Here is a 57,671-nt window from a genome sequence, read left to right as displayed (position 1 = left end):
CTCGTCGTCCAACAGTTGGCTGAAGTTGAGCAACACGTAGCCGCCATCTTCCGGGCTGAGGGCACTCATCTGGATCTGGATGCGGTTCAGTGCAGTCAGGTCTTCGGTCTTGGCCAGTTGCTTGGGCTTGAGGTTGAACGCTACGCCTGGGCCGAACGAAGCGACGATCTGTGCGAACAGGTCGCCGTAGGTGTCGGCCTGGAACAACACGGTGTCCGGCAGGCTGCCGACGACGATCCATTCACCCAAAGGAATCGGGAAGGTATCGTCGTAGTTGATATCCGGGTTGGCCGCCAAAAACGCCGCCGGGTCCGCGTAGGCCTGGGCCGCTTCATCGGCGATACGCGCCACTTCGTCCTCGCCCATGACGCCGGCGCTGATTTTGCTGATGAGTTCGACGAGGGCGGTTTTCATGGGCATGGTCCTGTAGCGGGCTGGTTTTTGAGGGCGCGTAGCCTACACCAGTTTCCGCAACTGCGCCGCCGTATCCACGGCGCCCATGGTCTGCGCCGCCGCCAACGCCGTCGCGCCCTGGGCATCAGTCGCCTTGGGGTTGGCGCCCTGGCCGAGCAGGTAGTCGACCATCTCCACGCGGTTGAACATTGCCGCCATCATCAAGGCGGTACGGCCGTCCGAGGAGGAGGCATCCACTGGCGCGCCCCCTTCGATCAGCGCCTGTACTACCGGCAAGGTGCCCTTGAACGCAGCCCCGGCGATCGGCAACTGGTTTTTGTCATTGGCGATCAGCGGGTCAGCCTTGAACTCCAGCAGGACTTTTACCGCCTCGGCATGGCCGTGGTAGGCCGCGAGCATCAACAGGGTGTCGCCGTTATGGTTACGAAAATTGGCTGGCAAGCCTTTGGCCAGCAGCGCGGCGAGCATAGCGGCGTCGCCTTTGCGGGCGACGTCAAAGACCTGCTCGGCAAATTCGGCGGCTTCATCATCGGTCATTTGTTTGGGTTGATCTGACATGTGGGGCTCCTTGTCCTGATACTGAATAGGCGCCAGTGTCGCGAGGGAGTTCCCACCTGTCATGGCTTTTTTGTCAAAAGGCGCCATAGGCAGAATCAATAACGCTACGGTTAATAACGGAAGTGGCCGGCCTGGATCTGCGCCAACAATGGCCCCGTCACCGGTACATAGCAGTCCGAACCCGGCAGCCAGGCGTAGACCGGATCATTGCCTGCCTTGTCCGGGTCGAACGCCTCCTGCTTGAGCCGTACTTTCTGGTATTTGAAGGTACCGGTGGTTTCCATCTTCACCTTGATCCGCAGGAACAACGGCACCGCATAATGCGGCAACTGGCCATGGGCGAACTGCAGCAACTCGCGCATGTCCAGGGCGGCCAGGGACTCGCTCGGGGTGATGGCAACCATGCCGGCACGGCCGTTGGTGTTTTCGATTTCCACACCATAGGCCACGACCTCGGCGATCTGCGGATGTTGCAACAGGACATTCTCAACTTCAGTAGTGGAGACGTTTTCGCCCTTCCAGCGATAGGTATCCCCCATACGGTCGACGAATTGCGCATGGCCAAAGCCAATGCTGCGCACCAGATCGCCGGTATTGAAGTAGCGGTCGCCCTTCACGAATACATCGGTGAGGACCACCTGGCGGTTCTTTTCCGGGTCGGTGTAGCCATCATAAGGCGACTTTTCATCGATCCTGGCCAGCAACAATCCCTGCCCACCTGTCTTCACTTTGTGCATGAAACCATCGCTGCCGCGTAGGGGCTCACCCGTATCGAGGGTGTAGTCCACCAGCGCCCAGTGCTGCAGGCAAAAACCGACGGTATTGTCGAAATTCAAGACGTTGGTGAAGCCGATATTGCCGTCGCTGGCGGCATACAACTCGCACACATGATGAACGCCGTAACGCGCCTTGAACTGCGCCCACACGCCAGGACGCAGGCCATTGCCGACCATCTTGGTCACGCGGTGATCACCATCGTTTTCGCTGGCTGGCTGGTCGAGCAGGTAACGGCACAATTCACCGACATAACCGAGTGTGGTCGCCTTGAATCTACGCGCGTCGTCCCAGAACTGGCTGGCACTGAATTTACGCCGGATGGCAAACCCCGACGCTCCGACAATCGCCGAGCCCCAGCACACGCACAGGCCGGTGGCGTGATAGAGCGGCAGCGTGCAATAAAGGACGTCGTCCGGGCCCATGTCCAAGGCAATGCTGCCGAAGCTGACGGCGGTCTTGGTCCAGCGGCCGTGCTTCATGATGCCGGCCTTGGGCAAGCCCGTGGTGCCGGAGGTGTAGATATAAAAGCAGGGATCGTTGAAGAAAACCTGCGCGGTGCTGGCCGGGTTAGTCGCCGGGCGCTCGGCGCTGGCAGCGATCAGGTCGATGTAACCTTGCGGCACCGTGGCGCCGTGTTGCTCGGCGACGAACCACGTGCGTTTTGCCTCGATCGCCACCTCATTACGCACGACTTCGTAGGCGTCCACCAATTCTGCCCCCACCACGATCGCCACGGGGTTCACCAGGTTAAGGCTGTGCACCAGCGCCGCTTGGGTTTGCGCCGTATTGAGCATGGCGCAGATGCCGCCCAGCTTGGTCACGGCCAACACGTTAAGCAGCAGTTCGGGACGGTTTTCGATAAACATCGCGACTACATCACCCTTGCCGATGCCATGGGCCTGCAGATGATGGGCAATGCGGTTGGCGTGTTGGTTGGCTTCGGTGTAGCTGAGGACGCGGTCGGCGTACAACAAGGCGGCGCCATCCGGGTTACGCAAGGCGGCTTGTTCAAAGTGCCAGCCCAGGCCGCAGGGTTGCTGGGGGTCTGTGACATTGGCGGCACGCATGCCGCGTACCACGCGGGGGAGCGCACAAACAATGGCAGGCATCTTACGCAGCATCATGCCCCAAGTGATCATGTCGTTTGGCGGATGGCTCATGGGAACGTCCTTTTTCTTATTCTTCGTAAACCTTGCAGGAAAGTACGTCAGCCACTCTTCGGCTGTACACGCAGGATTTGAAAAGTTTTGTATCCTGATGAGCGACCGCGGAAAAATGGAATTTAGCGACGCAGAGGCAGTCTTAAAAACTGATGGGGCGCCTGTTCAGGCCTGAGGAACAACGCAAAATGCAGGATACATGATGGCCATTCATGCAAATTGCACGAAACTGAAATTCTTGAATTTTCACAAGACACTGATTTATAAGGATATTTTTATAAATCGGTAGCTGGCACAATCACTGCACCTATCACTCCATGCTTGCCAACTTGAGCCAACGGAGCTGATAGACATGAGCCTGATCCAAGATAAATTCGCTTCAGTATTCTCCAACTACGACGTCACCACTCAGCCACGTCCTGACGGCGGCATCCTGTTGACCCTGCGTAACAGCGAAGGCAAACAGGTGAAGCGCTCGATCTCCTACCAGCAGTTGCACACTGCCGACCAATTGACCTGGGTGATCAGCGCCATTCGCCGCGACCTCGCCGAACAAGCCAGCGACCTGCCGCAGATTTCGATGCTGCAGAGCCAAAACCGCTTTGCCCTGCCGACGTACCACTCGGCTTAAGGCTCAGACAAAGCAGAGGGCCGCGACACTGTTGAGTGTCGCGGCCCTTTTTTACGCCTTCAGCAAAGCCCCTGACGCGCAGCCTCATTCATTGCCTGCACGCGGTTGGTCACTTCCAACTTGCCGTAGATATTGCGCAAGTGGAATTTTACCGTGGCTTCTGACGTGGCGCGTATCTTACTGATCTCCCACACAGTCTTGCCTTCCGAGGCCCAGCGCAATATTTCCAATTCTGTCGGGGTCAGCGACTTGCCCGCCAGGTTAATGCGTCGCCTGGCAGCATTGGGTACCGAATACGGCGGTAGAAACGATTCCCTCGGGCCTCTCATTGCGTTCTCTCCATTTTATTGGTCGACGTCCTATCACCCTTCGGATTCCTCCTATTGACAGGTGATATAAACGCTAATACCAGAGAGAGTTACATAAGGAATGGTATTAAGGCGCAGGCCCGAAAATAAACAGCAAGTCCCTACAGAAGGTTAAGTTTCTTCCCACAGAAACTTCCACCATACGGGGATTGAAGTTTCTGATAGGCCGTAATTAATCGTCCAAACCGGGAAAGCGCCGGGCAATATCGTCACCTGTGAATTCAGGTACCCACCCTTTCGCCGTATTGAACAACCGCAACGCTACGAAGTGCGGGTTCTCACCCATGTCAAACCAGTGCGCAATACCGGCGGGAATCACCAGCAGGTCGTTTTTCTCGCAACGCACGGCGTACACGTAGTCGCCAATGTGCAGGGCGAACAGGCCCTGGCCAGCAATGAAAAAACGCCCATCGTCTTCACTGTAACGGCGCTCGTCCAAAAACTGTGCACGCCGTTCAGATTTTTGCGCGTGATCGCCGGTAACGCGCAGCACTTCTACAGAGCCGTAGCCGAGAGCATCGATCTGCGTCTGATACGCCGCGATCAGTTCGGCATCGCTGGCGCCCTGCTCAATCGGGCTCGGCTGCCAGCGCTCAAAGCGCACGCCATGCTCGGCCAGAGTCGCGGCGATGTCATCGAAATGGGTCAAGACCTTGTTCGGAGTGTCCGGTGTAGCGGCGGAGTAGACAGCGACGTAGCTCATTGAAGGGTTCCTTGGTTCTGCTCTTGCAATCGAAGACCGATGATAACGGCGGCGGCCAGGGCGGCGACGCTGGCGATGCTGAAGGTCAGGGTCGGCCCCAACAGGTTCCAACTGTAGCCCGAATACAGCGCGCCCAGCGCACCGCCGGTACCGGCCAGGGCGGCATACAGTGCCTGGCCCTGGCCTTGTTGTTTGTCGCCAAAACTGCGCTGCACAAAGGCAATCGCTGCCGCGTGAAAGCTGCCGAAGGTGGCGGCGTGCATCACCTGCGCCAGCAACAGCACCCAGAAAAACTCGGCAAACGAACCCAGCAGCAGCCAGCGCAGTGCCGCCAGCAGCAAACTGGCGAGCAATACCCGGCGTACCGAAAAGCGCGAGAGGATACGGCTCATGGCGAGGAACATCAGCACTTCCGCCACGACACCCAAAGCCCACAACAGGCCGATCACACCACGGCTGTAACCCAGGTGTTCGAGGTGCAGGGTGAGAAAGGTGTAGTACGGGCCGTGGCTCATTTGCATCAACGCCACGCAGGCGTAAAACGCCAAGACGCCCGGGCTGCACAATTGTTTCAGGAATCCCTCGCCTGCCAGGCGACTACCCTGGGTCGCCGGCTGCGCGTTCGGCACCCACAGGCTGGCGCCGATGATGCCGGCCATGATCACCACAACCACCACCGGGTAGATGTCCAGGCTCAGCCAGTCGAACAGGCGACCCATGATCACCACGGTGAGGATAAAACCAATGGAGCCCCAGAGGCGGATCTGGCTATAGCGCGAGGTTTGTTTGCGCAGGTGCGCGAGGGTGATCACTTCAAACTGCGGCAGCACTGCGTGCCAGAAGAACGCATGCAGCGCCATCACCAGGGCCAGCCAGGCGTAGGTATGACTGACGAAGATCAGCGAAAAACTCGCCAGGGTGCACACCGCGCCAACGCGCACGATGGCCAGGCGTTGGCCGGTGTAGTCACCCAGCCAGCCCCACAGGTTGGGCGCCACGCAGCGCATCAGCATGGGGATCGCTACCAGCTCGCCGATGCGCGCGCTGGAGAACCCGAGGTGATTGAAGTACAGCGCCAGGAACGGCGCTGTCGCCCCAAGCAGGGCGAAGTAGAACAGGTAGAAGCTGGAGAGGCGCCAGTATGGGAGAGGGTTAGTCATGGCTTGGCAGGGGGCTGCTTCGCAGCCCAGCGCGAGCAAGCTCGCTCACTACAACAAGCAGTCACAGCTGGCCCAGTACCGGGGTGGTTACATGGACGTCAGCATTTTGACCACGGTTGCGCAGCAGGTGGTCCATCAACACGATGGCCATCATCGCTTCGGCAATCGGCGTAGCGCGGATGCCGACGCAGGGGTCGTGGCGGCCCTTGGTGATCACGTCAACCGGGTTACCGTGCACATCAATCGAACGGCCCGTTGTGGTGATGCTTGAGGTCGCCTTGAGCGCCAGGTGCGCAACGATCGGCTGGCCGGAGGATATACCGCCGAGGATGCCGCCCGCGTTGTTGCTGAGAAAACCTTGCGGGGTCAGCTCGTCGCGATGCTCGGTGCCGCGCTGGGACACGCACGCGAAGCCGGCGCCGATTTCCACGCCTTTGACGGCGTTGATGCTCATCAGCGCGTGGGCCAGTTCGGCATCGAGGCGGTCGAAGATCGGTTCGCCCAGGCCCGGTTTAACGCCTTCGGCAACCACGGTGATCTTGGCGCCGACCGAATCCTGGTCGCGGCGCAACTGGTCCATGTAGGCTTCCAGTTCCGGCACCTTGTCCGGGTCGGGGCTGAAGAAAGCGTTTTCTTCCACGCTGTCCCAGGTCTTGAACGGAATTTCAATCGGGCCCAACTGGCTCATGTAGCCGCGGATCACGATGCCCTGGGTCGCCAGGTATTTCTTGGCAATGGCGCCGGCAGCCACACGCATGGCGGTTTCGCGGGCCGAGCTGCGGCCACCGCCACGGTAGTCGCGTTCGCCGTATTTGTGGTGGTAGGTGTAATCGGCGTGGGCCGGACGGAACAGGTCCTTGATCGCCGAGTAGTCCTTGGACTTCTGGTCGGTGTTGCGGATCAGCAAGCCGATGGAGCAGCCGGTGGTACGCCCTTCGAACACGCCGGAAAGAATCTCGACTTCGTCGGGCTCCTGGCGCTGGGTGGTGTGGCGGCTGGTGCCGGGTTTGCGACGATCGAGGTCACGCTGCAGGTCTGCCACGGACAGCTCGAGGCCAGGCGGGCAGCCGTCGACAATGGCGACCAACGCCGGGCCATGGCTTTCGCCCGCGGTGGTGACAGTGAACAACTTGCCGAAGGTATTGCCGGACATGCAGGGCGCTCCGTGAAATCAGTTGAATCAAGTCAACTGTAATAACTTAAGGCCGCCAGTATACGCAGGCCAACCGACTAGTTCATCCTCGAAACCTTACCGGTAGACCTTGGTCCAACCGGCACCTCTCTGATGATGGCGCGATGATGCTGCGAGTTCTACTGTTGACCCTCACCCTGTTTTCCAGCCTTGGCTTTGCCGCCTCCCCCATTGTGTTGCAACGCCCCATAAGCCTGGACACCGGTAGCGGCGAGCTGTTTGGCTCACTCCTACTGCCCAAATCCGACGAGCCAGTACCGGTGGTGCTGATCATTGCCGGCTCCGGCCCCACCGACCGCAACGGCAACAGTGCCGACGGGGCGCGCAACGACAGCCTCAAGCGCCTGGCCTGGGTGCTGGCGCGGCATAACATCGCCAGCGTGCGCTACGACAAGCGTGGCGTGGCCGCCAGCCTGGCCGCCACGCCGGATGAGCGCAACCTGACCCTGGACGCTTACGTCGCGGACGCCGTGGCGTGGGGCAAACTGCTCAAAGCCGACAAACGCATGGGCCCGCTGATTGTGCTCGGCCATAGTGAAGGCGCCCTGGTAGCAGCCCTCGCCGCGCCGCAACTGGACCCCGCCGGGGTGATTTCCCTGTCCGGCAGCGCACGCCCGGTTGATCAGGTGATCCGCCAACAGTTGGCCGATCACCTGCCGCCTGCCCTGCTGCTGCGCAGCAATCAAATCCTCGATCACCTCAAGGCCGGCCAAGTGGATATGGATGTGCCTGGCCCACTGGAAGGCATTTTCCGACCCAGTGTGCAGCCGTATCTGATCAGTTTGTTTCGCGCCGACCCGTCGGCCGCCTTCGCAAAGCTGCGCATGCCAGCGCTGATCATCCAGGGCACCAACGACATCCAGGTCGGAGTGGGCGATGCCCAGCAACTGAAAAAGGCCAAGCCAGACGCTCAGCTTGCGGTGATCGGGGGCATGAACCACGTGATGCGCATCGTGCCCAACGACGTGAAACAGCAATTGGCCTCTTACAACGACCCGCAATTGCCCCTCGCCGCCGAGCTGGGCAGTCGTCTGGTGCGCTTTATCGACGGACTTCAACCCCATTAAGCGGCAATTTGCCTCCAGTCTTGGAAAAAACGGCCGATAAGCCCAGGGTCGACAGTAAACAGACTGTCGGTTTGCTGGGCTTGGACAGGATAGCGCCGCATGACAACCACTGAAGCAACACCGGAACCTACCGCCGAAACCCCGGCTGAAAAAACCGAGGCCGTCGACGCGGCGACCCTGCCATGGGCGGATGTTCAGGCCGAGCATTTCAAGATGCTGCGCCTGGCCCCCTTGGCAACCGACCGGGCCACGGGCGTGCGGCCATTGCGGTTCGTGCAATTCGGTTATGCCGAGCGCAATGACAAGCACCACAGCCTGCTGCGCATGGTCATCCAACTGCCGGGCCAGCGCGTGCGCCGTGAGCAGAATCACCTGGATATCTGGGTCGACCACGACAAGCACCGCGTGCATTTCGGCCCGGGCAACAGCCTGGAGATCGAACCGGCCAACCGCGGTATCGGCCGCTTCCTGGTCGCCCAAGCCGCCGCGTGGGCGAAGAGGAAGTGGTCGCACTATCGTGTCGACGGCGTGGACCTGTCCAACAAGGACGCATTGAACGAAGCGACACGCCTGCGCCGCGATCACTTCTTGCGCATCCAGGGTTTTGATGTGGCCTACGCCGATGTGCAGCACCTCAAAGGCAATGTGCAACCGGGCAAGGTCAGCGACGTGCTGGACAGCTGGAACACCGAGAAGGTGCAGTTCGTGGAGATTCTTGAAGCGGCGCAGATGCTGCAACAGGCCGAGCAGAATCTGATGGAACACGAAGTGAAGCTGCGCAAGGAAGAGGAAAAAGTCACCAAGTTCAAGCGTGAGGACAGCGGGTTGCGCTTTACCATCACGTGCCTGGTGGCGTTTACGGTGTTTCAGGCGGGGTTGTTGATCTGGATTGCGACACACCGCTGAAACAGGTTCGCACTAGGAAATAAGATCAAAATGTGGGAGCGGGCGTGCTCGTTCCCACATTTGCACCGTATTCCTATGGCTAGGACAAGTTAAACTCTGGCGGCAAACACTGCTTGATGCGCCAGGCACTGTTCCGCCGTCAACATAAACACCCCATGCCCACCGCGCTGGAAATCCAGCCAGGCAAAATCCACTTCCGGGTACAACGCTTCGACGTGGACCTGGCTGTTGCCCACTTCAACCATCAGCAAACCCTTCTCGGTCAAGTGGTCCGCCGCCTCGGCCAGCATACGCCGCACGAGATTCAAGCCATCATCGCCGCACGCCAGGCCCAGCTCCGGCTCGTGCTGGTATTCGTCAGGCATGTCGGCAAAGTCTTCGGCATCCACGTACGGCGGGTTGGACACGATCAGGTCAAAGCGCTGGCCCGGCAGGCCGTCGAAACCGTCGCCCTGTACGGTATACACGCGCTCATCAACGCCATGACGCTCGATGTTCTGGTTAGCCACTTCCAGGGCTTCGAAGGACAAGTCCCCCAGCACCACCTCGGCGTCCTGGAACTCGTAGGCACAGGCGATGCCGATGCAGCCGGAGCCGGTGCACAGGTCTAGGATGCGTGCCGGTGGCTGGGCCAACCAAGGCGCGAAGCGGTTTTCAATCAGCTCGCCGATCGGCGAACGCGGGATCAGCACACGCTCATCAACGATAAATGACATGCCACAGAACCAGGCCTCGCCAATCAGATAAGGTGTCGGCACGCGTTCGTGGATCCGGCGGTGCAGCAACCGTTGCAGGTGCGCGACTTCCTCTTCTTCCAGGTTGCAATCCAGGTAACTGTCGGCAATTTCCCATGGCAGGTGCAAGGCGCCGAGCACCAGTTGCCGGGCATCGTCCCAGGCATTGTCGGTGCCATGGCCAAAAAACAGGTCTTCCCCATGAAAACGGCTGACAGCCCAACGGATATGGTCGCGCAAGGTGCGCAGGGAAGAAGAAGTGGTCACGGGGGCAAGCTCCTGGAAAAAACGACTGGCGATTCTAACAGCCTTAGCCCCTATCGACGATGTACGAACACCTGTCGCCACACGTCGGAATTCATCCAAATTGCCATCATTGTGTTAAACAAGCCCACCTATTGACATGGCTGCACGTCAACAACGGCGTACCTTACGATCGTAGCGATTCACAGAACCGCTCAGCCAGTGGACAATGTCGCAAAAGCCCCCCTCACAGGAGCCCCAGAATGTCCGTTCCAAAGACGATGTTTCAACTCAGCGGTCGTGGTTACGCAGCAGCGAACCTTGCCCATGCGACTCTCGTGATCATCGACGCCCAGAAGGAATACCTCAGCGGTCCACTCGCCCTCTCGGGCATGGACGCAGCTGTCGAAAACATCAAACAACTCGTTGCAGCGGCACGCAATGCAGGGCGACCGATCGTGCATGTACGCCATCTGGGCACCGTGGGTGGCCTGTTTGACCCCCAGGGCGAGCGCGGTGAGTTCATTCCCGGCCTCGAGCCTCTTGGCGACGAAACCATCATCGGCAAGCTGCTGCCCAGTGCCTTTCACGGCACGGGCCTGGAAAAACACCTGCAAGACCTCGGCCCTCTGGACTTGATCGTCTGCGGCTTCATGAGCCATTCCAGTGTCAGCACCACCGTGCGTGCCGCCAAGAACCTGGGCTTTCGCTGCACCCTGGTGGAAGACGCCTGCACCACCCGTGACCTGCCTTACAAAGGCGGCATCTTGAGCGCCGAGCATGTGCAGCAGACTGAAATGGCGATCATGGCCGACAACTTTGCCACTCTCGCGCAGACCAAAGACCTGATCTGATCGACCTTTTGATGAGCGGCGCGGCAGTGTTTATTGCCCCGCTCATCCGCAGAGCCCTTTCATTTGGCGCATTTACCCCTCCCCCCGGAACAACCTGTGTATTGTCCGGTCGAAGGGCCGATACCCTGGAGGAAAGGTCGGAATGAAGATATCCGATGGTTTTGATGCTCGTCGCTTGCGCCCCAAGGGCCCGAGCAACTGGCGTCTGCGCCTGGTGGCCGGCATTGCCGCGCTGCTGGCGATTATTGGTGTGCTGTTGGCTGGCGCTGGTGGCGCCGGTCTATTTGGTCACTCGCCGGCCCTTGGCGAGCTGAATGCCAGCCCTGGCGGTTCGGCGATTCTGTTGGCGATCGGGCTGTTGGTGCTGTGGCTGGGCGTGTGGTTGTGGCGGCGCAGCCGTCGGAAAATGCGCCAGCCGTTGTCGCTGAACATCGCTTCGCATCTGATGAAAAAGCACGACTGATGGCGCTTGGATAGCGTTTCCTGCGCCCTGGCCGCCGCGATTTAGGTAAACTGCCCGCCCTTCGCGGAGGCCAACATGCACGACGACGACTTTTCCCTGTTCAAAAACGAGCTGCGCGGCGTCAAGCCGATCAAGCACGATCGCGCCGATACCGGCAAACCCAAGGCCGACCGGGCGCAGATCGCCAAGCTGCGCCAGGCCGCGACCGTGCGCACCGACGCCACCACCGTGGACGGCCTGTCGGACCAATTCGTAATCGATGTCGGCCCCGAAGACGAGCTGATGTGGACCCGCGACGGCGTGCAGGAAAGCCAGATGCGCAAGCTCAAGGCCGGCCAGATCCCCTTCGAAGGCAGCCTCGACCTGCACGGCATGACCGTGGAAAAAGCCCGCGAAACCCTGTGGGCCTTCCTGGCCGAAGCCACCAAGTTCGAAATCCGCTGCGTGCGCGTTACCCATGGCAAGGCCGTGCGGCTGGACGGCAAGCGGCCCATGATCAAGAGCCACGTCAACACCTGGCTACGCCAGCACGCCCAGGTACTCGGCTTTACCTCGTGCCAGGCCCGCCACGGCGGCGCGGGAGCGGTGTATGTGATGCTCAAGCGCACCATGATGGAAGGGCGTGACGAGTAACAAGTGCCCTCGTCAGGCTTGCAGCGATGTGTCCGCCACCGTAACCTTGCGCTTTGCGAAAATCCCACAGGTAGTTTCATGTCCCTGGAACAGAATTACACCGAGATCCTCGGCCAACTCGGCGAGGACGTTTCCCGCGAGGGCCTGCTCGACACGCCAAAACGTGCCGCCAAGGCGATGCAGTACCTTTGCCGCGGCTATGAGCAGACGCTCGAAGAAGTCACCAACGGTGCCTTGTTCAGCTCCGACAACAGCGAAATGGTGCTGGTCAAGGACATCGAGTTGTACTCGCTGTGCGAACACCACCTGCTGCCGTTTATCGGTAAGGCCCACGTGGCGTATATCCCGAGCGGCAAAGTGCTGGGCCTGTCAAAGGTTGCGCGGATCGTCGACATGTACGCCCGCCGCCTGCAGATCCAGGAGAACCTCAGCCGCCAGATCGCCGATGCCGTGATGCAAGTGACAGGCGCCCTGGGCGTGGCCGTGGTGATTGAAGCCAAGCACATGTGCATGATGATGCGCGGTGTCGAGAAGCAGAATTCGTCGATGATCACCTCGGTGATGCTGGGTGAGTTCCGCGAAAACGCGGCCACCCGCAGCGAATTCCTCAGCCTGATCAAGTAACAGGCTGCATACGAAAAAGCCGGCGTTCATCGCCGGTTTTTTTTCGCCTGCCAAATTGAGGTAAGCTGCGGCCCCTTCTGTATCGGGCAAGAGGTTTTAGCCATGTTCGTCAAAGCACTTCGAGTGGGCCTCGGCCACGTCATCATCGCGGGCGACTTCCTTACCCGCCCGCGCAAAAAGCAGCGGCCTGCCGAACAGCAGGCGTTGGTGAATGCGGCAGCCAAGGAGCTGACGCTCTATCAATTCCATGCCTGCCCGTTCTGCGTGAAGACTCGCCGCACCCTGCATCGTCTGAATGTGCCAGTGGCGTTGAAGGATGCGAAGAACAACGAGCAGGACCGCCAGACCCTGCTGGAGCAAGGCGGCAAGATCAAAGTGCCGTGCCTGCGCATTGAAGAAAATGGCCAGACCACCTGGATGTATGACTCCAAGGTGATCATTGATTACCTGGACAAGCGGTTTGCTGCGGTCTGACAGGTTTAAAAAATCAAAATGTGGGCGCTGGCTTGCCTGTGCCCGCCTTAACGCCGTATTACCAGACCCAGCAGCGCGGAACCCAGGCACTTGCCATGCGCATCCAGCGCCAGCGAACGGGTGACGCCACCGCGCAGGATCCCCGGCAGCACGAAATTCAGCGCCTGCACATTGCGCAACTCATAACGCCGCACAGGTGCCGCCCCCGGTTCGCGCAAGCCAGCGAAAAACTCAGCCACGCGCTCGGCCGTGAGCTGTTCGCACAGCAGCGGATAATCCTCGGCACGGTAGGCAATGATCGAGATATTCGACGTGTCGCCCTTATCCCCGGTGCGGGAGTGGGCCAGCGTGTGCAACTTCATGCTTCGATCCTCGGGTTGACCGCATTGCGCGGCAGCAGCAACGACGCCACGGCCACCACTTGGCGCACGCTTTTGCTCGCGCCGCCGCCTTCGGACGGGCCATTGGTGTAGAGGGTTTCAACTTCATTGCCAACGCGCACCGCTTCGCCGCGATCCTCACAGCGGGCCGCCACGCGCAGGCGCACTTCCCAGGGTTCGACTGTGCTGCGTGTGCCGTGAAGCGAGTCCATGCCGATCAGCTCCGCGCGCAGGTCTTGCATCTTCACGCCCATCAACTCAAGACGCTTGAGGACTACATCCCGCGCCAGCTGCGCCCGTGCGACAGCACCGGGGCCGCCGTAGGACATCTGCCCTTCACCGATCCAGCCATCCAGATAGCCGACGCTGATCTTCAATTGTTCGGGCCGCGCGCGGCCGTCGGCACCGCTGGCGCGCACGCGATCAACGCTTTCTTCGACAAACCCCACCTGGGAAAAATCGGCCGTCACATCCGGCGTGAGGTACGCCGCCGGGTCGTGCACTTCGTAGATCAGTTGCTCAGTACAGGTGGCGCGGCTGACCCGCCCACCTGAGCCGGCAACCTTGGTGATCAAGGCGTCGCCGTCGGCATCGATCTCAGCCAAGGGGAAGCCCAGGCGCGCGAGGTCATCCACGTCCTTGAAGCCGGGATCGGCAAAATACCCACCGCTGACTTGCCCGGCGCATTCGAGCAAATGCCCCACCAACGTGCCGCGCCCCAGACGCAGCCAATCGTCCGGCGCCCAGCCAAATTCAAACATCTGCGGCGCGAGGAACAGCGATGGGTCGGCCACGCGCCCGGTGATCACCCCATCTGCTTCGGCACGCAACGCCTCCAGAATACCGTCGACGCCCAGGTAGGCATTTGCGGAAATCAGCCGTTCACCCAATGAGCCGACAGTCTGGCCATTATCCAACAGAAACTCGGGCTGCAACACGTTCAACACGTCGTCGCCGACGACCGCAACCACCTTAAGATCAAGGCCCAACTCACCGGCAATCCGCCGCACTTCAATAGCCGCGGATACCGGATTGGCGGCGCCCATGTTGGTGATCACCCGCAGGCGGCGGCGACCTTCAGGCCGGCCAACAAAAGGCAACACCCGGCGCATGCGCTCACTCAGCAAGGGGTCGTACCCACCCTGTGGATCACTGATCCGCGCCTGTTGCGCCAGGGCAATGGTGCGTTCAGCCAGGCACTCGAACACCAGGTAATCCAGGTCGCCCCGCTCGGCCAGCTCCACGGCAGGTTCGATACGGTCGCCGGAATAGCCGGCGCCGGAACCGATGCGCAAGGTTTTCATCTCAAATTACTCCCAGGAGCAACGCCGTCAGGCTCATCAACACCGACGCTGCGAACAGAAACGGAATGGTGAAGCGCTGGTGATCGGCCAATTCGATCTTGCACAGGCCCACCAACAGGAAGGTCGCGGGGTCAGCGGGCTGACCGGGAAACCGGTGGTGTGCACGCCGAGCAATGAGGCTTGGGCCACTTGCAACGGGTCGACGCCCAAGGCCTTACCCACTTCGGCGATCACCGGCATTACGCCGCAATAGTAGGAGTCGGGGTCGAACAGCATGCTCAACGGCATGGAAATAAAGCCCACCACCGCCGGGATCAACTTGCCGTGGCCGGCCGGAATCTGCGCCACCGCCACTTCGGCAATCGCCTTGAGCATGCCGGTGCCTTGCATGATCCCGGTGAACACCCCGGCGGCGAGCAGGATACTGGCCATGGTCAGCGCGGTCTTGGCGTGGGCATCGATGCGGGCGCGCTGGGCGTCCACATTGGGATAGTTGATACACAAAGCCATCACGGTGCCGAGCATAAACATCACCACCGGGTCGACCCAGCCGGCAATCATCACCACCATCACCAGCACGGTCAGGATCAAGTTGACCCAGAACAGACCTGGGCGACGCAGCTTGATGTCGTCGTCACTGAGCACCCGTTGCGGCATCGCATCGACGACCGAGCCGGCGCCGAGGCCCAGGCGTTTTTCTTCGCGATGACCCAGCCACCAGGCGCAGGCGAATACGAAGATCAGACCAACGATCTGCACCGGGATCAGCGGCTGGAACAGGTCCGCCACCGGCACATGCAACGCCGCGGAGGAGCGCAGCACCGGGCCGGTCCACGGTAAGAAGTTGACCCCTGCCGCCATCGCGCAGACACACGCGAGGATGCGCTTATCAATGCCCAGCCGCGTGTACAGCGGCAGCATCGCCGGCACCGTCACCAGAAAGGTCACCGCGCCGGAGCCGTCCAGGTGCACCAGTAACGCCAAGGTCGCCGTACCCACGACAATTCGTGTAGGACGCGTCCCTACCGTGCGCAGGATGCGATCAATGATGGGGTCAAGCATGCCGGCGTCGGTCATGATCCCGAAAAACAGGATCGCGAACACAAACATACCCACCACGGGGGCGACGTTCTTGATACCGGTGATGATGAAGGCGCTGGTTTGCAGGCCGAACCCGCCGAGCAGCAATGAAGAACAGCATCCAACACATCCAGGCATTCCTTGCCGTGGCCCGCACCGGCAGTTTCACCAAGGCCGCCAATGAGCTGCACCTATCGCCTTCTGCGCTGACCGTGCAAGTGCAGCAGCTGGAAGACTGGCTCGGCGTCGCCCTGCTCGACCGCAGCCCACGTCACGTCAGTATCACCGCCGCCGGCCTGGATGCGCGCGGGCCCATGGAAAAACTGCTGCTGGACCTGGACAACATCGTCACCGGTTCCCGCGACCTCGCCGCCTTACGCCGAGGCGTGGTCACCATCGCCGCCCTGCCCTCGGTCTGTGCCGGTTCGCTGCCGCCTGTTCTGCGCCTGTTTCGCGAGCGTTTTGCCGGGATCGAAGTACGCCTGCATGACCTGGTGGCCCATCGCATTCACGCTCAAGTACGTTCCGGCGAAGTGGATTTCGGCATCGGCGTGCGCGCACGGCTCAGCCACGGCCTGGAATTCGTACCGGTGCTGAATGATCGTTTGTGCGCGTTTGTACCGCTGGATCATCCCCTCACCCGCCATCAACAACTGACCCTGGAACAATTGGCGGACCAGCCGATCATCCTCACCGGCCGCGACAGCAGTGTGCGCGAGCACGTGGATGCGCTGTTCGACGAGACACGACTGACGATGAACGCCGGGATGGAGGCCAACTACATGTCGACCGTGTTGGCGCTGGTGCGCCAAGGGCTGGGGATCAGTGTGCTGCCAGAGTCGGCGGCGGACAGTCTGGAGGGGTTGAAGCGAATCAATATCGATCATCCTGGCGTGAACAGGGAGATCGGGTTGATCAGTCGCAGCGGGATGGGGCTGAGTCCCGCAGCACAACGCTGCTTTGATCTGCTGAACGACGAACTATCTGACACACTCTAGCGCCCACATTTCGGCCTCGTTGTCAGTCCAGCATCGGCACGTGCTTGGGATGGCTGGCCACCCGCACCAGCCACGCCTGCACGGCCGGATAAGCGTCCAGGTCAAACCCACCTTCATTCGCCACATGGGTGTAGGCATACAGCGCCACATCGGCGATGGAGAACTGGTCGCCCACCAAGTAAGGCGTCAACTGCAGCTGGCGCTCCATCACCTTGAGTGCCTTGTAGCCGCCTTTGTGCAGTTTTTTGTATTCCTCCAGACGATCCTCGGGAAGTCCCAGGTAAAACTGGATAAACCGCGCCACTGCAATGTACGGCTCGTGGCTGTATTGCTCGAAGAACTGCCACTGCAGCACTTGCGTGCGCAGGCGCGGCTCGGTGGGCAGGAACTCACTGCCATCGGCGAGGAAGTTGAGAATCGCGTTGGACTCCCACAGGCAGGTGCCGTCTTCCAGTTCCAGCACCGGGATCTTACCGTTGGGGTTCTTGGTCAGGAACTCGGGGGTCTCGGTATCGCCGTTAAGGATATCGACATCGATCCATTGATACGGGATGCCCAGCAGGCTGAGCATCAATTTGACCTTGTAGCAGTTGCCCGACTTGTAATCGCCATAAACCTTGTACATGGGGCTCCCCTTATGCCGCTTGCGCGTGCTGTGCGTGACGGACCACCGCGGCCAGGCACTTAAGACCTTCGTCGAGGCGGGCCGGGTCGATATGGCTGAAATTGAGTCGCAGCGAACCGTGGTGCTGGTCCGGCTCGGAAAAGAACGGTTCACCGGGCATGAACGCGACGTTCTGATCGAGCGCTTGAGCCAACAAGGTGCGGGTGTCGAGCGGCTGTTTCAAGGTCAGCCAGAAGAATAATCCACCCTGGGGCACTTGCCAGTCGGCCAGATCGGCGAAGTGACGTTCCAATGCGGCTTGGAACGCATCGCGACGCTCGCGGTAAAAGCTGCGAAGTTCCACCAGGTGATGCTGGTATTTCTCCGTGCCGATCCACTGCATCGCTTGCCACTGGCCGACGCGGTTGGTGTGCAAATCCGCCGACTGCTTGAGCTTGAGCAGGTGCGGGAACAGGTCCGGGCTGGCAATCAGGTAGCCAACGCGCAGGCCCGGCAACAGGGTCTTGGACACGGTGCCGGTGTAGATCCAACTGGCTTTTTTCAGGCGTCCGACAATCGGTGTGGCGCTGCCGCCGTCGAACGTCAGTTCGCGGTAGGGCTCATCTTCGATCAGGGTCACGCCAAACTCATCGAGCAAGGCGGCGACGGCGGCGCGCTTGGCGTCGCTGTAGCGCACGGCCGACGGGTTCTGGAACGTCGGGATCAGGTAGATGAACGCCGGACGATGGCGTTCAAGGTTGACCCGCAGAGCGGCCAGGTCGGGGCCATCGGCTTCCAATGACACGGTGAGGCAATCGGCGCCGAACAGCTGGAAGATCTGCAAGGCAGCCAGGTAGGTCGGGCCTTCCAACAGGATCTGCGTGCCTTTGTCGATATACAGCTTCGCCGCCAGGTCCAGGGTTTGCTGGGAACCGCTGACCACCAGCACCTGGCTGGCCTGGCACGGCACGCCAAGGGCTCGGGCCTCGGCGGCGAGCAACTCGCGCAATTGTGGCTCGCCTTCGCTCATGCCGTATTGGCCGATGTTCAGCGGCATGTCATCCCAGTTCAATGCTGGCAGCATGGCCTCGGCCGGCAGCCCCCCGGCGAAAGACATCACTTCCGGGCGCTGGGCTGCCGCGAGGATTTCACGGATCAGGGAGCTTTTAAGGCGCGTAACACGTTCAGAGAAGGCCATGGGGTCACCGGTAGCGAAGATCGCGTTAAATACGTCAAACTGGTTGACCGAAATTACGACAACTTCAGTGGATACGTCAACATGCTTGACCTTAAAAACCAGGCCCGCCAACAAGAGGCCATGGAGGCGTTCTTTTTCGGCTACCAGGCCTTCACCGCCAAAGCCGACGAAATGCTCGAACGTCGAGGCCTGAGCCGCGTGCACCAGCGCATTGTGTTTTTTATCGCGCGCTACCCCGCCTTGAGCGTGAAGGAACTGCTGGAATTGCTCGGTGTGAGCAAGCAGGCGCTGAACATGCCCCTGCGCCAATTGCAGGAAATGCATCTGGTCAACAGCGTCGCGTCAGAAACCGACAAGCGCAAACGCCTGCTGGAGCTCACTGAAGAAGGCCTGCGTTTTGAGCAATCACTGCGCCGCGAACAGGTGAAGTTGTTGCAACGCGCCTTCAGTGACGCGGGGGCTGAAGCCGTGGCCGGATGGCTAGCGGTGAACCAGGCGCTGAGTGCCTTGAACTAGCCTTTCATCCACTTTTACCCAACCGCTCGAAAACATTATTTGCTTTATTTGTATACAAAAGCATAATTCGCTTCGTGCGAGTTCCTGACCTATTGGTCAACAAACCCGCCAGTACCTCACAGCGCCTAAGCGCTGGCCATAACAATAAAATGCTTGAGGAGTACTCGCTGTGGATAGCCGCAAATCCGAAGCCTCACCCCTGGACCTCCAACCCACCCGCACCGGCTGGCTGGAACGCCTGTTTAAGCTGCGCTTGCATGGCACCACAGTGAAGACCGAGCTGATCGCCGGTCTCACCACCTTTATCACCATGGCCTACATCATTTTCGTCAACCCGAACATCATGGCCGACGCCGGCATCGATCACGGCGCGGCATTCGTCGCCACCTGCATCGCCGCCGCGCTGGGCTGCCTGTTAATGGGCCTCTACGCCAACTGGCCGGTCGGCCTGGCGCCGGGCATGGGCTTGAACGCGTTTTTCACCTACACCGTGGTCGGCACCATGGGCTACACCTGGGAAACTGCGCTGGGCGCAGTGTTTATTTCCGGCGTTCTGTTCATGGGCCTGACCCTGTCCCGCGTGCGCGAATGGCTGCTCAACAGCATCCCCGTCAGCTTGCGCCATGCGATGGGCGCGGGTGTAGGCCTGTTCCTCGGGGTGATCGGCCTGAAGACGGCGGGCATCATCGTCGACAGTCCCGCGACCTTGATCAAACTCGGTTCGTTGCACGAGCCCGCGCCACTGCTGGCAGCCGTGTGCTTCCTGCTGATCGCGATCCTCAGCTACCACCGCGTGTTCGGCGCGATCCTGATCAGCATCATCGCTGTGACGCTGGCGGGTGGAGGGCTGGGCCTGGTGCACTACAACGGCATTCTTGCCACACCTCCGAGCCTGGCGCCGACCTGGATGGCCATGGACGTAAAAGGTGTATTCAATATCAGCATGATCAGCGTGGTATTTGCATTTCTTTTTGTACACATGTTCGACACTGCCGGTACACTGATGGGCGTCGCGCAGCGGGCCGGCCTCGTCAATGCCGATGGCAAGATCGATAACCTGTCACGTGCGTTGAAAGCCGACAGTGCTTCCAGCGTATTCGGTGCCATGGTGGGTGTTCCACCGGTGACCAGCTACGTGGAAAGTGCTGCCGGCGTGGCCGCTGGCGGGCGTACCGGGCTGACCGCCGTGACCGTGGGCATCCTGTTTGTGGCGGCGATGTTTTTTGCACCACTGGCGGGGATGATTCCAGCGTATGCCACGGCGGGTGCGCTGATTTATGTCGCGATGCTGATGATGGCGAGCATGGCCCATATCAATTGGGATGAAGCCACTGACAGCATCCCGGCGATTGTCACCGCAATCATGATGCCGCTGACCTTCTCGGTCGCCGACGGTATCGCCTTGGGCTTTATCACGTATGTGGCGCTCAAGGCCGGCACCGGTAAGTACCGCGAGATTTCTGTCAGCCTGTGGGTGCTGTGCGCGATCTTTATCGCCAAATTCATATTTCTATAAAGGAGCAATGGATGAACCTGGAAACCTGGCTACTGTTCAGCGGCGCAGCATTGGTGGTGATCCTCATACCAGGGCCACTGTCCCTGCTGATGATCAGCAACAGCCTCAACTATGGGCTGCGCCGCTCGTATCCAGCGTTTCTTGGCGGGGTACTTGCCTCGATCTGCCTGCTCAGCGCCTCGGCGCTGGGTTTGGGGGCGTTGTTACTGGCGTCCGAGCAACTGTTCAGTGCCTTGAAGATTGTTGGCGCGTTGTACCTGTTTTATCTCGCCTGGCAGAGCTGGCAGCAATCGCGGCAACCGGCCCATGGCGCCGAAGTTGCGCAGTCGGCTGCCACGCCCCGCTTTCGCACACTGTTTGGCCGCGCCTTTGTCCTCGGCGCCAGCAACCCAAAGGACATTCTGTTTTTCGCCGCCTTTCTGCCCCAGTTTCTCAACGGCGAGCAGCCGTTCCTGCCACAACTACTGGTAATGATCGCCACCTGGACCGTGCTCGACCTGTTCTGCAAACTGGCCTATGGCTTGAGCGCCCATGGTGCGGCCCGCTACCTGCGCAGCGGCAAAGGCCAAAGCTGGTTCAACCGTGTCAGTGCGGGATTGTTTGGCGGTGCGGGCATGATGTCGTTGATGAAGGTCAGAATGGACTCACTTTGACGAAATAAACACTGGGAGGAACCGTACCCCGGACGGGCCATTGAATGCCTGCTGCGATCCGGATCAATCGCCCCTCCTCCATGGCACTTTTGACTTGCACGAGCGCGCTTAATTTTGGAGATCGGCTAATGGCTCGATTAAACCAACCATCCGTCAACCGTTCATGCAACGTGACAACCCCTTTTTCGGCCCACTGGACTGTCACGTAGTACAGCAGGTTCTGATCGGAGGACGTATGGGTCGCGATAAAATCGCGCGTGAACCGGCGACCTCGCTTTTTGCGCAGCTCATTGACACTGAAACCCTGTCGCTCCAGCACCTGCCTGACGGCCGCATACTGCGCATCGTTTCGCTCAACCCAGCGCCCCCCGCGACTGGGCCGCAACGAAGGATCCAATCCCGTCGCCTGAAAGTCGACACGAGTAAAGCCGGGCGCTTTACCATCGAAACCGATGAACACCGTGCCGTTCTTCCTATGGGAATACCGCAACATCCTCAGCAAGTCATCCGTTTGACCGGGGCTGGCAGGCAGTGCTGGTAACCAACCGTCCAACGTCGCACGAACGTTGAGCAGATGAGTCGCCGTTGCAGAGCGACTCGAATCCGCCCGTTCAATCATCCTTGCGACAGTGAAATCCCGGCTTTTGATGGTCATGGCAGGAAATGCATCCCCCACAGACTCCGCCAATGGCTTGTTGAATAGAGGTGTATGGAACACCCAGTCGTTCGTCGAAGTGCGTGAGGCCGCAATAGGCTGTTCGAGCCGCGCGGTGCTTGTCCAACGCTCGAGATCAACGCTGGCCAATGACACCAACGGTTCATCCTTCATGATAAATACAATGCCGTCCAAAGGCGCTTGATTACCTTGAGGGAGCAACCTGTAATAAGCACTTGACGGATCAGCCAAACTCGCGCCAGCCGGGGCGTCTCGCAGTACATTACAGGCAAAACCTCGGGAATCCATCGGAATGTGATACACATCAGGCGCGAGCAAGATCATTTGGTCAACATTCGGAGTTTGCATACGCCACTGCAGCCCATCAGAGGGTGCCGTGACGGTTTTCTTAATCCAGTCTTCCGTCGCCGTGCGCACTAAGGGAGGCGACCAGTCCGGCGACGGTGGTACCGGAGCTGTCCACGGGCCTGGCATGCTTGAACTCGTTCCCGCCACCGGTTGCGGCGCGTCTGCGCCGAGTAACCACTCCCTGGACTGGTGGATATCCAGAATCAATTCGTCCTGACCCGGCGACTGCTGGTTTTTCAGACGAAACCCTTGCTCACTGCCCCGTTTGTAAACCGGATAATGGTGTGTGTCATCCGCCACAAATAGCCCTCCATTTTTGACGTAGACACCTTCCCGACCCGGCCCCTTCAACGCCACAGCCCCCTCCGGCACCGATGCAGTCTTGAAACGCTCCAGGGCCGGAAGTTGCCTCACGGATGACGCCGAACGGGGACCACCGCTCGGTTCCACCCGCCAGCGGCGTATCCGCCCCAAAGCCGGGGGCAGCGCAGACCGTATAGCGGAAGCCCCCGCAACACCCGCCACCTTGGGGCCGGGTACGAACGTCATCACCAGATTGACCATTAACAATTTAATCGTATCGGCCAACACGCGCTTATCACTGGGATCGCCATAACGCTTGTAACGGCGCGCTGCAACGTACAACTCGTAGATGTCACTGAACACTCCGAGTACGGGAATGAAGAGACTTAACACCATCCGTGTTTTGGCCAAGCTGCCGTCGCGAAGGCGGCGGATTCGATATTCCTTCAGCGCTTTATTAGAGTAACTGGCGGCCTGTGCCTGGCGTTGCAACTCGTGCACTTTGCCGTGGTACAGCAACGCCTGGGCATTGCAGTTGGACGTGGCAACAATCGCCAGCCAATCCCGTGGATCACTGGCAATCTGCTCGAGCGCCTGTTCTTCAATCTCATCAAGTAACAGCGACGGTTCCAGATGCTTGACGCGCAGCAGGCGGGTCAACCGCCAAATCCCTCTCACGAGGAAACTGCCAGGAAGCACATCAAGTATGTTGAAGGCCGTTGGTTCGAACGGGGACTGGTGCTTTGCCTGAAAGGCCCAGCCGGGTGCGACCTGGCGTGCCAGCGTCTTAAGGTTATCGGGCAATGCGCACAGACGGTTCAATTCAGCCCCTGCCTTTTCAAGGTTGCTGTACTCAGTGAGCACCAAGGCGAGGGGCGCCTGGGGCCAATAGACCACGCAAAGCTGCGAACGCTTGTCTTGCACGACCACTATCCCTGCGACATAGCGATCATGCTGCATCGTATGGCCCACCAAATGAACCACGTGCAGGTTTAACTCATGCGGGTTCGTCATCAGGTCCTGCGGCGTCCGTGCGGCCATTGCAGTACTGAATACGCTTTGCGCGTTCGCCGACAGCCCGTGTTGAATCGCTGAAAACAGATGATGCTCAACCCCCGCACGCAGCGCGCGATTCAATAACTCGGGAATACGTCCTTTGCTGAGCGAGTTACTGGGATTAACAGAGGGATAAAACACCTTATTGATCAATGCGTCGTACCGGCCGCCTACATCCAGCGAAGATACGATTTGCCTCAAACGGCCAGTCGAAAGACTGTCTGGCCACGTCCATCGCAGAGGGCAAGCACGGTTTAACTTATAGTGCGTCCAAGGTGCCAGCGGGTCCAGGTTGTGCAGCGCCAGCTCCAATAGACTGAAGGCCCTGCACGACGACGAGGGGGGCAGTATCTTTTGCGGATCTTTCAAGAGGCAAGCCTCTTTATAATCACAATACGTGCCATGGATATCACCGGACATCGCCATAAAGGGCTCGTCTATCTGCACCCCCAAGGAGATCCGCTCGTCACGCAACCGGGCGGTCAACGCCTGGCGGGCATAGGTGTTCAAGTCCGGTAGACGTTGTTCCAGCCGGCTTAAAAATGCCCAGGTGCTGCTCATGTAAAGCTTCTTCGAGCGCCTGAAGTGTTTGCGCTGCGCACGCGTGGCCCCCGCTAACCATGCCGGCAGTTTTTTCGCCTCAAGTGCGACGTTGCGCAGCAACTCAATATTCGCCTGCGCGCGGCTCAGGGCGCTATTGAAGGGAACCTGCAGGTGTTGTTCCAGCTCAGTCAACAGCAGCGCACGGCTCATGTCGGCATCCTTGACCTCACTGAAAATACGCGTGATGTGATCGGTGCTTTTGTACAAGCGATCACAGCTCCCAAGGCGCTTTTTGAGGGAGGCCAATGCCGGTTTACCTGGGATGGGCACGTAGCGCACCTCTAAGGTTTCACGCACCGCATGTGTGCGTAAGTTGTTGCGCTTATCGCGCGCGACACAGCCCCACAGCACGGAATCGTCCCGACTGACGAGACTGGCTTTGACACTTCGGGTGAGGGCGTCCAGCCCGGCAAAAGCCATCACCCCGCCCTCTTCTCCGAAGGCGTACAGCACCACGGGTAGCTGGCGAAGCGGGACTCTCACCGCCGCGGCGGTCGTAACCACCCAAATGTTATGGAGCGAGTAAAAGGCATCCAGCTCGCTGCCGATGGCAATCGACAGCACCTGGGTTTGACTGTCCGGACGCCGGGCGGGCAAAGGCTGCTCCACCACTTCAATCATCAAGTCACGATGCGCCGTACTCAGCAGCTTAAGCCTGTGTTGCAACTGCACTTCGCAGCGCAAGGCCTCGGTTTGGGCGTGCATAAACGACACAACCCGCCTGGGTGTCCCCTCCCCACCTGGGCGCTCAGACCAAAAATCAACGTGAAGCAAGCGTTGCCCGGCACCCTGCGACAATGCATTCAAGGTTTGGGCGTGAACCTTGAGTTGACCCACCCATGCGACGACCTCCTGATGCGCCGGTGTCTCGGCGCTTGGATCATCCGGATCCAGCAGCGCGACCATGCCTTTTTCGTAACGCTTGATCTGCTGCTCTGCCGTGCGCAGCGCCAAGCCGGGCGCGACACTGGCAAAGATAATTTCTGTGCTCCGTCGCTGGTGGTCCCAATCGAGCAATTCGTCACGCAGCTCGCCGAGCCGAGCCCACCCGACCAGTTGTTTCCTGTTGCCCTCCACGTACTTGAGAAACGAACCTGCATCAAGTGGCTGCGGCCGCTCTTTGGCAAATACGTGCTGGTGATAAATCACCGAAACGCAGGCCAACTCGTTATTCCATTGCTGGCTCAGCAACTCCTGCGCCCCCAGCGCCAACGCATCCTCCAGAATCTCCTGACCACGCACAACGCTGGACGCCGGGGACAAGTCCGCAGGACGGCATAACATGTGGCGACGATTTAAAGGCAAGCATTGCCAGAGCTCGTCAAACCGCGACTTGCTCAGCTCCAGCACACCGCACTGAAGCGCAACGAAGGAAGGGTACTCATAGAGATTGCGGGCCACACCCGGCAGGTAAATGATATGCGGCACACCACTGGGGTCACCCTCGCGATAGATATGCAGGGCACCTGGAATCACCATCGCAGGTGTACCCGGCCAGAGTAACTGGCCCACTCGCACGCAGGCCCAATCACCACCCGCGGCCTGACGCGCCGGCGCGCCAGGCGCATCAATCACAGCCTGAACCATGGCCATTCCGGTACTCGACAGCTCATCCAGTTGCCGCGCGATCAAGGCACGGGCGGCGAAGAGCTCCTCGTGCAACGCTACCCAGCGCTCCCGGCGCGTGCGCCAGGAACCGTATGCCAAGGTGTCCCAATAGTTAGCGGCCGCGTGGATTAATCGCTCATAAAGCCGCATCGCGACCACCCGTTGAAGGGCTTCCAACGGCGTCAATGTCAATCGAGAGCCGGGCTTTCCTTTGATGGTCAGCGTGGTTGACGCACAAACACTGGCAGCCGCCCAGGGCTCAAAAAGCAACGACAATGCACGACTTGTCAGGCTGTCGACTTTCTCGGGCTCACCGTCCTTCGCAGGCACGGTAAACAGCAGATCATCCGGTTCCTCCTTGAACGCCTTGTAGAGCTCGGCGCGAATCACCTTCAATATTTTGGGCGAGCGCCCCAGCAGATGTGTCAGCGTCTGCGCCGACTCGCTGCAGCGCATGTCGGCCAGGCAGATCTGATTGATCAGGCGGCTGGGATGGGTAGAGGTGCGAACCCGCGCCTTCAACGAGTTACGAATGGCCCGTAACTCAGCGTCGGGGGCCTCTTCAGCATCGCTGGCGTCGTCAATCTCGTCGGTGTCGGACGCAGCGCTGGAAACGGGAGGAGCGGACTGACTTTCGGTGGCCGAGGTCATGGTGTTTTTTCTCGTGGAGGAAAACACCCAGCCTAAGCAACGCAGGCGGTCAGAACGCGCTAGATAATTGAGCCCACTGCAGGCAAAAAAAGCCCGCAGTGTGGGCGGGCGAAAAACCAACGAAGAGCTTTGGGGGTGTGAAGCGAGGTGACGCTCAGCTACCGCGGTAGGTGGAATAGCTGTAAGGCGAAATCAACAGTGGGACATGGTAGTGATCCTGTTCGGCGCTGATGCCAAAGCGCAACACCACCACATCGAGAAACGCCGGTTCAGGCAATTGCACGCCACGGGCACGGTAGTAATCACCGGCGCTGAATTGCAGCTGGTAGACACCGCTGCGGTAGTCGTCGCCTTGCAGCAATGGTGCTTCGCAGCGCCCGTCGCTGTTGGTCACGGCGGTAGCGACCCACTCAAGCTGAGTGCCTTCGACGCGATACAGTTCAACCTTGATCGCGCTGCCGGGGCAGCCGTGTGCGGCGTCCAAAATGTGTGTGGTCAAGCGTCCCATGGCGTCTACGCGCCTCCCGTGGTCAGTAGAAGAGTGATCCGCACTTTTTCAGGGCATCGAAAAAGCCGGCGATGGCTGATTAAGACACTTTTAAAAAAAATTGTACACAATAAAAAACATAACGCTTTGGATCAGCATGCTGCTGATGCTCGACAGACTGATCGATGAGTAATCCTTGCTTTTAAACAACCTTTTGTCCATTAGCTGACCAGTCAGGCAAGTTTCTTGCTACACCCTTTACACAGAGCTCTGCGGAAAAAATGCAGAAATGCAGGCTTACAAAGTTGCCGATAAGTTGTATACAATCACTCATCGCTGTGACGCCACCCAGTCTTTTCACTGCCCGGCCGCCACATGAATGATCACGCACAAGAAGGAAGACTGCAGTGAGCGCTGACTACCCACGCGACCTGATCGGTTACGGCAGTAACCCTCCTCACCCCCACTGGCCGGGCAAGGCGCGCATCGCGTTGTCTTTCGTACTCAATTACGAAGAAGGCGGCGAGCGCAATATTTTGCACGGTGATAAAGAGTCTGAAGCCTTCCTGTCGGAAATGGTTTCGGCGCAGCCGCTGCAAGGCGCGCGCAACATGAGCATGGAGTCGCTGTACGAATACGGCAGCCGCGCCGGCGTGTGGCGCATCCTCAAGCTGTTTAAAGCATTCGATATTCCACTGACCGTCTTCGCCGTGGCCATGGCCGCCCAGCGTCACCCGGACGTGATCCGCGCGATGGTCGAGGCCGGTCACGAAATCTGCAGCCACGGCTACCGCTGGATCGACTACCAATACATGGACGAGGCCCAGGAGCGCGAGCACATGCTCGAAGCCATCCGCATCCTCACCGAACTCACCGGCGAGCGCCCATTGGGCTGGTACACCGGGCGCACCGGCCCGAATACCCGCCGGCTGGTGATGGAGGAAGGCGGTTTCCTGTATGACTGCGACACCTACGACGACGACCTGCCCTACTGGGAGCCTAACAACCCTACCGACAAGCCGCACTTGGTGATCCCCTACACCCTGGACACCAATGACATGCGCTTCACCCAGGTGCAGGGTTTCAACAAGGGCGATGACTTTTTCGAATACCTCAAGGACGCCTTCGACGTGCTCTACGCCGAAGGGGACGAGGCGCCGAAGATGCTTTCCATCGGCCTGCATTGCCGCCTGATCGGCCGCCCTGCGCGCCTGGCTTCGTTGAAGCGGTTTCTCGAGTACGCCAAAGGTCACGAACACGTGTGGTTCACCCGTCGCGTGGACATTGCCCGTCACTGGCACGAAACCCACCCGTACACGGGAGCAGCGAAATGACCGCGTTCCAAACCCTTAAGCCGTCGACCCTGAGCCGCGATGAATTCGTCGCCGCCTTCGCCGACATCTACGAACATTCGCCATGGGTAGCCGAGAAGGCCTTCGACCTGGGCCAGGACGCTTCGATCGACGAGATCGAAACCCTGCACCAGCGCATGAGCGATATCCTGTTGAGCGCCGATCATGCCAGTCAACTGGCCCTGATCAACGCTCACCCGGACCTGGCCGGCAAAGCCGCCGTCCAGGGCCAACTGACCCAAGCCAGCACCGATGAACAAGCCGGCGCGGGTATTCACCAATGCACGGCCGAAGAGTTCTCACGCTTCACCGAGCTGAACGACACCTACAAGGCCACGTTCAAGTTTCCCTTCATCATGGCGGTAAAAGGCAGCAACCGGCATCAGATCCTGGCCGCGTTCGAAACACGCATCCACAATTCGGCAGACGCCGAGTTCAACTGCGCACTGGCCGAGATCAACAAGATCGCGTTGTTCCGATTACTGACCCTCTAAACGACCATCCCCAGCCACTCTATCTAAGGCAGACAAGAAGAATGAAAGCTTACGCCGTACCTTTCGAGAAGTTCGTCAACCTGGCCGACGCCCGTCTGGGCACCAAGATCCTTTCGGTGACCGATGACTGGTTCGCTGACGCCAACCGTCTGTTCCAGCCGACGCCGGCCGTGTGGAAGGAGGGCGTTTTCGATGACAACGGCAAGTGGATGGACGGCTGGGAGTCACGCCGCAAGCGCTTCGAAGGCTACGACAGTGCGGTCATTCGCCTGGGCGTACCTGGCTCGATCAAGGGCGTGGACATCGACACCTCATTCTTCACCGGCAACTACCCGCCGTCGGCGTCGCTGGAAGCCTGCTTCCTGGCCTCGGGCGACCCGGACGAAAACACCCAGTGGGTGGAAGTGCTGTCGGCCGTCGAGCTGCAAGGCAACAGCCACCACTACCACGAGATCAACAACGACCAGGCCTACAGCCACCTGCGCTTCAACATCTACCCGGATGGCGGCGTGGCGCGTCTACGTGTGTACGGCATTCCATTCCGCGACTGGTCCTCGGTCGGCGACAACGAACAAGTCGACCTGGCCTCGGCGCTCAACGGAGGTCGCGCGCTGGCGTGCTCCGATGAACACTTCGGCCGCATGAGCAACATCCTCAACCCAGGCCGTGGCATCAACATGGGCGACGGCTGGGAAACCGCACGTCGTCGTACACCGGGCAATGACTGGGTGATCGTCGCCCTGGGCCACCCAGGCGCGATCGAGAAGATCATCGTCGACACCCTGCACTTCAAGGGCAACTACCCGGACACCTGCTCGATCCAGGGCGCGTTCGTGAAGGGCGGCACCGACAGCCAGATCGAAACCCAGTCACTGTTCTGGCGCGAACTGCTGCCGGCGCAGAAGCTGGAAATGCACGCCGAACACACCTTCGCCGAGCAGATCAAGGCACTGGGGCCGATTACCCACATCCGCCTGAATGTGTTCCCGGATGGTGGTGTGAGTCGCTTGCGCGTGCTCGGTAAAGTTTCGAAGTAAACGCTGAAACCTGCAGTGAGCGGGCTTGCCCCGCTCACTACAAAAGCAAGCAGAACCAACAACACAGCATTCGGATAAGAGACAGCCATGCGCACACTGATGATCGAACCCCTGACCAAAGAAGCCTTCGCCCCTTTCGGAGACGTTATCGAAACCGATGGCAGCGATCACTTCATGATCAACAACGGGTCGACCATGCGCTTTCACAAGCTGGCGACGGTCGAAACCGCACAGCCTGAGGACAACGCGATCATCAGCATCTTCCGCGCCGACGCGCAGGACATGCCGCTGACCGTGTGCATGCTGGAACGACACCCGCTGGGCAGCCAGGCGTTCATACCGCTGCTCGGCAACCCTTTTCTGATCGTGGTCGCGCCACTTGGCGATGCACCTGTATCAGGTTTGGTCCGCGCCTTCGTCACCAACGGCAGGCAGGGCATTAATTACCATCGCGGCGTCTGGCACCACCCGGTGCTGACGATCGAAAAGCGGGATGACTTCCTGGTGGTTGATCGCAGTGGCACAGGCAATAACTGCGATGAGCATTTTTTTGAAGAGGATGAGCGGTTGATCCTCGCCCCCCACCAATAAGAGAAGGCCGGATCACCCGACAACAAGGGTGACAGGCGAGAGGTAAAGACTGTGGAAGCACATCTGTTGGAATGGCTGAACCTGAGCGTGCGCTGGGTTCATATGATCACTGGCGTCGCGTGGATCGGCGCTTCTTTCTACTTCGTCTGGCTGGAAAACAACCTCAACCGCGTCAACCCCAAGAACGGCCTGGCCGGTGACTTGTGGGCGATCCATGGTGGCGGTATCTACCACTTGGAAAAATACAAACTGGCCCCACCGACCATGCCGGACAATCTGCACTGGTTCAAATGGGAAGCCTATTTCACCTGGATGTCGGGCGTCGCGCTGCTGTGCGTGGTGTTCTACCTCAACCCGACGCTGTACCTGCTCGCCCCCGGCAGCACGCTCAGCGGCACCGAAGGCGTATTGCTGGGCCTTGGCTCACTGTTCGCCGGCTGGTTCATCTACTCCTTCCTCTGCGACTCGGCCCTGGGCAAACGCCCTGCCCTGCTTGGTTTTATCCTGTTTGTGCTGTTGATTGCGGCAGCCTATGGCTTCAGCAAGGTGTTCAGCGGGCGCGGTGCGTACCTGCACGTTGGCGCGATAATCGGCACCATCATGGTCGGTAACGTGTTCCGCATCATCATGCCGGCGCAACGCGCGCTGGTGGCGGCTATCGCGCAAAACCGCACGCCGGATCCGGCACTGCCCGCCAAAGGGTTGCTGCGTTCGCGTCACAACAACTACTTCACCTTGCCAGTGCTGTTCATCATGATCAGCAACCACTTCCCGAGCACCTACGGCAGCCAATACAACTGGCTGATCCTGGCGGGCATCGCGGTGGCGGCGGTGTTGGTGCGGCACTACTTCAACACCCGGCATAACAGCCAGAAGTACGCGTGGACCTTGCCGGTGGGTGCGTTGGCGATGATTTGCCTGGCGTATGTGACCGGTCCCAAGCCCGTCGCCGAAGTGGTCAAGGCACCGGCGGCCATTGAGTACCAGCCGCTGCCGGAAACGGCATTAGGTGGCGGCTTGAAGCCCGCCGTGCCCGCCGCGCCTGCTGCTCCGGCTGCTGAGCCCGCGCCCGCCCAGGCCACCACGGATTTTGGCCAGGTTCACCATGTGATCGAACAGCGCTGCACCGTGTGCCATTCGGCCAAGCCCACCAGCCCGCTGTTCAGCACTGCTCCGGCCGGGGTGATGTTTGATACACCGGCGCAGATCCAGCAGCAGGCTGCGCGTATTCAAGCGCAAGCCGTGGCGAGCCAGATCATGCCCCTGGGCAACATCACCCAGATGACCCAGCAGGAGCGGGATTTGATTGGTACCTGGATCAACCAGGGGGCGCGTACCAATTAGCTCACTGATTCACACAGCTCCAAATGCGGGAGCGGGCTTGCTCGCGAAGGCGCCGGATCAGTCAGCACATTCAGCGACTGACACACCGTATTCGCGAGCAAGCCCGCTCCCACAGGGGATTAGTGATGATGTAGAGATTGCGTTTCACACAACACAAAAATAAAAAAGATCCGAGGTGTTGCATGACCGAGTTAGTCGAACCGCAGATTCCTGCCGTGCCCGCGATGGTGCGGCTGCCCCTCTTGCAACTGATTCTGGTAGGCCTGCAACACGTCTTGCTGATGTACGGCGGCGCCGTCGCCGTGCCCCTGATCATTGGCCAGGCCGCCGGTTTGAGCCGTGAAGACATCGCTTTCCTGATTAACGCCGACCTGCTGGTAGCCGGCATTGCCACGCTGGTGCAGTCGTTCGGTATCGGCCCGGTGGGCATCCGCATGCCGGTGATGATGGGCGCCAGTTTCGCCGCCGTCGGCAGCATGGTCGCCATGGCCGGCATGCCCGGTATCGGCTTGCAGGGTATCTTCGGCGCGACCATCGCCGCCGGGTTCTTCGGTATGTTGATCGCGCCGTTCATGTCCAAGATCGTGCGCTTTTTCCCGCCCTTGGTGACCGGCACCGTGATCACCGCGATTGGCCTCTCACTCTTTCCGGTCGCCGTGAACTGGGCCGGTGGCGGCAGTGGCGCTGCAACATTTGGTTCGCCGATCTACCTGGCGATTGCTGCGCTGGTACTGGGCACCATCTTGTTGATCAACCGCTTCATGTGCGGTTTCTGGGTGAACATTTCGGTACTGGTCGGCATGGGCCTGGGTTACGCCTTGTGCGGCCTGCTTGGCATGGTCGACCTCAGCGGCCTGGCCCAGGCACCGTGGGTGCAAGTGGTGACACCGCTGCACTTCGGCATGCCTACGTTCGAGTTGGCGCCTATCCTGTCGATGTGCTTGGTGGTGGTGATCATCTTTGTTGAATCCACCGGGATGTTCCTCGCGCTGGGCAAGATCACCGGCCAGGACGTCACGCCGAAGATGCTGCGCCGTGGTTTGTTGTGCGATGCCGGCGCGTCGTTCTTTGCCGGGTTCTTCAACACGTTCACCCACTCTTCGTTCGCACAAAACATCGGCCTGGTGCAGATGACCGGCGTGCGTTGCCGCTCGGTGACGATCATGGCCGGGGCCTTCCTTATTGTGCTCAGCCTGCTGCCCAAAGCCGCTTACCTGGTGGCGTCGATTCCTGCGGCGGTGCTGGGTGGTGCGGCGATTGCCATGTTCGGCATGGTCGCGGCCACCGGGATCAAAATCCTGCAGGACGCCGATATCGCCGACCGTCGCAACCAACTGCTGGTGGCGGTGAGTATCGGCATGGGCCTTATCCCGGTGGTGCGCCCGGAATTCTTCGCGCAACTACCGCTGTGGATGAGCCCGATTACCCACAGTGGCATCGCCATGGCCACCCTCAGCGCGCTGTCGCTGAATATCCTGTTCAACATCCTCGGCGGGTCTGAACGACCTGCCGTCGCCCCTACCCATTGATTCCTTCGTTCTTACAAAAACAATAACGAAACTGGGAACCACGACATGCACGCCATTCACCCGGGGCCGGCCACAAGCCGTGCCCCATTCTCGCCCCACGCGCTCTGTTACAGCGCACTTGAGCCCAGGCATAAGAGCCAGTATTCTCCGCGCCCGCTCGAATCGACTCAAAAAAAAACAGCGACTGTAAAAGCTGACTGCAAGGCCAACTTATCCCGGCCTTATGTCTTCGGCCTGCGTGCGCAAAAGTCCCCTGAATTCGACTGCATCCCCTGCAGCCGACGCGGATTTTTTGGCTTTTTAAACACCTTGGCGCAGCTCTTGCTAAATGCACTAAAGCTGACCGAACAGACGATTTTTGCAGCTGACCAAAAGGCGCCACACCAGAGCGCCTGCGTAGAAGAAACACCATAAAACTTTAACTCGGGAGCAACCGAATGAAACCTATGTTCAAAGGCCTGATGCTGGCGGGATCCCTGCTGGCCGGTGGCCAAGCCGTGGCCGGTGACCTGTTGCAGTGGCAGAACAACAGCCTGACTTACTTGTGGGGCAAGCGCTTCACCGTCAACCCGCAGGTCCAGCAAACCGTCACGTTCGAACATGCCGATGCCTGGAAGTACGGCGACAACTTCTTCTTCCTCGACCGCATCTTTTATAACGGCAAGGAAGATGGCAACGTCGGCCCGAATACTTATTACGGCGAGTTCAGCCCGCGTTTGTCGTTTGGCAAGATTCTCGACAAGGACCTGTCCTTTGGTCCGATCAAGGATGTATTGCTGGCGATGACTTACGAGTTTGGTGAAGGCGATAATGAATCGTACCTGGTCGGTCCTGGCTTCGATTTGAACATCCCCGGTTTCGACTACTTCCAGCTGAACTTCTACCAGCGCCAGACCGAAGGCAATCGCCCAGGCGATGGCGTTTGGCAGATCACGCCGGTCTGGTCGTACACCATTCCGGTGGGCAACTCCGACGTGTTGATCGACGGCTTCATGGACTGGGTCGTGGACAACGACAAGAATGCCCGTGGCACTTACCACGCCAACCTGCACTTCAACCCACAGGTCAAATATGACTTGGGCAAGGCACTGCACTGGGGCGACAAGCAGTTGTATGTCGGTTTTGAATACGACTACTGGAAGAACAAGTACGGGATTGAAGATTCGGGTGCGTTCAAGACGACGCAGGATACGGCGAGCTTCTTGGTCAAGTATCACTTCTGATCGTTAACCGCATAACCTATGTGGGAGCAAGCCCGCTCCCACATTCAGACCGGGGGCAACCCGAGGAACCGGGTGATTTCCTCACGCTTGGCCAACGCATCCCGCCGCCCCAGTTCAATCAACTCGCTGCAATACCCCGCCTCGAACAGCAAGTAACTCAACACCCCTGCCCCGCTGGTCTTGGTCGCCCCCGGCCCACGTAAAAACAAGCGCAACGCCGCCGGCAATTCCTGGCGATGCCGCGCGGCGATCTCATCAATGGGCTGGCTGGGCGCAATCACCAGCACTTCAACCGGCGCCAGGCCCTGAGCCGCGCTGTCGGCCGGCTGGAAATGGCTGAACTGATTCAAGCGCTCCAGCAATTCGATATCGCTTTCCAGGCTGTCAATGAACGTGCTGTTGAGCATGTGCCCGCCGATCTGCGCCAGGGTCGGCTCCTGGCCGGTGTAGGTGCGTTGCACGGCCGGTTCATTGCCACGCGGGTTGCCGCTGACCCCGACTACCAGCACGCGATTGGCGCCCAAATGCAGGGCCGGGCTGATGGGCGCCGATTGCCGCACTGCACCGTCGCCAAAGAACTCGTGGTCGAGTTTGACCGGCGCAAACAGCAAAGGGATCGCCGAACTGGCCAGCAGGTGTTCAACGGTCAACTGAGTGGGCATGCCGATACGGCGATGGCGCAACCAGGCGTCGATGGTGCCGCCGCCTTGATAAAAGGTCACCGCTTGCCCGGACTCATAACCAAAGGCCGTCACGGCTACCGCGTGCAGATGTTTATGCTGGATGGCCTCGTCGATGCCGTCCAGGTTCAAGCGCTCTTGCAACAGGTCGCGTAACGGTGAGCTGTTGAGCAAGGCCACCGGCACCCGGGCCCCCAGGCCCAGCAGACTGTGGATAAAGAAGCGGCTCGCTTGGCGAATCACCCCCGGCCAATCACTGCGCAACACCAGGTGGCTACGAAAGCCCTGCCAGAAGGCGGTAAGACGTTGGATCGCGGCCCTGAAGTCCATGGCGCCGCTGGCCAGGCTCACCGCATTGATCGCGCCGGCCGAGGTGCCGACGATCACCGGAAAAGGATTCGGCGCCCCCGGCGGCAACAACTCTGCAATCGCCGCCAGCACCCCCACCTGATAAGCCGCTCGCGCCCCGCCGCCGGAAAGAATCAAGCCTGTAACCGGTTCAGTTGGGCGCATTGCGTCACTCCATGTGGGGAAAAAACAGTCTTATCAGCGGCGTTTTTCGTACAGCTTGGGTTCACCCGGTGGCCGGCTCTTGAAGCGGCGATGGGTCCACAGGTATTGCTCAGGGCATTCACGCACCGAGGCTTCGACCCACTGGTTGATACGCAGGCAGTCGACTTCATCGCTTTCGCCAGGGAAGTCAGTCAGCGGCGGGTGGATCACCAGGCGGTAACCGCTGCCATCGACGAGGCGCTCTTGAGTGAACGGCACGACCAACGCCTTGCCCAGCTTGGCGAACTTACTGGTGGCGGGCACTGTGGCAGCCTGGATGCCGAACAGCGGCACAAAGATGCTTTGCTTCGCGCCGTAGTCCTGGTCCGGTGCGTACCAGATGGCGCGGCCAGCGCGCAGCAGCTTAAGCATACCGCGCACGTCTTCACGCTCCACGGCCAGGGAATCGAGGTTATGACGTTCACGGCCACGGCGCTGGATGTAGTCGAACAACGGGTTGCCGTGCTCGCGGTACATGCCATCAATGGTGTGCTTCTGGCCAAGCAGCGCCGCGCCGATTTCCAGGGTGGTGAAATGCAGGGCCATGAGGATCACGCCCTTGCCATCCAGTTGGGCCTGCTTGAGGTGTTCCAGGCCTTCGACATGGGCCAGGCGCGCTAAGCGCTGGCGCGACCACCACCAACTCATCGCCATCTCAAAGAAGGCGATGCCGGTGGAGGCAAAGTTTTCCTTGAGCAAATGTTTACGCTCTTTAGCGGATTTTTCCGGGAAGCACAGTTCCAGGTTTCGCGCGGCGATACGGCGACGCTCGCCCGCCACGCGGTACATGCCAGCACCCAGCAGGCGACCAATGGTCAGCAGCGCGCGGTATGGCAGTTGGGTAATCAGCCACAGCAGGCCGAGCCCCAGCCATAACAGCCAAAAGCGCGGGTGAAAAAAAACAGCTCGAAAACGCGGGCGATCCATTACAGATTCCGGTAAAGACAAGGGCCGCGCATTCTACAACGGTTCGACTCGGCTTGCGGCGGGTGAGTGTTCTCGTTATAAGTCTCGACACTTTTCGTGACAAGCCGCTTTGCCGACCATGAGCCAAACCGAACCGCTAGACCAAGATCCCGTGTTCCAGCTGAAAGGCAGCATGCTCGCCATCACCGTGCTGGAACTCGCCCGTAACGACCTCGAGGCCCTGGACCGCCAGCTGGCCGCCAAGGTCGCCCTGGCGCCGAATTTTTTCAACAACGCCCCGCTGGTGCTGGCGCTGGACAAACTGCCCGCCGGCCAAGGCAGTATCGATCTGCCCGGCCTGATGCGCGTCTGTCGCTCCCATGGCCTGCGCACGTTGGCGATTCGCGCCAGCCGCATTGAAGACATTGCTGCGGCTATCGCCATTGAACTGCCAGTACTGCCACCGTCCGGCGCGCGCGAGCGACCGCTTGAACCATTGGTCGGTGAAGAGAAGAAAAAACCGGAAAAACCACCGGAGCCGACGATCAAGCCGACAAAGATCATCACCTCGCCCGTACGTGGCGGGCAGCAGATTTACGCCCAGGGAGGTGACCTTGTAGTGATCTCCTCGGTCAGCCCGGGGGCGGAACTTCTTGCCGATGGCAACATCCATGTATACGGCCCGATGCGCGGACGTGCCCTCGCCGGCATCAAGGGCGATACCAAGGCGCGTATTTTTTGCCAGCTGTTGACCGCAGAGCTTGTGTCAATCGCAGGCCAGTACAAGGTTTCAGAAGATTTGCGCCGTGATCCACTGTGGGGAGCTTCGGTGCAGATCAACCTGTCGGGCGATGTGTTGAACATCATCCGTCTTTAACGGATACTGCCGCATTTTCCAAGCATCTCTAGACTCTGATAGCACAGCGAAACCGGCAATACTTGCGTAGGAATAATTGGAAGTTGGCGTTTCCCCAGCGGAAACCACATCTTTTTCCTGCAAAGGCTGTCCGCCTGCGGCGAGTTCCAAGAGATGTTTTTCAGGGACCGAAAAGTCCTTTTTCCTTAGGGGTGAAACACCTTGGCCAAGATTCTCGTGGTTACATCCGGCAAGGGTGGTGTGGGTAAGACCACCACCAGCGCCGCTATCGGTACCGGCCTCGCCTTGCGCGGCCACAAGACAGTTATCGTCGACTTCGACGTCGGTTTGCGTAACCTCGACCTGATCATGGGCTGCGAACGCCGCGTGGTGTATGACTTTGTCAACGTGGTCAACGGCGAAGCCAACCTGCAACAGGCCCTGATCAAGGACAAGCGCCTTGAGAACCTGTACGTATTGGCCGCCAGCCAGACTCGCGACAAAGAAGCGCTGACTAAAGAAGGCGTAGGCAAAGTCCTTGCCGAGCTGAAGGAAACCTTCGAATACGTGGTCTGCGACTCGCCGGCCGGTATCGAAACCGGCGCTCACCTGGCGATGTACTTCGCGGATGAGGCCATCGTGGTGACCAACCCGGAAGTCTCCTCGGTACGTGACTCGGACCGCATGCTCGGCCTGCTGGCCAGCAAGTCCCAGCGCGCCGAAAAAGGCGAAGACCCGATCAAGGAACACTTGCTGCTCACCCGTTACAACCCTGAGCGCGTCAGCAACGGCGAAATGCTCGGTGTTGAAGACGTGAAGGACATCCTCGCAGTGACCCTGCTGGGTGTAATTCCAGAATCCCAGGCAGTCCTGAAGGCTTCCAACCAAGGTGTTCCGGTGATTCTTGACGACCAGAGCGACGCTGGCCAGGCGTACAGTGATGCCGTCGATCGCTTGCTGGGCAAGACCGTGGAACACCGCTTCCTCGATGTGAAGAAGAAGGGATTCTTCGAGCGTATCTTTGGAGGCAACTAAACAATGAAATTTCTCGACTTCTTTCGCGCCAACAAAAAGCCAAGTACCGCGTCGGTAGCGAAAGAGCGTCTACAGATCATCGTGGCGCACGAACGCGGCCAACGCAGCACGCCGGATTATCTGCCAGCCTTGCAGAAGGAACTGGTCGAGGTAATCCGCAAGTACGTCAATATCGGCAACGATGACGTGCATGTCGCCCTGGAAAATGACGGCAGCTGCTCAATTCTGGAACTCAATATCACCCTGCCTGATCGTTAATCGAAAAGGCGGCCGCCACGGCGGCTCGTTCACCCTGATCCCTTTTAAGGGGCGGGTGGGCGAGCCGCCGTTGGCGTTTGTTGCGAGGCTGTTTAATGCCGTTGTCTACTATCCACATCCTCCATCAGGACGACGCTGTCCTGGTGGTGAACAAGCCAACCCTGCTGCTCTCGGTGCCTGGCCGTGCCGATGACAACAAGGACTGCCTGATCACCCGCCTGCAGGAAAACGGCTACCCCGAAGCCCGCATCGTCCATCGACTGGACTGGGAAACCTCGGGGATCATTCTGCTGGCACGGGACGCCGATACCCACCGCGAACTGTCCCGCCAGTTTCACGACCGCGAAACCGAAAAGGCCTACACCGCACTGGCCTGGGGCCAACCGGAACTGGACAGCGGCAGCATCGACCTGCCCCTGCGCTACGACCCGCCGACCAAGCCGCGCCATGTGGTCGACCACGAGTTTGGCAAGCATGCATTGACCTTCTGGAAAGTGCTGGAACGTTGCGGCGATTGGTGCCGCGTCGAGCTGACGCCGATTACCGGGCGTTCGCACCAGTTGCGTGTGCACATGCTGTCGATTGGTCACCCGTTGCTCGGTGATGGTCTTTATGCCCACGAACAAGCCTTGGCTGCCTGGCCGCGCCTGTGCCTGCACGCGAGCATGCTGAGCTTCACGCATCCGCAAAGCGGCGAGCGTCTGCGCTTCGAGTGCCCCGCGCCGTTTTAGACTGCAAACCCAATCACATGTGCGGGCTTGCTCGCGAAAGCGGTAGGCCAGTCAACCTCAATATTTGCTGGGCCGACGTCTTCGCGAGCAAGCCCGCTCTCACATTCAGATCTGCATCAGTTCTCGCCACCGAGTTAAACCAATACGGTAAACTCCGCGCACTGCTGTCTGGAGCTACTTATGCGCGAAGCGTTGAATCAAGGCCTGATCGACTTCCTCAAGGCCTCCCCTACTCCTTTTCATGCCACTGCCGCCCTGGCCCAGCGCCTGGAAGCGGCCGGTTTCCAGCGTCTCGACGAGCGCGAGACCTGGACCACCGAAGCTAACGGGCGCTATTACGTGACCCGCAACGATTCCTCGATCATTGCCTTCAAGCTTGGCCGCCATTCGCCGCTACAGGGCGGTATTCGCCTGGTCGGCGCCCACACCGACAGCCCGTGCCTGCGCGTCAAGCCACAGCCGGAGCTGCAACGCCAGGGTTTCTGGCAGTTGGGTGTGGAAGTCTATGGTGGTGCACTGCTGGCGCCGTGGTTCGACCGTGATCTGTCCCTGGCTGGCCGCGTGACCTTCCGCCGCGACGGCAAGGTCGAAAGCCAGTTGATCGATTTCAAGCTGCCCATCGCCATCATCCCCAACCTGGCCATTCACCTGAACCGTGAAGCCAACCAAGGTTGGGCGATCAATGCCCAGACCGAGCTGCCGCCGGTCCTCGCGCAATTTGCCGGTGACGAGCGCGTGGACTTCCGTGCCGTGCTCACTGAGCAACTGGCACGGGAACACGGGCTGAACGCCGACGTAGTGCTGGATTACGAGTTGAGCTTCTACGACACCCAAAGTGCCGCCGTGATTGGCCTGAACGGTGACTTCATCGCCGGCGCGCGCCTCGACAACCTGCTGTCGTGCTACGCCGGCCTGCAAGCCTTGCTCACCAGCGAGACCGATGAAACCTGCGTGCTGGTGTGCAACGACCACGAAGAAGTCGGCTCCTGCTCGGCCTGCGGCGCGGATGGCCCGATGCTGGAACAGACCCTGCGTCGCCTGCTGCCAGAAGGTGATGAATTCGTACGCACCATTCAGAAATCTCTGTTGGTGTCTGCGGACAACGCCCACGGCGTGCACCCAAACTACGCCGAGAAGCACGACGCCAATCACGGCCCCAAGCTCAACGCGGGCCCAGTGATCAAGGTCAACAGCAACCAGCGCTACGCCACCAACAGCGAAACCGCGGGGTTCTTCCGTCACCTGTGCATGGCACAGGAAGTGCCGGTGCAGAGCTTTGTGGTGCGCAGCGACATGGGTTGCGGCTCCACCATCGGCCCGATCACCGCCAGCCACCTGGGCGTGCGCACCGTGGACATCGGCCTGCCGACGTTTGCCATGCATTCAATTCGTGAGCTGTGCGGCAGCCATGACCTGGCGCATTTGGTGAAGGTATTGGGTGCGTTTTACGCGAGTCGTGATTTGCCCTGATACCGAGGCGTGCCCATCGCAGGCAAGCCAGCCCACACTTGAAGGTATTCGCAAATCAAGTGTGGGAACTGGCTTACCTACGATGGCGACTTCAAACACTCCCAACGCTATCTGACACGCATCAACCCAACTTCCCATAATCCGACCTAGACTTGTCAGTGTTTCCACTCCGACAAGGCCGTCGCACCATGATCTCCATGTCCTCTTTCCACGCCATGCTTATCCCGATTCTGATCGGCATGATGATGCTGGCCGTGGGCTTCAATTTTCGCGAAAAACCCCTCGGCGTGTTTGGTATGTGGGTCGGCATGCTGCTGATCCTGGGCACCGTGGTGTACAAGATCCTCGCCAAACTGGCCGAATGACAAATGCACTCGCATCTGGCATAGCGGCCTCGTACACTCGGGTTTACTCGTCGTTTTCAAGGTTGACCGCTCGTGCTTTCCCGTCTGTTTGCCCTGCCCTGCTTTTGCCTGATCGCCCTGCTCACGCTGCTGCCGCTCACACCTGCCCACGCCGTGGGCTTGCCCGGCCTGCTGGGCAGCACCAACAAAGCCCAACCCCAGGCCGAAGTCCCCCTGGGCCAGTCGTTGGACGAGGTGATCAAAACACTCGAAAACGACCAGCAGCGCACCCAACTGCTCAGCGACCTGAAGAAGCTGCGCGCCGCTACGCAAAAAGCCCAACCCGCAGCCGAGCAAGGCGTGCTGGGTTTGATCGGCGGCACCCTGACAAACCTGGAAACACAGTTCTACGGCGCCGACAGCCCACTGGGGCGTTGGTCCAACGAAGTCGACCAGGCCAAGGATGAACTCGGTGCGCTGATCATGCCGGCCAATGAATGGCTGCCGATCATTTTCGGGTTCGCCGTGATCCTGGCCGTGTGGAGCCTGCTCGCCGCTGCGCTGATCTGGCTCAGCCACCGCGTACGCGAGCGCTTCGGCCTGCCCGAAGAGCTGCCGCAACACCCGCGTACCTGGGACATGGTGCGATTCGCCCTACGCAAATTGGGGCCATGGCTGATCGCCTTGATCATCACGGTTTACCTGAGCTACGCACTGCCTTCGTCACTGGGTAAATCCTTGGCGATGGTGCTGGCCTATGCGCTGGTGGTAGGCACCTGTTTCTCGGCGATCTGCGTGATTGCCTTCTCTGTACTGGACGGCCCGCACCGTCACCGCGCGCTGTATATCCTGCGCCACCAGGCTTTCCGACCGCTGTGGTTAATCGGCAGTTTCGCCGCCTTTGGCGAAGCCTTGAATGACCCCAGGCTGGTCACAGCGCTCGGCCAGCACCTGGCACACACGGCGGCGACCATCGCCAACGTGATGGCGGCACTGTCCACGGGTGTCTTTATCCTGCGTTTCCGCCGGCCGATCGCGCACTTGATCCGTAACCAACCCCTCTCGCGCCGGCTGACCCGCCGCGCGCTCAGCGACACCATCGAGATCGTCGGCACCTTCTGGTACATCCCGGCCTTGCTGCTGGTGGGGATCTCGCTGTTCGCCACCTTCGTCTCTGCCGGCGATACCAGCACGGCATTGCGCCAGTCGCTGCTGTGCACCGTTTTGTTGGTGTTGTGCATGGTGATCAATGGCCTTGTTCGCCGCCATGCGCTTAAGCCGCAACGCGGGCACAAACGCCATGCGTTGTACTCCGAGCGGCTGAAGAGCTTCGTCTATACCCTGGCCCACCTGGTGGTCTGGCTGGTGTTTATCGAACTGGGCCTGCGGGTCTGGGGCCTGTCGCTGATTCGCTTTACCGAAGGCGACGGGCATGAAATCAGCGTCAAGCTGTTCGGCCTCAGCGGCACGCTGCTGTTTGCCTGGCTGATCTGGATCCTCAGCGACACCGCGATCCACCACGCGCTCACCCGCTCGCGCAAAGGCCTGGCCAATGCCCGCGCGCAGACGATGATGCCGTTGATCCGCAACGTGCTGTTTGTGACCATCTTTATCATCGCTGCCATTGTTGCCCTGGCGAACATGGGCATGAACGTCACGCCGTTGCTGGCCGGTGCCGGTGTGATCGGCCTGGCCATTGGCTTTGGTGCACAATCGCTGGTGGCAGACTTGATCACCGGCCTGTTCATCATCATCGAAGACTCCCTGGCCATCGATGACTATGTAGATGTCGGTGGCCACCTCGGTACGGTGGAAGGCCTGACCATCCGCACCGTGCGCCTGCGCGATATCGACGGCATTGTGCACACCATCCCGTTCAGCGAGATCAAGAGCATCAAGAACTACTCGCGGGAGTTCGGCTACGCGATCTTCCGCGTGGCGATCCCCTACAACATGGAAGTCGACGACGCGATCAAGCTGATGCGCGATGTCGGCCAGAAAATGCGCAACGACCCACTGCAGCGCCGCAACATCTGGTCGCCGCTGGAGATTCAGGGCGTGGAGAGCTTCGAGTCGGGCAGTGCGATTCTACGTGCGCGCTTCAAGACGGCGCCGATCAAGCAGTGGGAAGTGTCGCGGGCGTTCAACCTGTCGCTCAAGCGTCATCTGGATGAAGCCGGGCTGGACCTGGCGACGCCGCGCTTGAGTGTGCAGGTGGTCACCGCCGGCACTGTGAAGGAGAAAGCGCTACAACAATAAACTCAGGAGAGGTCCTTATGCGTTTAACCGGTCTGACACACCCGTGGGTCTTCGGCATGCTTTGCGGGGTCGCCAGCAGTGCGGTGATTGCCGCCAGCAGCGGCCAGGACAGGGCCCGGGAGGAAATCGCCGCGCAGGCAAAAATCCTTGAGCCGGCGCTGCTGGAAACCCGCCGCGACATTCACGCCCACCCTGAATTGGGCAATACCGAAACCCGCACGGCCGAGCTGGTCGCCAAGCAGCTGCGCGACCTCGGCCTCGAGGTGAAAACCGGCGTAGCACGCACCGGCGTTGTTGCCGTGCTCAAAGGTGCCCTGCCCGGCCCGACCGTCGCCCTGCGCGCCGACATGGACGCGCTGCCCGTCAAGGAGGTCGCCGACCTGCCCTTCGCCTCGAAAGCCAAGGGCACCTACCTGGGCAAGGAAGTCGACGTGATGCACGCCTGCGGCCACGACGCCCACGTCGCCATTCTGCTGAGCACTGCGAAGATCCTGACCGGCATGCGCGAGCGCCTTCCCGGCACTGTGGTGTTCTACTTCCAACCGGCCGAGGAAGGCCCGAGTGATTTCATCCCCGACGGCAAAAACACCTGGGGCGCCAAAATGATGGTGCAGGAAGGCGTGATGAAGGCGCCCAAGCCGGACGCGGTGTTTGGCCTGCATGTGTGGGCAGGCGTGCCCGCCGGCCGGATTACGTACCGCCCGGGACCGACCCTGGCAAGCTCCGATGACTTGCGCATCAAAATCCTCGGCAAGCAAACCCACGCGGGTCGCCCTTGGGATGGCATCGACCCGATTACCGTGGGTGCGCAGACCATTGTCGGCCTGCAAACCGTGGTCAGCCGCCGCACCGACATCTCGTCGTTTCCGTCGGTGGTGAGCATTGGCACAATCAATGGCGGCACGCGCTATAACATCATTCCTGAGTCGGTAGACATGACCGGGACCATTCGCTCCTACGACTACGGCATCCGTCAGAAGCTGCACGCGGACGTGCGCCAGACCGTGGAAAAAATCGCCGAAAGCGGCGGTGCCAAGGCCGAGGTCACCATCATCGAGAAGTACGACCCCACCCTCAACAACCCGGCACTGACCGAGAAAATGCTGCCAAGCCTGCGCTGGGCGGCCCAGGATGACGTGGTGCTGGGGCCTTTGGTGGGCGGCGCGGAAGACTTCTCGTTTTATGCCAAGGAGGCGCCGGGGCTGTTTGTGTTCCTGGGGGTGACGCCGCGGGATCAGGACATGAGCAAGGCTGCGCCGAACCACAATCCGGGGTTCTTTGTGGATGAGTCGGCGTTGGTGGTGGGGGTGAGGACGTTGGCGTCGTTGGCGACGGATTACTTGTACGCCAACCAGGCACTCTAGGGCTTTTTTGTGGGGCCGGGCGTGCTCGCGAATGCGCTGGAACAGTCACACTATAGTTGACTGACACTGCGCATTCGCGAGCACGCCCGCTCCCACATTGGGTCACGGTGTATCAGTTGGTCAGCGTGGCACCCTCCATTTTCTGACGCAGGCTCAGCGGGCGCATGTCGGTCCAGACTTCTTCGATGTAGGCCAGGCACTCTTTCTTCATGCCGCTCTTACCTACCGTCCGCCAGCCTTCCGGCACGGCTTTGTAGTCGGGCCAGATGGAGTACTGTTCTTCATGGTTGACCACTACCTGAAACAGGATGTCGTCGCGGTCAAATACTGAGGTCATTGCTGTTCTCCATCGCTAAAAGGCTGGCTGCGCACTGCGCGCAGCACTGATATCTATAGAAACGTATCAAGTTGCAAAAAAATTAGAGGCTGGCGACCGCCGCCGCCAACGCGCGACCGAAGATATCCGCCACCCGATCAACTTCCGCGGCAGTGATCACCAGCGGCGGCAGGAAACGCACGACGCTGCCGTGTCGACCGCCCAGTTCCAGGATCAGCCCGCGCTTGAGGCATTCGCGCTGCACCAGCGGCGCCAGTTGGCGATGCACGGGTGGATGGCCTTGGATATCCAGTGCGCCATTCGGCTCAACCAGTTCCACGCCGAGCATCAGCCCGCGACCGCGAATATCCCCCAGGTGCGGGAAGTCGCGCTGCAGGATGCGCAGGTGTTCGCCCAAGCGCTCGCCCATAGCCGCTGCGTGGCTGGCCACGTCGTGGTCCTTGAGGTAGCGCATCACCGCCGATCCCGCCGCCATCGCCAGCTGATTGCCCCGGAACGTACCGGCATGCGCGCCCGGCAGCCAGGTGTCGAGCCAGTCGCGATAGACCACCACCGCCAGCGGCAGGCTGCCGCCGATGGCCTTGGACATCACCACCACATCCGGGATGATGCCGGCGTGCTCGAAGGCGAACATCTTGCCGGTGCGACCGAAACCGCTCTGGATTTCATCCACGATCAACGCCACACCCGCTTGCTCGGTGATGCGACGCAGGCCGCGCAGCCAGTCCAGATCAGCCGGAATCACCCCGCCCTCGCCTTGCACCACCTCGACAATCACCGCCGCTGGCAGCAACACACCAGCCTCTGGGTCATTCAGCAGGTTTTCCAGGTAATGCAGGTTGACCCGCACGCCTTCCGCGCCACCCAGGCCGAACGGGCAACGGTAGTCGTAGGGGTACGGTAGAAATTGCACGCCGTTGCCCAGCAAGGCGCCCAAAGGTTTCTTCGGCCCCAGGCTGCCCATCAGGCTCAAGGCGCCCTGGCTCATGCCGTGGTAACCGCCCTGGAAGGACAACACAGTGCTGCGACCGGTGGCGGTGCGCACCAGTTTCAACGCGGCTTCCACGGCATCGGTGCCGGTAGGGCCACAGAACTGGATCTTCGCTTCCCGCGCCAGCGCTGGCGGCAACAGGCCGAACAAGTCCTGCACGAACTGGTCTTTGACCGGCGTCGTCAGGTCCAGCGTGTGCAGCGGCAGCTCATCGGCCAGCACTCGCTGGATAGCTTCGATCACCACCGGGTGGTTGTGCCCCAGCGCCAGGGTGCCGGCGCCCGCCAGGCAATCGATGAAACTGCGGCCTTCCACGTCTTCCACGTAAATGCCCTTGGCGCGTTTGAGCGCCAGGGGAATGCGCCGTGGGTAGCTGCGGGCGTTGGACTCCTGCTGACGCTGGCGGGCGAGCAGCGGGGTTTCGTCGAACTGGTAGAGCGTTTCATGTACCTGGGTGTCTTCGATACGGCTGGTAGCGACTGACATTTCTCGATCCCTCAATACGCTGATGGTGGTGACCAAACTGCCGATCCGCTGGCGTCTGGCCCCGAGGGAGCGTGCGAACGGATTTACTGTTCTGGAAACGCACCAGCGCCGACGGGATTTAGGGCCGGCGATCGTTAACTGATGTATGAAAAACCAAATATGGGAGCGCGCTCGGAATCAGAGCCCGCGGTATTTTTCATTCAGCGCATACAAAATCGCGCAGGTCTCGCCATCCAGAAACCCACAACAATCCCGCGCCCTGAAGTGCATCTGAAATGCCCGCGTCCGCTGTTGAAACCCCTGCCGGTTTTTCGCAGGTGCGTACCCGAATCGCTGAAATGCCCGCTCCACCTCGGCTTCCCGTGGCAATCCGGCACAAAAGCGGCGCTGATACATCGCCCGCGTCGCTTCATCAAACCAGGCCCCCAGCCCCGCTTCATGCAGGCGCTGCCACGGCAGCCGGGGCCCTGGGTCACTCTTGCGCGCGTACGCCACGTCCGAATGCCCGAGGATGTCCGTGGGCCCAACCTGTGGGTAACGCCCGAGAATGTCGCGCACTAACGCAATCAACATCTCAATTTGTTCCTCACCGTACTCAGGGAACGTGAACACGCCGCCGTCATCGCGCGCTAGGTTGACGATCTCGATGCCAATCGAGCGGCTATTGAGGTTGTCGCGCCCTGCCCAATGGCTGGCCCCGGCATGCCAGGCGCGCTTGTCTTCCTCCACCAAGCGCAAGACACGCAACTCTTCATAGCCAGCCGCGCGGTAGCTGGGATCGTTTGGGTCGGGCAGCAGATAGTGCGCACTCACCCCATCCTGGGTGAGGGTGCGCAGGGAGGAGCCAAAAGGCGCCGCGGTGTAATGCAGGATGACCTGCCCCACAGGCTCGCCGTTGCGTTCGTTAAAGCCCGTAGCAGGAAAACTGGTATCGATGACCAACATAAGAACCGTCCTTTTCAATAAAGGCTGAGTCGTTCAGCCCGTTCAAGCGCAAAAAAATTACCGCCATCCTGAAGACTTGAGCGTCAGGAGGGCGGTAACTATTTGGCACGTGAAAGAAAAGTGGTCAGCGCCGCAGCGGCATGCCCAGGTCGACGCGCAGGCCATCCGGTTGGCTGTCGAATTTCAAGGAACAGGAACACCGCTGCACAATGGCTTGCACGATCGCCAGCCCCAAGCCGCAGCCTTCGCTGCTGCCATTGCGCCAGAAGCGTTGGGTCAGGTATTGCAGGTCATCGGCGCAAATCTGCGTGCCGTGGTCACGCACGCGGAACACCACGTTGTCGTTGTCGTTGTCGGTGTCGGTGTCGGTGAATACACTGAGTTCCACCCGCGTATCCGCCGGCGTGTGACGCAAGGCGTTGTCCAGCAGATTGCGCAGGGCTGCGACTGCCAGGCCCACGGGCATTTCCACCGGGGTGGCGCAAAGGTTGTCCGGCAGGATCAGGTCAATGCGCGAATTGTCGCCGGCATTCGCATCCTGGATCGCCAGGCGTGCCACTTCTTCGGCGCTGGACTGCAGCCCATCGTCGAATGACAGGCTGCCTTCCACGCGCGCCAGCAACAGCAACTGCTCCAGGGTGCGATGCAAACGGTCGGCGCCCGCCTCGGCATGGGCCAGGGACTGATCGCGGGCCGCGCCGTCGGTCATGCGCGCCACTTGCAGGTGGGTCTTGATCGCCGTCAATGGGCTGCGCAGTTCGTGGGCGGCGTCACCAGTGAGGCGGCGTTCGCGCTCGATGGTCTTGGCGATACGCTGCAACAGTTGATTCTGCGTGTCGAGCAGCGGTTTGAGTTCGCTGGGCAATGGGTGGATCCGCAGCGGCTCGAGAGAGTCGGCGCTGCGCCGCATCAAGGCGTCACGCATGCGGTTGAGCGGCAGCAGGCTCTGGCCGATGCCCAGCCACAACAAGCACAGGCAGCCGAGCATCGCCACACCCACCGGCACCGAAGCGGCCAGCAGGATCGACAGGTTCAGCGCCTCACGTTCCACTTGGCGGTCGGCGGTGGTGATCAACAGGTCGCCACGGGACAGGGTAAAACTGCGCCAGTTGACGCCCTCGATCAGTTGGTCACGAAAACCACTCTGGCGCGATTCCAGCCCTTCATCCGGCGTGGCGTGGCTACGCGCCAGTACTTCACCGCGCAAGGAGCTGACCTGGCACGCCATGCCCCCCGGAACATTCAGTTGCGCCCCATGGAAATGCGCGTCGCCACCCACACTGGCGAGGCCCGGCATCTGCTCGGTCAGCCCCGCCACCATGCGCGCCGACGCCACCAGGCGTTGGTCGAGGGAGAACATCATCTGGTTGCGCAGATCACTGAGCATCCAGGCCGCCGCCAGGGCCCAGATCAGCACAAAAGCGGCGCCCAGCTTGAACGTCAGTCGCAGGCGCAGGCTTTTCACGACGCGTCCTCGCCCCCGTCAGCCGAGCCCAGGCGATAGCCGAGGCCGCGCACGGTCTCGACAATGCCATTGCCCAATTTTCGCCGCAGGTGGTGGATGTGCACGTTGAGCGCGTTGCTTTCCAGCTCATCGCTGAAGCCGTAGACGCTGTCCTTGAGTTGCTCGCTGGAAAGCACACGGCCTTTGTTATGCAGCAGGGCTTGCAGCAGCGCCTGTTCACGGCGTGACAGGTCCACTGGCTGGCCGCCCAGGAAAGTTTCGCGGCTGCTCGGATCGTAGGCCAGGCGACCGTGCTCAATCAGGTTGACGCTGCGCCCCGCCATCCGCCGCAGCAGAGTCTGCAGGCGCGCGGCAAGTTCGCGCAGGTCGAAGGGCTTGAGCAGGTAGTCGTCGGCGCCGGCTTGGAGGCCGTCGACGCGGTTGGTCACCGAGTCCCGTGCGGTCAGGATCAGTACCGGGATTTCCAGGCCCTGGCTGCGTAGTTGTTGCAGCAGCTTGAGGCCATCTTCGTCCGGCAGGCCGAGGTCGAGCACCATGATGTCGAATGTCGCTGCCTTGAGCATGGCGCGCGCCGCGCCAGCCGAGGCCACGCGCTCGACGGTAAAACCCTGGGCGGTCAGGCCGGCCACGATGCCGCTGGCGATCAGTTCGTCGTCTTCACAGACCAGTACGTGCATGGTGAACCCTTCATGAAAGATGGGGGGATTAGAAGTCCAGCGGATTAAGCGCAGATTATGCCGCTAAATGATCCACACTCCCTCTAGAATAGCCCCGGTTAATCATCGGTTAATCAACGCCACACATTGTGTGCCTACTTGCATCGAACTAAGGCTTGACCATGCGGCATCTGTTTACCTTTCTGCTGGTGTTGTTCGCAGGGTTTGCCCAGGCCGCGCCAGGCAACCCGTTTGAGACCAAACCCGATTTCCTTCCGGTGGGCAAAGCCTTCACCTTTACCTCCGAACGTCTTGAAAGTGGCGAGACCCAGCTGTATTGGCAGATTGCCGACGGTTATTACCTGTACAAGCAGCGCATGAAGTTCGATGGCCTGACTGAAAAGCCCGCGCTGCCGCAAGGCGAGGCCCATAGCGATGAATTCTTCGGTGACCAAGAGGTGTATCGCCAAGGCCTTGAAGTGAAGATCCCGGCCGGCGCAACCGGCCAGATCAAGCTCGGCTGGCAGGGCTGTGCCGATGCGGGCCTGTGCTATCCGCCGCAGTCGATCACCGTGGACCTTGGCGGCAACCCGGCCGTCGCAGCGACTGCTGAAGCTCAGGACCAAAGCCTGGCCAGTGGTCTGCAACAACGCAGCCTGGGTTGGAGCCTGTTGCTGTTCTTCGGCCTAGGCCTGTTGCTGGCATTTGCCCCCTGTTCGCTGCCGATGCTACCGATCCTCGCCGGTCTGGTCGTCGGCAGTGGCGCCAGCCCGCGTCGCGGTTTTGCCTTGGCCAGCAGCTATGTGGTGTGCATGGCGCTGGTGTATGCCGCACTGGGCGTACTGGCCGCGCTGCTCGGCAGCAATCTAGCCGCGCTGCTGCAAACCCCGTGGATCCTCGGCAGCTTCGCCGCCTTGTTCGTCATCCTTGCCCTGCCGATGTTCGGCTTCTTTGAACTGCAACTGCCCGCCTTCCTGCGCGACCGCCTGGACAACGTCAGCCGCCAGCAAAGCGGTGGCAGCCTGGTCGGCGCCGGGGTGCTCGGCGCACTGTCCGGCCTGCTGGTGGGCCCATGCATGACCGCGCCACTGGCTGGCGCCCTGCTCTACATCGCCCAGAGCGGCAATGCGTTGCACGGCGGCCTGATCCTGTTCGCCATGGGCATCGGCATCGGCATCCCACTGTTGTTGCTGGTCACCGTGGGTAATCGCTTCCTGCCCAAGCCGGGCACCTGGATGAACGTGCTCAAGGGGGTCTTCGGGTTCCTGTTCCTCGGCACCGCCGTGCTGATGCTGCGCCCAGTGGTTGGCGAAAGCCTGTGGATCGGCCTGTGGGGCGCACTCGCGCTGGTGATGGCTTACTGCGGCTGGACGCTGGCCCGCGAATACGGCCTCGCGGCCAAGGTGTTTGGTGCCGGTTCCCTGGTGCTGGGCCTGTGGGGCGCCGTGCTGATCGTCGGTGCAGCTGGCGGCAGCGATGACCTGTGGCAACCGCTGAAAGTCTACGGCGGCTCGCAGACCGTCGCTGCACCGACCGCCCACGACGCGTTCATGACCATCAAAGAACCCGCCGTGCTGCAAAGCCAACTCGACAGCGCCAAGGCACAGGGCCAATGGGTGCTGGTGGACTACTACGCCGACTGGTGCGTGTCGTGCAAAATCATGGAAAAACAGGTCTTCGGCAAACCCGACGTCATGGACGCCCTGAAAGACGTGCGCCTATTGCGCCTCGACGTTACCGCCGACAACGCCGCCAGCCGCGCGCTGCTCGGCCGCTACAAAATACCTGGCCCACCGAGCTTCGTGTGGATCGGTCCGGACGGTGAAGAACGCCGCGCGCAACGCATCACCGGCGAAGTCGATGCCGCCACCTTCCTGCAACGCTGGACGCACACCCGGGACGCCCTTTGATGCTGACCCTGACCATCGGCACCTTCGCCATCGCCCTGAATCACTTGCTGCTGATCAGCGCGCTGATTCTCGCCACCCTGGTGGGCTGGCGCGTGGCCAAGCGTGGCGGTGAAAACCCGGAATCGGTGCTGTTCAGCCTGTTCCTGCTGGCGATGCTGGTAGCTCGCGTCACCTTTGTACTGATGTACTGGAGTGATTACCGCCACGACCCGTTGCAGATGGTCGACCTGCGCGACGGCGGTTTCCTCGCCTGGCCCGGCGTGATCGCTCTGGTACTCGGCGCCCTGGCCTACGGCTGGCGGCGCCCGGCCCTGCGCAAGCCATTGAGTGCTGGCGTGATCACCGGCCTGGTGTTCTGGGGCGTGACCAGTTTATCCCTGAGCCTCTACGACAAAGGCTCGCAACTCCCGGACATCACCCTGCGCAATGCCAACGGCGACGTGGTGCAACTGGCCGACTACAAGGGTGGCCCGCTGGTGATCAACCTGTGGGCCACCTGGTGCCCGCCATGCCGTCGCGAAATGCCGGTATTGGAACGCGCCCAACACCACCGTCCCGACGTGACCTTCCTGTTCGTCAACCAGGCCGAAAGCATGCAAAGCGTCAGCACCTACCTCGCGACACAGGGCCTGACCCTCGACAACGTGCTGTTCGACGCCAGCGGCCGCCTCGGCCAGGCCGTGGGCTCGATGGCCTTGCCCACCACCTTGTTCTACCAAGCCGACGGACGCCTGATCAACAGCCACTTGGGTGAACTGTCCCAAGCCAGCCTGGCCCGCGCCATGGAACCCTTCGACTTCGCTCCCGCTGCCACAAGGAAACCAACATGCCACGCCTCCGCCACCTGCTGACCCTGCTGCCGCTGACGCTCGCCGCCGCCCTGGCACAGGCCGAAGACTGGCCGGCGCCGATCAAACAGATCGAGGCCAAGGGCGCCAAGATCCTCGGCAAATTCGACGCCCCCAGCGGCCTCACCGGCTACGCCGCGCAGTACCAGAACCGTGGCATGGCGTTGTACCTGACCGCTGACGGCAAAAGTGTGATAGCCGGCAACCTGTACGACGCCCAAGGCAACGACCTGAGCACCGCGCCCCTGGAAAAACTGGTGTACGCACCGATGGCCAAGGAAGTCTGGGCCAAGATGGAAAAAAGCAGTTGGATCCAGGACGGCGACGTCAGCGCGCCACGCACGGTCTACCTGTTCAGCGACCCCAACTGCCCGTACTGCAACATGTTCTGGGAACAGGCACGCCCATGGGTAAAAGCCGGCAAAGTGCAGTTGCGCCACATCATGGTCGGCATTATCCGCGAAGACAGCCCAGGCAAATCCGCCGCGCTGTTCGCCGCCAAAGACCCGCAAAAAGCCTTGGAAGAACATGAAGGCGCCGGCAAAGGCAGCAAGTTACAGGCACTGGACAAGATCCCCGCCAATATCGAGGCCAAGCTTGATGCCAATATGAAGTTGATGGAGGAGCTCGAGTTATCGGCGACGCCAGCGATTTTCTATCTGGATGACAAGGGGGGGTTGCAGCAGCAGCAAGGGGCGCCTTCGCCGGAGAAGTTGGGGAAAATTATGGGGCCTAAGTAGTTCACTAAATACGGACCTGATAAGGCCTCCAAGAATCGGAGGCCTTATGTTTGTCTAGCTTGACAAACCTTATCAAACCTCCCGAACGGTTATTCCGGTTACATCAAAATCGTTACCCGGCCCCATCCCCATCTGGAGATTATCGAGGCTCAGACGCGCGCTTGTTGAGCTGGCGATGAACACACCTTTGAGCAGTTGCCAAGTAATGCCAGGCAACGTTCGTGGCGTAACTTCCACACCTTGGGCTACCAGCACTAAATTTGGCTTATTCGGCACCCCACTGTTATCACGAACATACGCCGAGAACTCGTACTTATGCCCAATTTCCAGTGCTGTGAAGTCCTTGAACAACTTCACACGCTGGGTGTTAACGTTGCTTGTGTTGGTATAGCCCCAGTCAAACAAAAAGTATCCGGCCGATGATCCAGGAATAGGCCCTTTATTAAGCGCAAGGTCTCTCGAGTCCGTAGCCCCCGGCCCTTTTACCCAGCCATTCCAGCCGCGGTCGGCTGGATTGAAACTGGTGTGGTCATAGAACGCTACGCGCACGTTCAACACCCGCGAAGGACATACCACATTCGCAGTCGAGCTACCGTCGGTTGCTACGCTGAAAGTAAAGCGCGAGTCGGCTTTATCTTTTGACCTATCCAAATCGGATCGCAGTACCGGAGCCGAAACACCCGCTGTCACCTCTGCCACGGTAATGGTTCGGGCCGCGTACACATTGAACGCGTAAGGATTGCCGTTTTTATCCGTCCCGGCTGCCTGCAGCCAGCACTTCTGCCCTGCCCGCAAGAACCACATCGGATCTTCGAGAGCACTGGCATTCCCAATAAATGTTCTCAGGTCCAGAACGGCATTCTGAGTCCTGGGCGGCGTCGCCTCCAGCACGTTTGGCGTTTCCAGTCGCACAGGCAAACTGATGTTTAAGTTCAAAGGCGGTGAGGTCTGCACCTTGCAGGCTGTGGTGACGATGGAAGTGATCTCCACTACTTTACCCATGCTCTCGATCACGGCTTCCGGTGGCAGAGGAAAGATGACCGGCCCCGAAACACTGCCGGATTGGGATGCCAACGGCCAGCAAGTACCATCAGGCTTTTTCCAGCAGACGCTGATGGTGTGCTTGGGGTTATTGCCGACATAATTTACTTCAACCTGTACGCCATTGCGCCCGTTGTAAGCGGTCAATTGGTCAAGCACCGCTTCCCTCACGGAGGGTTCGATCAGCACCAAGGGCTCCTGCTCGATTTTGAAGGTTTGAACAGGGAATGCGTGCGCGCTCGCCACATCACACTTATCACAAAAACTCGCCGCAAAGTGCAGGTCGAATTCGCTGCAATCCGCCAGATTTTGCAGCTCAGCCCTGAGGATGGGGGCATCAACGCCCTTAGCCTTCCAAGCGTCTGTAACAGGCGCATCCATCAAAATATCAAAACGCAAAGCAGTGCCGTCTTCACGCTTACCCGTAATCCACATCCAACAACATTTCGCACACTCGGCATAGGCCCAGACAGGCGTAAAACCAATCGCGTCCATTGGGAATGTATTGAGATCCACGACGTCGCCCGTTGCCTGTTCGACCTCAGCGTGAGGAAAGTGGGGCAGCGACACATTAATCACTCGCTCAGGTGATTGTTGTGATCCATTGCTGTTGGGGAATTGCACGGTGTAGGTCAGGGTCATCGCCTTGTTAAAAAAACAGGCAATGACACAGGGCGATAGCTCGATGGTTGCCAAGTCCCCGTCGTTTGCAATTGTCACGCATCCAAGTGGCTTACTCGCATAACCCAGCCCGCTCACATAAAAACAGATTTGGTCGTCTGCATAGGTGTCCAAGCCGGGAGTGTCCACGTTCCCTCCCTGCTTGGTGAGTTCCGGGTTAAGGCACCAGTCATCGTTGAAAAATGCGGACTGCCGCAGATGCGCAGGCTGAAGATCAAGGCCTTGATCCCCGATGAAAGCAGCCGTGCGGCGATGTTGGATTTGAAGGGCATTTCTCGGAAGACGCGTCTCTTCATCAGGATTAGTCACGTCAGCTGGAGGCTGGGCCGTTTCGCCACTCGTGATGTAGGCGCATTGCAGGGTCATTGACTCATAGAGCGGTATTTGTCGCGCCAGCCAAGTACGTCTAACAGCGTGAGTGAGTTCGCCCGAAGCTATATCCTCAGCTGTTAACGCATATCCATCAGCCACTGTATAGAAAACGGGCTTTCCACTGAATTGCTGAGTCACAAGGGTGCAGTAAAATCTATCATTTACTTGGGCAAGATAAGGAATCTCCGTCTTGACGATGCCGTCCCCTTTGAAATCGTGCATGTCAATGACAGGTGAGTTTTGATAGATTTTTTCGTGAAGAAAATAAGGTGCGTACTTTTTACTTTCGTTGGCTTGGTAAAACTCGATCAAGACTTCTTTGTTCAAAGAAGCGGCTACCTGCCCTTGCACTTTCCCGGTATACGAAATGACGAGCGTTTTCCCCATTGCCGCCGTCATGTAACGCAGTGGAATTTCAGTTTCGTCGGCGCCAGACTCACCGCCTGAATACACAATATCCTCGAACGCCAGCCCAGGTGTTTCCTTGGTGCGGAAGCTGGCGATAATGGGTTCATCCTTGTCCATTCGTGAATCAAATGTCAGGTATGAACCCACCATGCGAGAGGTCGCAACCGTTCCGTTCTGCTCACTGGAAACCAACGGACTGTCTACTTCAAGAGCTTTGGGTTTTGGCCGCTTGGGCGTTGGCGCTCTGATAACGTTAGAGGGTGCGTTCGACGCCGGGACTTTCTTAGCCATGGTAAGGACTCCTTGTTCCAGGGGCTGTTCCCTTGGCTCGATCTGAAGCCAAGGGTCTCCCTTAAGTGAGCGCTGTTGGCATCCGCTCGCCTACTGTCAGAATTAACAGTTCTGACAAACGGCCCCCTCACAACCCCTCCAACTCCGCCATCAAATCACTCAACCGCTCCACCTTCTGCGCACTGATCTCATTCCCCGCCAGCCCTTCGATATATCCAGCCAACTCCGCCACTGTGCTGCACTCGAACATCGCCCTTAGCGGTACATCCCGCTGCAAGGTTTTCTGCACCCGCGAGGCAATCTGCGTCGCCAGCAACGAATGCCCGCCCAGTTCGAAGAAGTTGTCCTGCACCCCGACCCGTTCGACTTTCAGCACCTCGGCCCAGATCGCGGCCAAGGTGGTTTCCAGTTCGTTGCGTGGCGCCAGGTAGTCCTGGCTGTGCAACTGGCCGATCTCCAGGGCCGGCAGGGCGTTGCGGTCAAGTTTGCCGTTGGCGTTGTGCGGCAGGCGGTCGAGCCACAGCCAGTGCAGCGGCACCATGTATTCCGGCAACTCGGCGCGCAGGCGTTGCTTGATGCGGTCGAGGCGTTCGCTTGGGTTGAGCGCTTCGTCTGCGGCAACGAGGTAGCCAACCAGATGCTTGCCGTTGACGCTCTCCTGCACGCCGACCGCCGCGTCGCGCACTTGCGGTTGCTCGTGCAGGCGCGCTTCGATTTCGCCCAGTTCGATACGGTAGCCGCGAATCTTCACTTGGTGGTCGATACGCCCGACGTATTCCAGCACGCCATCGCTGCGACGCCGCGCCAGGTCGCCGGTGCGGTAGAGGCGTTCGCCCGGTGCGCCGAAGGGGTTGGGCACAAAAACCGTGGCGGTGCGCAGCGGGTCGCCGACGTAACCGCGACCGACGCCCGTACCGGCGACGCACAACTCGCCCACAGCGCCTTGGGCCACCAACTCCAGTGCACCGTCCAACAGGTACAAACGGTTGTTGTCGGTGGGCGTACCAATCGGCAGGTAAGTGCCACGGGTAGACGCCAGGTCGACACGGTAGAACGCCACATCGTCCGAGCATTCCGCTGGGCCGTAGGCGTTCACCAAACCAATCTGCGGGTAACGCAGCAGCCATTGGTGCGCCAGCTCCGGCGGCATGGCTTCCCCGGTGGGTAGCATCCAGCGCAGGCCGTCCAGGCTGATAAGGTCCTGGGCCAGCATGCCCTGGATCAGGGACGGCACGCTTTCCAGCACGGTGATGCCTTGGGCCTGCACATGGGCGAGCAAGCCTTGGGGATCATGGGCAATCGTATTCGGCACGATATCCACCCGTGCGCCGAACAGCGGTGCAGCGAGGAATTGCCACACGGAAATATCGAAGCTCTGCGACGCAGTTTGCGCAATCACATCGGCATCGCTCAAGGCCAGGTACGGCACCTTGCTCAACTGGTTATTGAGCATGCCGCGCTGTTCGACCATCACGCCTTTGGGCAGGCCGGTCGAGCCCGAGGTGTAGATCACGTAGGCGAGGTTGTCCGGGG

54 protein-coding genes and 1 pseudogene (2 of these 55 only partly in view) are annotated in these 57,671 nt (G+C 60.0%); 31 read left to right on the top strand and 24 right to left on the bottom strand.

Translation table 11 applies throughout. From position 1 onward, the window contains the following. The 3 genes from AACY36_RS10155 to AACY36_RS10145 form a co-directional block, all read right to left on the bottom strand. Positions 1–414 carry the 5' portion of a hypothetical protein gene (locus AACY36_RS10155; protein ID WP_314561447.1) on the bottom strand. The gene continues 117 nt to the left of window position 1, outside the view, so the window shows 414 of its 531 coding nt (coding positions 1–414); its start codon is at positions 412–414; its stop codon lies off the left edge, out of view. A 42-nt stretch (positions 415–456) separates the two neighbouring features. Further along, a complete protein-coding gene (locus tag AACY36_RS10150) occupies positions 457–972 on the bottom strand; it encodes an ankyrin repeat domain-containing protein (protein WP_339416486.1) in 516 nt (171 codons plus the stop codon). A gap of 110 nt (positions 973–1,082) precedes the next feature. After that, positions 1,083–2,909: a long-chain-acyl-CoA synthetase gene (locus AACY36_RS10145; protein ID WP_339497032.1), complete on the bottom strand. Its 1,827-nt coding sequence runs from the start codon at positions 2,907–2,909 to the stop codon at positions 1,083–1,085. Positions 2,910–3,261: 352 nt separating this feature from the next. Here AACY36_RS10145 and AACY36_RS10140 point away from each other — a divergent pair, with 352 nt between their 5' ends. Next, positions 3,262–3,540 carry a DUF3509 domain-containing protein gene (locus AACY36_RS10140; protein ID WP_010208870.1) on the top strand — a complete coding sequence of 93 codons (279 nt, stop codon included), beginning with the start codon at positions 3,262–3,264 and terminating at the stop codon, positions 3,538–3,540. Between the two features lie 59 nt (positions 3,541–3,599). Here AACY36_RS10140 and AACY36_RS10135 read toward each other — a convergent pair whose 3' ends face one another. The 4 genes from AACY36_RS10135 to aroC form a co-directional block, all read right to left on the bottom strand. Next, positions 3,600–3,869 (bottom strand): response regulator transcription factor, encoded by a 270-nt coding sequence (locus AACY36_RS10135; RefSeq protein WP_339416489.1) that lies wholly within the window; start codon positions 3,867–3,869, stop codon positions 3,600–3,602. Between the two features lie 211 nt (positions 3,870–4,080). Beyond that, entirely contained in the window at positions 4,081–4,611 is a 531-nt protein-coding gene (locus tag AACY36_RS10130; protein WP_339416490.1) for a 1,2-dihydroxy-3-keto-5-methylthiopentene dioxygenase, read from the bottom strand. After that, on the bottom strand, positions 4,608–5,771 hold the full coding sequence (locus AACY36_RS10125) for an MFS transporter (protein WP_339427426.1): 1,164 nt from the start codon (positions 5,769–5,771) through the stop codon (positions 4,608–4,610). Before AACY36_RS10125 ends, AACY36_RS10130 begins: the two co-directional genes overlap by 4 nt. A gap of 61 nt (positions 5,772–5,832) precedes the next feature. Continuing rightward, complete coding sequence (aroC, locus tag AACY36_RS10120; RefSeq protein ID WP_339416494.1) at positions 5,833–6,924, bottom strand: chorismate synthase; 1,092 nt, start codon at positions 6,922–6,924, stop codon at positions 5,833–5,835. Positions 6,925–7,067: 143 nt separating this feature from the next. On the opposite strand from aroC, the gene AACY36_RS10115 reads away from it, so the two are divergent. Next, complete coding sequence (locus AACY36_RS10115; RefSeq protein WP_339416496.1) at positions 7,068–8,030, top strand: alpha/beta hydrolase; 963 nt, start codon at positions 7,068–7,070, stop codon at positions 8,028–8,030. Positions 8,031–8,129: 99 nt separating this feature from the next. Next, positions 8,130–8,936: a hypothetical protein gene (locus AACY36_RS10110; RefSeq protein WP_339416498.1), complete on the top strand. Its 807-nt coding sequence runs from the start codon at positions 8,130–8,132 to the stop codon at positions 8,934–8,936. Between the two features lie 89 nt (positions 8,937–9,025). Here AACY36_RS10110 and prmB read toward each other — a convergent pair whose 3' ends face one another. Then, positions 9,026–9,937, bottom strand: a complete 912-nt coding sequence (gene prmB / locus AACY36_RS10105; protein ID WP_339416500.1) for a 50S ribosomal protein L3 N(5)-glutamine methyltransferase — start codon at positions 9,935–9,937, stop codon at positions 9,026–9,028. Between the two features lie 239 nt (positions 9,938–10,176). On the opposite strand from prmB, the gene AACY36_RS10100 reads away from it, so the two are divergent. The 5 genes from AACY36_RS10100 (at position 10,177) to AACY36_RS10080 (ending at position 12,961) form a co-directional block, all read left to right on the top strand. Beyond that, positions 10,177–10,767: a cysteine hydrolase family protein gene (locus tag AACY36_RS10100; protein WP_339416501.1), complete on the top strand. Its 591-nt coding sequence runs from the start codon at positions 10,177–10,179 to the stop codon at positions 10,765–10,767. A gap of 142 nt (positions 10,768–10,909) precedes the next feature. Further along, a complete protein-coding gene (locus AACY36_RS10095) occupies positions 10,910–11,230 on the top strand; it encodes a hypothetical protein (RefSeq protein WP_339416502.1) in 321 nt (106 codons plus the stop codon). A gap of 75 nt (positions 11,231–11,305) precedes the next feature. After that, positions 11,306–11,863 (top strand): Smr/MutS family protein, encoded by a 558-nt coding sequence (locus AACY36_RS10090; protein WP_339416503.1) that lies wholly within the window; start codon positions 11,306–11,308, stop codon positions 11,861–11,863. A gap of 78 nt (positions 11,864–11,941) precedes the next feature. Then, a complete protein-coding gene (gene folE, locus AACY36_RS10085) occupies positions 11,942–12,487 on the top strand; it encodes a GTP cyclohydrolase I FolE (RefSeq protein WP_083357562.1) in 546 nt (181 codons plus the stop codon). Between the two features lie 102 nt (positions 12,488–12,589). Further along, positions 12,590–12,961: a glutathione S-transferase N-terminal domain-containing protein gene (locus tag AACY36_RS10080; RefSeq protein ID WP_065873333.1), complete on the top strand. Its 372-nt coding sequence runs from the start codon at positions 12,590–12,592 to the stop codon at positions 12,959–12,961. 47 nt (positions 12,962–13,008) lie between these two features. Here AACY36_RS10080 and AACY36_RS10075 read toward each other — a convergent pair whose 3' ends face one another. The 3 genes and pseudogenes from AACY36_RS10075 to AACY36_RS10065 form a co-directional block, all read right to left on the bottom strand. Then, entirely contained in the window at positions 13,009–13,323 is a 315-nt protein-coding gene (locus AACY36_RS10075) for an AtuA-related protein (RefSeq protein WP_339416505.1), read from the bottom strand. Beyond that, entirely contained in the window at positions 13,320–14,645 is a 1,326-nt protein-coding gene (locus AACY36_RS10070) for an acyclic terpene utilization AtuA family protein (RefSeq protein WP_339416507.1), read from the bottom strand. Before AACY36_RS10070 ends, AACY36_RS10075 begins: the two co-directional genes overlap by 4 nt. A 1-nt stretch (position 14,646) precedes the next feature. Further along, positions 14,647–15,830: pseudogene (locus AACY36_RS10065) on the bottom strand (CitMHS family transporter); the annotation flags it as partial. A gap of 2 nt (positions 15,831–15,832) precedes the next feature. On the opposite strand from AACY36_RS10065, the gene AACY36_RS10060 reads away from it, so the two are divergent. Continuing rightward, positions 15,833–16,723 carry a LysR family transcriptional regulator gene (locus AACY36_RS10060; RefSeq protein WP_370467861.1) on the top strand — a complete coding sequence of 297 codons (891 nt, stop codon included), beginning with the start codon at positions 15,833–15,835 and terminating at the stop codon, positions 16,721–16,723. A gap of 22 nt (positions 16,724–16,745) precedes the next feature. Here AACY36_RS10060 and AACY36_RS10055 read toward each other — a convergent pair whose 3' ends face one another. Beyond that, entirely contained in the window at positions 16,746–17,348 is a 603-nt protein-coding gene (locus AACY36_RS10055) for a glutathione S-transferase family protein (protein ID WP_339436285.1), read from the bottom strand. Between the two features lie 10 nt (positions 17,349–17,358). Further along, positions 17,359–18,525 carry an aminotransferase-like domain-containing protein gene (locus tag AACY36_RS10050; protein WP_339416510.1) on the bottom strand — a complete coding sequence of 389 codons (1,167 nt, stop codon included), beginning with the start codon at positions 18,523–18,525 and terminating at the stop codon, positions 17,359–17,361. 81 nt (positions 18,526–18,606) lie between these two features. On the opposite strand from AACY36_RS10050, the gene AACY36_RS10045 reads away from it, so the two are divergent. From AACY36_RS10045 to AACY36_RS10035, 3 genes are all read left to right on the top strand, one after another. Continuing rightward, positions 18,607–19,041, top strand: coding sequence for a MarR family winged helix-turn-helix transcriptional regulator (locus AACY36_RS10045; protein WP_339416512.1), 435 nt, complete (start codon positions 18,607–18,609; stop codon positions 19,039–19,041). A gap of 169 nt (positions 19,042–19,210) precedes the next feature. Further along, a complete protein-coding gene (locus AACY36_RS10040) occupies positions 19,211–20,557 on the top strand; it encodes an NCS2 family permease (RefSeq protein ID WP_339416514.1) in 1,347 nt (448 codons plus the stop codon). An 11-nt stretch (positions 20,558–20,568) separates the two neighbouring features. Next, positions 20,569–21,210, top strand: coding sequence for a LysE family translocator (locus AACY36_RS10035; protein ID WP_339416516.1), 642 nt, complete (start codon positions 20,569–20,571; stop codon positions 21,208–21,210). On the opposite strand, the gene AACY36_RS10030 is transcribed toward AACY36_RS10035, so the two are convergent. Then, positions 21,191–26,455 (bottom strand): dermonecrotic toxin domain-containing protein, encoded by a 5,265-nt coding sequence (locus AACY36_RS10030; protein ID WP_339497030.1) that lies wholly within the window; start codon positions 26,453–26,455, stop codon positions 21,191–21,193. The genes AACY36_RS10035 and AACY36_RS10030 overlap by 20 nt on opposite strands. Positions 26,456–26,609: 154 nt before the next feature. After that, positions 26,610–26,963, bottom strand: a complete 354-nt coding sequence (gene uraH / locus AACY36_RS10025; protein WP_339416519.1) for a hydroxyisourate hydrolase — start codon at positions 26,961–26,963, stop codon at positions 26,610–26,612. Positions 26,964–27,349: 386 nt separating this feature from the next. On the opposite strand from uraH, the gene puuE reads away from it, so the two are divergent. From puuE to AACY36_RS09985, 8 genes are all read left to right on the top strand, one after another. Beyond that, entirely contained in the window at positions 27,350–28,276 is a 927-nt protein-coding gene (gene puuE / locus AACY36_RS10020; protein ID WP_339416521.1) for an allantoinase PuuE, read from the top strand. Continuing rightward, positions 28,273–28,788, top strand: coding sequence for a 2-oxo-4-hydroxy-4-carboxy-5-ureidoimidazoline decarboxylase (gene uraD, locus AACY36_RS10015; protein WP_339416523.1), 516 nt, complete (start codon positions 28,273–28,275; stop codon positions 28,786–28,788). Before puuE ends, uraD begins: the two co-directional genes overlap by 4 nt. Before the next feature lie 41 nt (positions 28,789–28,829). Further along, a complete protein-coding gene (gene alc / locus AACY36_RS10010) occupies positions 28,830–29,825 on the top strand; it encodes an allantoicase (RefSeq protein ID WP_339416525.1) in 996 nt (331 codons plus the stop codon). An 87-nt stretch (positions 29,826–29,912) separates the two neighbouring features. Continuing rightward, entirely contained in the window at positions 29,913–30,416 is a 504-nt protein-coding gene (locus AACY36_RS10005; RefSeq protein WP_065873378.1) for an ureidoglycolate lyase, read from the top strand. A gap of 51 nt (positions 30,417–30,467) precedes the next feature. Next, a complete protein-coding gene (locus AACY36_RS10000; RefSeq protein ID WP_339416526.1) occupies positions 30,468–31,760 on the top strand; it encodes a urate hydroxylase PuuD in 1,293 nt (430 codons plus the stop codon). Positions 31,761–31,942: 182 nt separating this feature from the next. Beyond that, on the top strand, positions 31,943–33,289 hold the full coding sequence (locus AACY36_RS09995; RefSeq protein WP_339416527.1) for a nucleobase:cation symporter-2 family protein: 1,347 nt from the start codon (positions 31,943–31,945) through the stop codon (positions 33,287–33,289). 45 nt (positions 33,290–33,334) lie between these two features. Continuing rightward, the gene (locus tag AACY36_RS09990) at positions 33,335–33,703 is read left to right on the top strand and encodes a hypothetical protein (protein WP_339497029.1); all 369 of its coding nucleotides are present in this window, start codon (positions 33,335–33,337) and stop codon (positions 33,701–33,703) included. Positions 33,704–33,726: 23 nt separating this feature from the next. Beyond that, entirely contained in the window at positions 33,727–34,512 is a 786-nt protein-coding gene (locus AACY36_RS09985; RefSeq protein WP_339438351.1) for an outer membrane protein OmpK, read from the top strand. 44 nt (positions 34,513–34,556) lie between these two features. Here AACY36_RS09985 and AACY36_RS09980 read toward each other — a convergent pair whose 3' ends face one another. Both AACY36_RS09980 and AACY36_RS09975 read right to left on the bottom strand, forming a co-directional pair. Further along, on the bottom strand, positions 34,557–35,705 hold the full coding sequence (locus AACY36_RS09980; RefSeq protein WP_339436288.1) for a patatin-like phospholipase family protein: 1,149 nt from the start codon (positions 35,703–35,705) through the stop codon (positions 34,557–34,559). Positions 35,706–35,738: 33 nt separating this feature from the next. Beyond that, positions 35,739–36,671, bottom strand: coding sequence for a lipid A biosynthesis lauroyl acyltransferase (locus AACY36_RS09975; protein WP_339416533.1), 933 nt, complete (start codon positions 36,669–36,671; stop codon positions 35,739–35,741). A gap of 118 nt (positions 36,672–36,789) precedes the next feature. Between AACY36_RS09975 and minC the strand changes: the two genes are divergently transcribed. From minC to AACY36_RS09935, 8 genes are all read left to right on the top strand, one after another. Further along, positions 36,790–37,527 (top strand): septum site-determining protein MinC, encoded by a 738-nt coding sequence (gene minC / locus AACY36_RS09970; protein WP_339436289.1) that lies wholly within the window; start codon positions 36,790–36,792, stop codon positions 37,525–37,527. A 201-nt stretch (positions 37,528–37,728) separates the two neighbouring features. After that, positions 37,729–38,541 (top strand): septum site-determining protein MinD, encoded by an 813-nt coding sequence (gene minD, locus AACY36_RS09965; protein WP_339416537.1) that lies wholly within the window; start codon positions 37,729–37,731, stop codon positions 38,539–38,541. Between the two features lie 3 nt (positions 38,542–38,544). After that, a complete protein-coding gene (minE, locus tag AACY36_RS09960) occupies positions 38,545–38,799 on the top strand; it encodes a cell division topological specificity factor MinE (RefSeq protein ID WP_003175252.1) in 255 nt (84 codons plus the stop codon). Positions 38,800–38,894: 95 nt separating this feature from the next. Beyond that, positions 38,895–39,530: an RluA family pseudouridine synthase gene (locus tag AACY36_RS09955; RefSeq protein WP_027603908.1), complete on the top strand. Its 636-nt coding sequence runs from the start codon at positions 38,895–38,897 to the stop codon at positions 39,528–39,530. Positions 39,531–39,710: 180 nt separating this feature from the next. After that, on the top strand, positions 39,711–41,000 hold the full coding sequence (locus AACY36_RS09950; RefSeq protein WP_339416540.1) for a M18 family aminopeptidase: 1,290 nt from the start codon (positions 39,711–39,713) through the stop codon (positions 40,998–41,000). A 188-nt stretch (positions 41,001–41,188) separates the two neighbouring features. After that, positions 41,189–41,365, top strand: a complete 177-nt coding sequence (locus AACY36_RS09945; protein WP_339438354.1) for a hypothetical protein — start codon at positions 41,189–41,191, stop codon at positions 41,363–41,365. Positions 41,366–41,437: 72 nt separating this feature from the next. After that, on the top strand, positions 41,438–43,603 hold the full coding sequence (locus AACY36_RS09940; RefSeq protein WP_339497027.1) for a mechanosensitive ion channel family protein: 2,166 nt from the start codon (positions 41,438–41,440) through the stop codon (positions 43,601–43,603). 17 nt (positions 43,604–43,620) lie between these two features. After that, positions 43,621–44,967: an amidohydrolase gene (locus tag AACY36_RS09935; protein WP_339416543.1), complete on the top strand. Its 1,347-nt coding sequence runs from the start codon at positions 43,621–43,623 to the stop codon at positions 44,965–44,967. 112 nt (positions 44,968–45,079) lie between these two features. Here AACY36_RS09935 and AACY36_RS09930 read toward each other — a convergent pair whose 3' ends face one another. From AACY36_RS09930 to AACY36_RS09910, 5 genes are all read right to left on the bottom strand, one after another. Then, a complete protein-coding gene (locus AACY36_RS09930; RefSeq protein ID WP_339416545.1) occupies positions 45,080–45,304 on the bottom strand; it encodes an MbtH family protein in 225 nt (74 codons plus the stop codon). Between the two features lie 82 nt (positions 45,305–45,386). Beyond that, positions 45,387–46,781 (bottom strand): aspartate aminotransferase family protein, encoded by a 1,395-nt coding sequence (locus AACY36_RS09925; RefSeq protein ID WP_339497024.1) that lies wholly within the window; start codon positions 46,779–46,781, stop codon positions 45,387–45,389. A 177-nt stretch (positions 46,782–46,958) separates the two neighbouring features. Next, the gene (locus tag AACY36_RS09920; RefSeq protein ID WP_339416549.1) at positions 46,959–47,726 is read right to left on the bottom strand and encodes an N-acetylmuramoyl-L-alanine amidase; all 768 of its coding nucleotides are present in this window, start codon (positions 47,724–47,726) and stop codon (positions 46,959–46,961) included. A gap of 124 nt (positions 47,727–47,850) precedes the next feature. After that, entirely contained in the window at positions 47,851–49,191 is a 1,341-nt protein-coding gene (locus AACY36_RS09915) for an ATP-binding protein (protein ID WP_339497022.1), read from the bottom strand. After that, positions 49,188–49,868: a response regulator gene (locus AACY36_RS09910; protein WP_339416552.1), complete on the bottom strand. Its 681-nt coding sequence runs from the start codon at positions 49,866–49,868 to the stop codon at positions 49,188–49,190. Before AACY36_RS09910 ends, AACY36_RS09915 begins: the two co-directional genes overlap by 4 nt. Before the next feature lie 161 nt (positions 49,869–50,029). Here AACY36_RS09910 and dsbD point away from each other — a divergent pair, with 161 nt between their 5' ends. The 3 genes from dsbD to dsbG are packed head-to-tail and all read left to right on the top strand — an operon-like array spanning position 50,030 to position 53,345. After that, positions 50,030–51,757: a protein-disulfide reductase DsbD gene (gene dsbD, locus AACY36_RS09905; RefSeq protein WP_339416553.1), complete on the top strand. Its 1,728-nt coding sequence runs from the start codon at positions 50,030–50,032 to the stop codon at positions 51,755–51,757. After that, complete coding sequence (locus AACY36_RS09900) at positions 51,757–52,608, top strand: TlpA disulfide reductase family protein (protein WP_339427420.1); 852 nt, start codon at positions 51,757–51,759, stop codon at positions 52,606–52,608. The genes dsbD and AACY36_RS09900 overlap by 1 nt, the downstream gene beginning before the upstream one ends. Further along, complete coding sequence (gene dsbG, locus AACY36_RS09895; RefSeq protein WP_339497021.1) at positions 52,584–53,345, top strand: thiol:disulfide interchange protein DsbG; 762 nt, start codon at positions 52,584–52,586, stop codon at positions 53,343–53,345. Before AACY36_RS09900 ends, dsbG begins: the two co-directional genes overlap by 25 nt. A gap of 72 nt (positions 53,346–53,417) precedes the next feature. Here dsbG and AACY36_RS09890 read toward each other — a convergent pair whose 3' ends face one another. Then, entirely contained in the window at positions 53,418–56,138 is a 2,721-nt protein-coding gene (locus AACY36_RS09890; RefSeq protein WP_339497018.1) for a hypothetical protein, read from the bottom strand. A gap of 127 nt (positions 56,139–56,265) precedes the next feature. After that, positions 56,266–57,671, bottom strand: partial view of a non-ribosomal peptide synthetase gene (locus AACY36_RS09885; protein ID WP_339497017.1) — the 3' end only. Its footprint extends 11,476 nt past the window's final position; 1,406 of the gene's 12,882 nt are visible here — the last part of the coding sequence; the start codon falls outside the window, past its right edge; its stop codon occupies positions 56,266–56,268.

Source organism: Pseudomonas sp. EA_15y_Pfl1_P101 (assembly GCF_963970835.1).
In the GTDB taxonomy this organism is placed as follows: Bacteria; Pseudomonadota; Gammaproteobacteria; order Pseudomonadales; family Pseudomonadaceae; genus Aquipseudomonas; species Aquipseudomonas tritici.
The sequence above is the reverse complement of the archived record's forward strand: the minus strand, read 5'-3'. Positions and strand labels throughout refer to the sequence as shown.

Excerpts from the sequence above, each read along its gene's own strand:
- AACY36_RS10150 (WP_339416486.1), bottom strand. The coding sequence starts at position 972 with ATGTCAGATCAACCCAAACAAATGACCGATGATGAAGCCGCCGAATTT.
- AACY36_RS10145 (WP_339497032.1), bottom strand. The coding sequence starts at position 2,909 with ATGAGCCATCCGCCAAACGACATGATCACTTGGGGCATGATGCTGCGT.
- AACY36_RS10140 (WP_010208870.1), top strand. The coding sequence starts at position 3,262 with ATGAGCCTGATCCAAGATAAATTCGCTTCAGTATTCTCCAACTACGAC.
- AACY36_RS10135 (WP_339416489.1), bottom strand. The coding sequence starts at position 3,869 with ATGAGAGGCCCGAGGGAATCGTTTCTACCGCCGTATTCGGTACCCAAT.
- AACY36_RS10130 (WP_339416490.1), bottom strand. The coding sequence starts at position 4,611 with ATGAGCTACGTCGCTGTCTACTCCGCCGCTACACCGGACACTCCGAAC.
- AACY36_RS10125 (WP_339427426.1), bottom strand. The coding sequence starts at position 5,771 with ATGACTAACCCTCTCCCATACTGGCGCCTCTCCAGCTTCTACCTGTTC.
- aroC (WP_339416494.1), bottom strand. The coding sequence starts at position 6,924 with ATGTCCGGCAATACCTTCGGCAAGTTGTTCACTGTCACCACCGCGGGC.
- AACY36_RS10115 (WP_339416496.1), top strand. The coding sequence starts at position 7,068 with ATGATGCTGCGAGTTCTACTGTTGACCCTCACCCTGTTTTCCAGCCTT.
- AACY36_RS10110 (WP_339416498.1), top strand. The coding sequence starts at position 8,130 with ATGACAACCACTGAAGCAACACCGGAACCTACCGCCGAAACCCCGGCT.
- AACY36_RS10100 (WP_339416501.1), top strand. The coding sequence starts at position 10,177 with ATGTCCGTTCCAAAGACGATGTTTCAACTCAGCGGTCGTGGTTACGCA.
- AACY36_RS10095 (WP_339416502.1), top strand. The coding sequence starts at position 10,910 with ATGAAGATATCCGATGGTTTTGATGCTCGTCGCTTGCGCCCCAAGGGC.
- AACY36_RS10090 (WP_339416503.1), top strand. The coding sequence starts at position 11,306 with ATGCACGACGACGACTTTTCCCTGTTCAAAAACGAGCTGCGCGGCGTC.
- folE (WP_083357562.1), top strand. The coding sequence starts at position 11,942 with ATGTCCCTGGAACAGAATTACACCGAGATCCTCGGCCAACTCGGCGAG.
- AACY36_RS10080 (WP_065873333.1), top strand. The coding sequence starts at position 12,590 with ATGTTCGTCAAAGCACTTCGAGTGGGCCTCGGCCACGTCATCATCGCG.
- AACY36_RS10075 (WP_339416505.1), bottom strand. The coding sequence starts at position 13,323 with ATGAAGTTGCACACGCTGGCCCACTCCCGCACCGGGGATAAGGGCGAC.
- AACY36_RS10070 (WP_339416507.1), bottom strand. The coding sequence starts at position 14,645 with ATGAAAACCTTGCGCATCGGTTCCGGCGCCGGCTATTCCGGCGACCGT.
- AACY36_RS10060 (WP_370467861.1), top strand. The coding sequence starts at position 15,833 with ATGAAGAACAGCATCCAACACATCCAGGCATTCCTTGCCGTGGCCCGC.
- AACY36_RS10055 (WP_339436285.1), bottom strand. The coding sequence starts at position 17,348 with ATGTACAAGGTTTATGGCGATTACAAGTCGGGCAACTGCTACAAGGTC.
- AACY36_RS10050 (WP_339416510.1), bottom strand. The coding sequence starts at position 18,525 with ATGGCCTTCTCTGAACGTGTTACGCGCCTTAAAAGCTCCCTGATCCGT.
- AACY36_RS10045 (WP_339416512.1), top strand. The coding sequence starts at position 18,607 with ATGCTTGACCTTAAAAACCAGGCCCGCCAACAAGAGGCCATGGAGGCG.
- AACY36_RS10035 (WP_339416516.1), top strand. The coding sequence starts at position 20,569 with ATGAACCTGGAAACCTGGCTACTGTTCAGCGGCGCAGCATTGGTGGTG.
- AACY36_RS10030 (WP_339497030.1), bottom strand. The coding sequence starts at position 26,455 with ATGACCTCGGCCACCGAAAGTCAGTCCGCTCCTCCCGTTTCCAGCGCT.
- uraH (WP_339416519.1), bottom strand. The coding sequence starts at position 26,963 with ATGGGACGCTTGACCACACACATTTTGGACGCCGCACACGGCTGCCCC.
- uraD (WP_339416523.1), top strand. The coding sequence starts at position 28,273 with ATGACCGCGTTCCAAACCCTTAAGCCGTCGACCCTGAGCCGCGATGAA.
- alc (WP_339416525.1), top strand. The coding sequence starts at position 28,830 with ATGAAAGCTTACGCCGTACCTTTCGAGAAGTTCGTCAACCTGGCCGAC.
- AACY36_RS10005 (WP_065873378.1), top strand. The coding sequence starts at position 29,913 with ATGCGCACACTGATGATCGAACCCCTGACCAAAGAAGCCTTCGCCCCT.
- AACY36_RS09995 (WP_339416527.1), top strand. The coding sequence starts at position 31,943 with ATGACCGAGTTAGTCGAACCGCAGATTCCTGCCGTGCCCGCGATGGTG.
- AACY36_RS09990 (WP_339497029.1), top strand. The coding sequence starts at position 33,335 with ATGCACGCCATTCACCCGGGGCCGGCCACAAGCCGTGCCCCATTCTCG.
- AACY36_RS09985 (WP_339438351.1), top strand. The coding sequence starts at position 33,727 with ATGAAACCTATGTTCAAAGGCCTGATGCTGGCGGGATCCCTGCTGGCC.
- AACY36_RS09980 (WP_339436288.1), bottom strand. The coding sequence starts at position 35,705 with ATGCGCCCAACTGAACCGGTTACAGGCTTGATTCTTTCCGGCGGCGGG.
- AACY36_RS09975 (WP_339416533.1), bottom strand. The coding sequence starts at position 36,671 with ATGGATCGCCCGCGTTTTCGAGCTGTTTTTTTTCACCCGCGCTTTTGG.
- minC (WP_339436289.1), top strand. The coding sequence starts at position 36,790 with ATGAGCCAAACCGAACCGCTAGACCAAGATCCCGTGTTCCAGCTGAAA.
- minE (WP_003175252.1), top strand. The coding sequence starts at position 38,545 with ATGAAATTTCTCGACTTCTTTCGCGCCAACAAAAAGCCAAGTACCGCG.
- AACY36_RS09955 (WP_027603908.1), top strand. The coding sequence starts at position 38,895 with ATGCCGTTGTCTACTATCCACATCCTCCATCAGGACGACGCTGTCCTG.
- AACY36_RS09950 (WP_339416540.1), top strand. The coding sequence starts at position 39,711 with ATGCGCGAAGCGTTGAATCAAGGCCTGATCGACTTCCTCAAGGCCTCC.
- AACY36_RS09945 (WP_339438354.1), top strand. The coding sequence starts at position 41,189 with ATGATCTCCATGTCCTCTTTCCACGCCATGCTTATCCCGATTCTGATC.
- AACY36_RS09935 (WP_339416543.1), top strand. The coding sequence starts at position 43,621 with ATGCGTTTAACCGGTCTGACACACCCGTGGGTCTTCGGCATGCTTTGC.
- AACY36_RS09930 (WP_339416545.1), bottom strand. The coding sequence starts at position 45,304 with ATGACCTCAGTATTTGACCGCGACGACATCCTGTTTCAGGTAGTGGTC.
- AACY36_RS09925 (WP_339497024.1), bottom strand. The coding sequence starts at position 46,781 with ATGTCAGTCGCTACCAGCCGTATCGAAGACACCCAGGTACATGAAACG.
- AACY36_RS09920 (WP_339416549.1), bottom strand. The coding sequence starts at position 47,726 with ATGTTGGTCATCGATACCAGTTTTCCTGCTACGGGCTTTAACGAACGC.
- AACY36_RS09910 (WP_339416552.1), bottom strand. The coding sequence starts at position 49,868 with ATGCACGTACTGGTCTGTGAAGACGACGAACTGATCGCCAGCGGCATC.
- dsbD (WP_339416553.1), top strand. The coding sequence starts at position 50,030 with ATGCGGCATCTGTTTACCTTTCTGCTGGTGTTGTTCGCAGGGTTTGCC.
- AACY36_RS09900 (WP_339427420.1), top strand. The coding sequence starts at position 51,757 with ATGCTGACCCTGACCATCGGCACCTTCGCCATCGCCCTGAATCACTTG.
- dsbG (WP_339497021.1), top strand. The coding sequence starts at position 52,584 with ATGCCACGCCTCCGCCACCTGCTGACCCTGCTGCCGCTGACGCTCGCC.
- AACY36_RS09890 (WP_339497018.1), bottom strand. The coding sequence starts at position 56,138 with ATGGCTAAGAAAGTCCCGGCGTCGAACGCACCCTCTAACGTTATCAGA.